The sequence below is a fragment of the Stenotrophomonas sp. STEN023 genome, from assembly GCF_056760135.1.
Map to the genome: position 1 here is coordinate 1 of NZ_JBRREF010000001.1, position 56,925 is coordinate 56,925.

Consider the following 56,925-nt stretch of genomic DNA (forward strand, 5'->3'; position numbering starts at 1 on the left):
CTCCCCCCCCCGCGCCCGGGGGTTCGCGGTGGTGGGCTGGGCTTCGTGCGGGGACGGGGTGTGCGGGGGGTGGGCCGCCCCCCCCCCCCCCCCCCCCCCCCCCCCCCCCCCCACTGCCGGAGAGCTGGCTCAGCTATACGCGTACTGGGTCTGAGCCACATGCCGCAGCCGCTGCAGAACGAAATCCGCCAGCTCATGCGGGCTGTACTTGGCAACGAAGGCATTGGCGCCGACGCGCTCGACCATGGCGTTGTTGAATACGCCCGACAGGGACGTGTGCAGCAGCACGAAAAGACCGGCCAGGCCCGGGTGGCGGCGGATTTCCGTCGTCAGGGTGTAGCCGTCCATTGCCGGCATCTCGATGTCGGAGATCACCATCGCATAGCGATCGGCAGGGTTTTCGCCGGAGGCATGGATCTGCAGCAGATGCTCCAGGGCCTGCTTGCCGTCGGAGAGCAGGGTGGCACTGACCCCCAGCTGGTCCAGCACGCTGCGGATCTGTTGGCGGGCCACGCGGGAGTCATCGACCACCAGCACCTGCATCGGCGGCGCATCGGCCGGCAGGGCCATCGATGGGTCAAGCACGGCCTCGCTGCGCACCTGGGCAATATCGGCAAGTACGCTCTCGACGTCGATGACCTGGATCAACTCGCCCTGAAAGCGGGTAACTGCGGTCAAATACGTCGATTCGGCGCCCAATTCCGGCGGTGGATGGATATCTTCCACCGCGATGTTGACGATGCGCTCGACCCCGCTGACCAGGAAGCCCTGTACCGAACGGTTGAACTCGGTCACCACCAGATAGCCTGGCGAAGTGTCGGCTTCAGGCTCGCGTTCGGGATGGCCGATGGCCAGGCCAAGGTCCAGCACCGGAACCGAGCGGCCCCGCACATCGGCCACGCCGGCAAACTGGGTCGGCAGGCCGGGCACCTGGAACAGCGCCGGGCGGCGCAGCACTTCCTGCACCTTGAATACATTCACGCCAAAAAGCTGACGGCCGCCAAGGCGGAACAGCAGCAGGGCAAGGCGGTTATGGCCGGCCAGCCGGGTACGCTGGTCAATTCGGTTGAGCAGGTCTTGTGACATGAATGCTGTATCGGCGGCAGGTGCCGACAACTTGAGTACTTGCCGGTCCGGCAATTGGCACGGCGCTTGCAGCGACATCCATCGAACTATTCCTGACCCGGATGGCCGCCGCTGATGCGCTTACTCCTTACTATTTGTCTGCTGTTGCCATCACTGGCCTGGGCCACCGCCTTCCAGCCGGTGGAGTCGATCCGTGCCGCGGCCCTGGCCACGCTGGGGGCAGGGGAGAGCGGTGAAGCCAATCTCGATGCCAACCTGCGCCTGCCGGCATGCGCGCAGCCCCTGCAGGCCAAGGTCACCGCCAACACCACGGTGGAGGTCGCCTGTCCGCAGGCGGGCGGTTGGCGCTTGTTCGTGCCGGTCAAAGTGCGCCGTGAGCAGCAGGTACTGGTGTTGGCCCGGGGCGTGGCGGCTGGAGAAACACTGGCAGCGGCCGATATAAGCAGCGTCAAGCGCGACACGGCGCGCTTGGCCGGCGCCGTGCTGTTGAAGCCGGAGGCGGCCGTGGGCCGGGTGGCACGGCGTGCATTGAGTGCCGGTAGCCTGCTGTCGGCGACCGATCTGGTAGCGCCCCGCACCGTCCGCCGCGGCGATAATGTCGCCCTGGTGTCCCGCCGCGGCGGGGTCGAAGTGCGTATGGCGGGCAAGGCCCTGGGCGACGCCGGAGAAGGGGAGCGGGTGTCGGTCGAGAACCTGTCTTCACGCCGGGTGATGCAGGGTATCGCCACACCCGGTGGCGACGTGCTGGTCAGCCGATAAATTACTAAAGAACTGTCCGGCGCTGCCGTTATCGTTTTTGAACCGAATCAGGACTCCATCACATGAGCCAGAAAATCGACGGTGGTATTGCAGTCGCAGCGCAGTTGCGCAGTGTGGCCATCAACACCAAGGTGGCCGCCGCAGGCGACGCCAAGCCCAAGCCGGTGGAGGCAGCCGACAGCGTGCGCCTGACCGGCGAAGCGACCCAGCTGCAGGCCGTGCAGCGTGAGCTGAGCGCTGCTCCGGCCATCGACCAGGCGCGCGTGCAGGCAGTGCGCGAGTCGCTGGAGAACGGCAGCTACAAGATCAACCCGGACGCGATTGCATCGCGCATGCTGGGCCTGGACCAGCAGCTGCAGGGATGAACCTCTCCATGGGCGACCCGTTGCAGCGTCTGAGCGAAGCGCTTGACCGCGAACAGCGCGCCTTGGCTGAGCACGACGTGCCGGCCCTGGTGGCTGCCACCGGCAACAAGCTGGAAGCCCTGCGTGAGCTGGAGCGGCAGCCGCCGCTGCACGAGGCCGAACGTCTGAAGGAACTGGCCGAACGCAACCACGCCAATGGCGTACTGCTGGCGCGCCGCCGGCGCGAGGTCAATTGGGCCTTGCGCCAGCTCGGTCGCAGCGAAGCTGCACCTTCTTACGATGCCAAGGGACAGGCGCAGACCGTCCATTCGCGGCGGCCCCTGGCCGTCGCCTGATCCGTGAAAACGCGGCGCTACTGCCGCGAACGGATACACACATCCGGCTATAGTGGCGGTCCGTTCCCTCGTTGTACCGGCCGCCGTGACCCAGATCGACAGTTCCATTCTCATGCCCACGCCATCCGCCGCCACCTTGCGGGCGCTGGGTGAACGGGTCCAGCACGGCATGCTGCTATTCAACGGTAAATTCGAAGTAAGCGTCGCCAATGCCCTGGTGCGGGAGCTGTTTGGCGCGGATGTCGCCAGCAGTGCCGATCTTGGGCGTCAGCTCGAGGCCTTGCTGCCACCGTTCGCCTTGCCGCAAGCCCGCGAATCGGGCACATGGGTCGGCAGCCTGCCGATCGGCGAGCGGGTGATCACCCTGCACCTGCACCATCACAATGATGCTGGCGGTGACGCATTCCTGGCCTTGTTCCAGCACGTGGATGGCCCGGAGGACTACGAGCGGGAGCTGCAGCAGCGCCACGCCGAGCTGCGCCAGGCCTACCTGCGCTTGAATGGCACCCAGGAAAAACTGCTGCAATCGGAAAAGATGGCCTCCATCGGCCAGCTTGCCGCCGGTGTCGCGCACGAGATCAACAACCCCATCGGCTATGTGCACTCGAACCTGGGCAGCCTGCAGGAGTACCTGCGCAGCCTGTTCACGGTGATCGAGGCCTACGAGCGGGCCTTGCGCGCGCCAGACCCGAAGGCGCTGATTCCCGAGATCGACGATATCCGCGACCGTCTGGACATCGACTTCATCAGCCGCGACCTGCCGCAGTTGATGGCCGAGTCGCGCGAGGGCATCGAGCGGGTGACCCGCATCGTGCGCGACCTGAAGGACTTCTCGTATTCCGGCCGCGACGAGTCGTGGAAGCTGGTCGACCTGCATGCAGGCCTGGAATCGACCATCAACATCATCTGGAACGAGCTCAAGTACAAGGTCACGCTGGAACGCCGGTATGGCGAGCTGCCGATGATCGAGTGCCTGCCTTCGGAGCTCAACCAGGTCTATATGAACCTGCTGCTCAATGCCGGTCACGCCATTGCCGATCGCGGCAACATCGCGGTCAGTACCGGTGTCAGCGGTGATGAGGTGTGGGTCGAGTTCAAGGATGACGGCGCGGGTATTTCCCCGGAGCTGCGGCAGCGCATCTTCGACCCGTTCTTCACCACCAAACCGGTCGGCAGTGGCACCGGACTTGGGTTGTCGATCTCCTACGGCATCATCAACAAACACCACGGCCGCATCGACCTGAACAGCACCGTAGGCGAGGGCTCCTGCTTCCGCATCGTGCTGCCGATCCGCCAGCCAAAATAATCGGCCGCAGAAATCCTGGATTGTGGGAGCGGCGTAAGCCGCGAAGCTGAGGTCGCATCAGTTCTCGCGGCACTCGCAATCGCAGGATTGATTGTGGTTGCTGCTCAGATACGGGCGATTGTCTGGATCTGTAGGAGCGGCGTAAGCCGCGAAGCTGACGTCGCGTCAGTCCTCGCGGAATCTGCAATCACGCAATCGCTTTGGCTTTTGCTGGGAGGCATGGGTAATTGCACTGGATGCATGCCCATCTGTACATCAGTGGCTTCGCGGCTTACGCCGCTCCTACAAAAGATCAACAGCCCCCGGACTCCTACGAGGCCCCGACGCCCTGCTTCTCATCATGGGTGCGGAACGCCTGGCGTATATGCTCGCGCAGATCGTCGTCGTTCCATGGCTTGGTCAGGAAGCGATAGATCGCGCCGCGGTTGATTGCGTCGGTGACGGTATTGAGATCGGTATAGCCGGACAGCACCAGCCGGATCGTATCCGGGTACAGCATCTTCACCCGGCCCAGGAATTCGGTGCCACTCATGTCACTCATGCGCTGATCGGACAGGATCACCTGCACGTCGTTGATTGCCAGCAGGTCGAAGGCATCGCGAACATTGCCAGCGGCAAGAATCCGGTAACCGTCGCGTCGGAACAGACGAACCAGCGAGCGCAGCACGTTTTCCTCGTCGTCCAGCAGCAGCAGGGTGCGATCGGGCCGGGTTTCAGCAAACGCTTCCGGCCGCAGGTAGCGACGGCGCAAGGTCATGCCGGCCGCATCGGCCGACATCGGCTCGCCGAACAGATAGCCCTGGAACACATCGCAGTCGTTGCGACGCAGGAAGCCGAGCTGGGCCTGCGACTCAACGCCATTGGCGATCACCGTCATGCCCAGCTGGTGGCCCATGGCGATGATGGCGCGGCTGATCGCCGCTTCTCGATTGGCCGCGGGCGCGCTCTTGATGAAGCTGCGGTCGATCTTGAGCTTGTCCACCGGGTAGCGGACCAGCGCGCTGAGACTGGAGTCGCCAGTGCCGAAATTATCCAGGCACAGGCTGATGCCTTCGTTGCGCAGGTTGGCCAGGGTTTCGTGGACGAAGTTGACGTTGTTGGTCAGCGCGCTCTCGTTGATCTCCAGGGTCAGCATGCGTGCCGGCACGCCAATCGACTGCAGCATCGCCATGACTTCGGTGAAGAAGTTCGGGCGCAGCAACTGCAGGGTCGAGACATTGACCGCCACATTGAAATCTTCGAAGCCCTGGTCGCGCCAGGTCTTGGCCTGGCGCAGGGTCATTTCCAGAACCCAGGCGCCGATCTGCACGATGATGCCGAGCCGCTCGGCAGTGCGCATGAAGCGCTCCGGCACCAGCATGCCCAGCGTTGGCGATTGCCAGCGCAGCAGCGCTTCCATGCCCATGACATGGCCGTCGCGGGCGCTTACCAGCGGCTGGTAACGCAGGCGCAATTCGCCATTGTCGATGGCATCCACCAGTTGGCGCGAGATGATGCTCTCGCTGTGGGCACTGCTGGGCTTGTGCAGCACATGTACATGAACCGCGTTGCCGCCTTCGCGGCCGGCCTGATGCAGGGCATCCTCGGCCAGATCCAGCACGCCAGTGGCTGTGTTGGAGTGTTCCGGGCACAGACCGACGCCGATCTTGGCGGTCAGGAACAGCGTATACGGCAGCACCGATAGCGGCAGTTCGATCTGCTGGCGGATCTGTTCGGCGAAATCTTCCGGAGTCGGTGTCTGGCTGGTGCGCGGCACCGCGATCAGGAACTCGTCACTGCCGTGCCGCCACAGCCGCCCGCGGTCACCGATGAACGTACGCAGGCGGTCGGCGATCAGCACCAAGGCCTGGTCGCCGACTTCGGCGCTCATGTTTTCATTGACCGAGGCAAAGTGATCAATGTCCAGATGCAGCAGCATCAAGGAGGTGCCGCTGCGGTTGGCGGCCTCCACCAGCACTGCCAGTTCCGGATTGCCGGCTCCAAGCCGCGCAGGGCGCGCATCGACGCGGTCACCGGAAGAAGAGGGGCTGGCATTCCACATCGGGCGGTGTCCTTGAGGTGTCACTGTGCGGCTGCCGCGTAGGGCAGCCGCAGGTCGATCCGGGTGCCTGCACCCGGCGCGGTTTCAATATGCAGGCTGCCGCCGGCACTCTGCGCACGTTCACGCATCACGATCATGCCAAGCCCGCGCGGACCGGCGGGATCAAAGCCTTCGCCGTCATCGATGACCTGCAGGTGCAGCTTGCCTTCGTTGCTGTCGCGTAGCGACAGCGAAACCTGGCTGGCGCAGGCGTGGCGCAGCGCGTTGGTCAGGCTTTCCTGGGCAATGCGGAAGCAGGCCTGCTCCACCTCGTTGCTGGGCCGGCGCGGCAGCGCATCGACGTCCAGCAGCAGCTCCACGTCGGTGGAGCGGAACAGCAGCCCGGCTTGCCAGCGCAGGGCGGCCTCCAGCCCCAACGCATCCAGTTGCGGCGGGCGCAGCAGCATCGAAAGATTACGCAGTTTGATCACCGTGGTATCGGCCAATTCGATGATCTGGTCGATATCGTCCTGCCGCCGCGGTGTGTCTTCTTCATCGCGGGCGGCACAGGCTGCCAGCTTCATCGCGGTAATCGCCTGGCCGATATCGTCGTGCAGGTCGCGCGAGATTGACCTGCGCTCGTCTTCCTGCAGGGAAAACAGGCGACCGGCCATGGCCTGCAGCTCGCTATTGCTGGCAGCCAGGGCGGCGCGGCCGTGTTCCAGTTCGCTCAGGTCACGGATGACGAACAACTGGCAGTCACGGCCGGCATGGCGCAGTTGCTGGGTGATCATCACCGCATGGAACGGTTCGCCGCCGATGCGGCACAACTGCACCGGCAGTTCACCGTTCTGCGAGCGCGGCATATGCGCCTCCAAACTGGCCAACAATTGCGTAGCGCTGTCGGTGTGGCCTACAGCGATGCCCAGGATGCTGCTGGCGGCAGGGTTGGCATAGATGGCGGCATCGCCGTCGGCGATCAACACGCCATCTGGCAACAGAGCTGCCAGTTGCACGAATTCTGTCGGCAAACGGTTATTTGCTCGCGTCGCCCGAAGTAGTGAATTGAGTCGCCAGCCAAGCACCAGCAACGACAAGCAAAGTATCAGTGCGATCATCGTCACACTTTTTAACTGCCAGCTGGCGGAGCTTGCGCCGGCCAGCAGCAGGATGACGATGGAAACAGCCAGCAAAACAGCGAAACCAAGCAGCCAGAAAGTGCAGGTACGCCCCGACGTGAGCGGCGCAGGCACAGGCAAAGAGACAGCGGGGGCCGGATCGGCTTCCATCATTGGCGGGGTTTCGGACTAGCGTCGGCGCCATCTTAGCGGCTTGTGCACATGGCGGGCGACGAAGTGCTCAATTCTGCCGACTTGGTGCCGTTATCGATTGAGTCCCCGGTTTGTCGGGCATGGAGATAGAGCGCGTGGATCGCGGCGTCATAGCTAGCCTGCTTCGTCACCCGTTGAATGCAGCCGTCGTGCTGCTGGATACGGATGGGCAGCCTTTGGCTGCCAATGGCATGGCCAGGGAGCTGGGCCTGCCCGAACGTCTGTCACGTTATTGCCAGCAACTGGCCGGTGCCCGCCAGCAACTTGCCCAGCAGGGCATGGTCGCCTGTCCCTTGCCTGGTGACGGGCAACGGCTTGAGGGCTGGTTGAGTGCCGTGCAATCGCCTGCGGCAGCGCCACTGGGTTATCTCTATTCGGTGGCAAACGATACCGAGTCGCGCAATGCGCGTTGGGTCAGTGCGATGGAATCAGCCGGCCACAGTCTTTGGGACTGGGACATCATTGCCGACACGATCACCCGCACGGCGCAGGCCCATGAGGCCTCTTCCATACCATCTGGTACGGGCTTGTTGGACGAGGTCCATCCCGAAGACCAGCTGCTGCTGCGGCAGGCGATCGCTGCTCATCTGCACGATCCGCAGGTGCCGTTTGCCTGCCAGTTTCGCTTGCGACAGGCTGACGGCAGCTGGCATTGGGTGCTGGATCGTGGCCAGGTGATCACCCGCGCGGGCGATGGCCAGCCGCTGCGGATGGTGGGTACCTATACCGACATCCAGCAACAGAAATCGCTGGAGGACGAGCTGCGCTCGCAGCAGGCGCTGTTGCGCCGCGCCCAGCGCGTTGCCGGCATGGGCAGCTGGGTGTGGGAGCCGCAACGCGGCCGCGTGCAATGGTCCGACGAGTTTTCCGCGGCCATCGGCTGGGGCACTGCGGCATTGCCCAGCGGTCGGCAGTGGCTGCGCAACCTGAGCAACGATGCGCGCAGGCATCTTTTCGCCAGCTGGCGACGTCTGCTTGACGATGCCGCTGGCGGCAGCTTTGACCTGACCTGGGGCCGGGACCCGGTTACCCAGCAGCAGCTGCGGATCTGGGTGGAGCTTGATTACGACGGCGCCGGCGCTTTGCACCGGGTGCTGGGGCAGGTGCAGAACATCAGCAACCAACGCCGCACCGATGCGTTGATCCGCTGGCGCACCGAGCTGCTCAACCGCGTGTCGGCGCTCGGCCGCATCGGTGGTTGCGAGATTGAAGTGGATACCCGCGCCATGCAGTGGACCGAGGAGTGCTACCGCATCCACGGTCTGCGCAAAGCGCCGGTCACGCTTGACCAGGCGCTGGATCTCTACACCCCCGATTCCCGCGACGGTTTCGAGGCCGCGCTGCTGCGCATCGCCGAGGGCGGGCTGCCCGAGCAGCTCGACCTGTGTTTCTACCGTCCCTCGGGGCAGCGGGTATGGGTGCAGGTGCTGATCGAGCTGGATCAGCGCGAAGGCCTGCCGGAGCGCTATGTGGTGCTGTTCCGCGACATCACCCGCGAACGTGACGCCGACGAGCGGCTTGAGCTGCTGGCACACTACGATTTGCTGACCGGCCTGCCCAACCGCATGTTGCTGCGGGAGCAGGGCTCGGAGGCAATCATCGAGGCCCGTGAACGCGGCGCCATCCTGGCGATGCTGTTCATTGATCTGGATGGGTTCAAGACCATCAATGACACCTTCGGCCATGCCACCGGTGACATGCTGTTGAAAGCAGCAGCCGCGCGCCTGCACCAGAACCTGCGCAATGCTGATCTGTTCGCCCGTTTCAACGGCGACGAGTTCATCGTCATCCTGCGCAATCTGGTGGAGGCCGAAGACGCAGGCCATGTGGCACGCAAGCTGATTGCCTCGTTGGCTGAGCCGCTGTACCGCGAGGATGCGACCCTGAAGGTGGGTGCCAGCGTTGGCATCGCGCTGCTGGACGAAGGCCGCAATGACTTCGACAGCCTGCTGCGCGCTGCGGATGCGGCGATGCATGCAGCCAAGGAGGCCGGGCGCAATACCTACCAGTACTACAGCCAGGATGCGCTGGCGCGCACCCAGCGCCGGATCGAGATCGAGCACGCCTTGCACGGTGCGGTCGAACGCGACGAGTTCAGCCTGGTCTACCAGCCGCTGGTGCATGCCAATGGCGATCCAACCCCGTCGATCGAGGCCTTGCTACGCTGGAACAGTCCGCGTGTTGGCGCCTGCAGTCCGGCCGAATTCATTCCCATCGCCGAGAAGTGCGGTGAGATCATCCACATCGGTGATTGGGTGTTGCAGGAGGTTTGCCGCCAAGCAGTTGTCTGGCAACAGGCGGGCCTGCAGTTTGATCGTGTGGCGGTGAATGTGTCGGCGCTGCAGCTGCGTGATCGCGGTTTTGCCGAACGGGTTGTGGCGATCTGCCAGCAGTCCGGTTGGCCAGCGCAGCGGCTGGAGTTGGAGCTGACCGAGTCCGCCCTGATCCGCGATACCGATGCGTTGCGGCAGTGCTTCGATGTCTTCGAGGAGCACGGTATTCCGCTGGCAGTGGATGACTTCGGTACAGGCTTCTCCAACCTGCATTACCTCAACCGGTTCCCGGTGCAGCGGCTGAAGATCGACCGCAGCTTCGTGCAGGGCATGCTCCACGATGCAGGTACCGCAGAAGTCACTCAGGCCATCGTGCACCTCGGCCACGCATTGGGCATGCGGGTGGTGGCTGAAGGCGTCGAGACGCCGGCCGAAGCGGCGATGTTGAAGCAGCAGGGTTGCGACGAGCTGCAGGGCTATCTGTACTCGCGTCCTTTGCGGCCGCGCGAGATGGTGCAGTGGTTGCGCAGTGGCCCGGCTGAACTGCTGGAGCCGCCGCAGGTCGCATCGAGCAACAGCATCAGCGCGACGCACTGAGTTCCGGAAACAACATGGAGCCCGGCTACGGAACAGGTAGCCGGGCTTTTTGGTGCGCGCGAGTATCGACGGCTGTGGTGCCAGGCACGGCTTGTACGTGATGTTCCGTGCAGCTTTCAGCGCTGCTGGGTCGCCCGCAACGTGATGTAGCCCTGGTAAGCGCAGCGCACCCGGGAGCTCGAACTGTGTTGGCCATGCCTGGGCTTCGCCATGGGCCCCGGGTGCGCTGCGCTTACCCGGGCTACGGAATAGCGTAGCTGGCCAGGTCGGCGGTGCTCAGGGAGCGGCGTAGGGCGTAGCCACAAGCTCGAAGGCGAGTTCGCGGTTCGTGTTGCAGCTGGAGCTGTCCCGACGCCTGCGTGCGTGCACGGCAGCCATGAACAGCAGGCGCAGAGACATAGCCCGGGCAAATAAAGCGCACCCGGGCTAGGGACTAGCGTTTCAAGGAACCGAAAGATCCCAATCGATGCAGGTTGCCAGCCAGTCGTTGCCTTCTTTGGAACCCGGGCTCTGCGCTTGATCACGCTTCGCCCGCAGCTCAAGGAGCTCTTGTTCGGCGCCTTGCTCAAGCCGTGCGAGTTGCTCGCGTCTGCGCAGTGAGATGTTGCTGGTGGCAGCGGAATCTGACATTGCGTCACCTGCCTGTGTTGCTGGCTCGGCGTTGCTGTTGGCGGTAGCGCGGGGCAGGAGCATGTATCAGTACGGTCGAAGCCACAGCAAAGCCCCGACCAGTGGCCGGGGCTCGGATGCAAGGCGGGTGCGGTACGAACTCAGAACAACTCCACCGTGCCGGCGCCCATGCTCTGCTGCGACACCGGCTTGTGCGGCGGGCGTTCCCACTCGACACGCAGCTCACGCAGGCGGCTGCCAGTGCGCTGCAGTGCATTGACCATTTCGCCGTCGAACACGCCACCATTGCGGTGCAGCAGTTCCTGCAGGGCAACCGCTTCACGGTTGATCGCGCCAAGGCGGTCGAGGTGCGTATGCACGCCACCCAGCGCCTGGGTAGCGATGTCCTCGAACTGCAGGGCGCGCACCGCTTCGGCGACACTGCCGTCGATGGCGCGGCCGCATTCGGAGATCTCGCGCATGCCGTCGCCGAGCGAGGCATTGATGGCGGCCACACTGTCCAGCATCGAGGCGGCTTCGTGGCGAGCCTCACGCGAGCGGTCCATGTCGCGCGATGCCATGTGGGTGACGGTTTCGCGCACCTTGGCAATGGCGTCCTTGGAGCTGTGCGCCAGCTTGCGGATCTGCTCGTTGAACGTGGTGGAACGCTCGGAGAGGTTGCGTACCTCGTCGGCTACCACTGCAAAACCACGACCAGCTTCGCCAGCTCGGGCTGCTTCGATGGCTGCATTCAGGGCCAGCAGATTGGTCTGGTCGGCAATCGACTTGACGTCTTCAAGCAGCGCAAAGATGCCATCCAGGTGCTGCGCCATCTGGTCGATGTGCTGCACGGTGTTGCTGCTCTGGCCGCTGACCTGCTCCAGTGCTTCCACCAGCTGTTCCATCTGGTGGCTGGCGTTCTGGGCGAAACGGGCGACATCGACACCGCCGCCGCCTTCGTCACCGGCGCGATCGACGATGCGTGCCAATGCCTGGCTCTGCTGGCGCGACTTGCGGCTCATCGCGTCGAAGCTGCCACCGAGGCCACCGACAGCCTGCCGGATCAGCTCACGGGCGCGTTCGATCTCGCTGCGCGAGCCATCGATCTCGTTGCTGACAAAGCTGCGCAGCTCATTGAGCAGGTGGTCCTGCTCCTTCAGCACCTTGGCGTGTTCAGGCGAGCGCTGGGCTTGCGTATGCACGCTCCACCAGGCAAATACCAGCCAGCTCAGCACCATGGTGGTCAGGATCGCCCACAGCGCTGCCGAAGGCCAGGACAGGGCAGCAGCGACCACGACCAGAAGGGTGAGGACCAACGGGGCTGCCAAACGGATTGCAATACGTGAATACATGGACGTTCTCGGGAGAGTCACGAATGCAGTATCGGCAGTAGGCGGGGTGTCTTTAGCCCACTGACGTGAATCCCGAGAGGTTTTGCAGTGCCGGCCCGCAAGCGCGTTGGCTGCGGGCCGGCATGATTCAGCGCAGGCGGCGCTCGATGGCTTCGAGCATGGCCTTGCGCGAGAACAGGAAATCCCAGTACGCGCCGCCCAGCTGGCGCCAGAGCACGGCCGAACGCACGGCGGCCAGCAGCAGCGCCCGGATCTCCGACACCACCATCGCCTGGCCGAGGTAGTGCGGGTTGCCTTGCACCATGATCTTGGGCTTGAGCTGGCTGATGGTCTCCGCGTACAGCGCGCCCATCGCGCTGAGCACATCGGGGTGGGAGCTGTCGCCGCGTTCCTGGGCAATGGCGGCTGCACGCTGGATACCGGCTTCGACTTTGTCGATCGTGGCACCTTCACGCACGAAACGGCGCTCCAGCTGCATCACCGAAAGCGCCAGTCGCGGCAACAGGTCATCCTTGCCCTGGTTGCGGAAGTAGTCGCGCAACAGGCGCAGGCCGGCTTCAACCTGGGTGGCGCTGCCATAGACGGCAGCCGGCGAGGTGGCATCAATCCGCAACACACTGTCCATCGCGGTGCGCACGATGGCGCTCTCCGAGTGGCCGGTTTCTGCGATGCGGCGGACCTGCTGCAGGGCCTGGGCAATGCCGGCCAAGGCAAGTACGCGGTCATCGATGGAAAAAGTCATGGTCATCTCTCAAAGGGAAACAGGGCCGGCCAGGCGGCGCTCCAAAGGTGCATCGGTGGCAGCGATCACCGCGCCACCCAGGCATTCCATGCCGTCGTACAGGACCAGTGATTGGCCTGGGGTGACGGCGCGTTGCGGGCGTGCGAAGTGCACGTCCAGCGTACCGTCATCACGCACCTTCACGGTGCAGGCTTCGTCTGGCTGGCGGTAACGGGTCTGCGCGGTGCATTCGAACGCACGGGCTGGCGGGGCACCTGCAATCCAGTGCATGGCCTCGCTGCGCAGCCAGTTGGACTGCAGCCAAGGGCTGTCGTGGCCTTGGTCAACGTAGAGGATGTTGCGTGCCACATCTTTGCCGACCACGAACCAGGGCGCGGCCGGGCGGCCACGGACGCCGCCGATGTTCAGGCCTTCGCGCTGGCCCAGGGTGAAATAGAACACGCCCGGGTGGCGGGCGATCACCTGGCCCTCGGGATCGTGGATCTCACCTTCGCGGGCCGGCAGGTACTGGCCGAGGAACTCGCGGAAATCACGCTCGCCGATGAAGCAGATGCCGGTGGAGTCCTTCTTGGCGTGGGTTGGCAGGCCGGCCTCGCGGGCGATGCGGCGCAGCGCGCTCTTCTCCATGTGGCCGATCGGGAACAGGGTTGCCGCCAGCTGGGTCTGGCCCAGCTGGTGCAGGAAATAGCTCTGGTCCTTGCCGCGGTCAGCGCCGCGCAGCAGGCGCCAACGCCCGCCGGCGTGGTCCACCTGGGCGTAGTGGCCGGTGGCGATGCGCTCGGCGCCCAGCTCGCGGGCAGCATCGAGGAAATGCTTGAACTTGACCTCGCGGTTGCACAGCACGTCCGGGTTGGGGGTGCGGCCAGCCGCGTACTCGGCCAGGAAGTGCTCGAACACGCCCTGCCAGTATTCGTTGGAGAAGTCGCGGAAATGGAACGGGATGTCCAGCCGACCGCAGACTGCCACCGCGTCGCGGCGGTCATCTTCGGCGCGGCAATGGCCGCTGCCGTCGTCGGCCCAGTTCTGCATGAACAGGCCAGCGACATCCAGCCCCTGTTGGACCAGGGCAAGCGCTGCCACCGACGAGTCAACGCCGCCGGAAACGCCGACCACGATTTTGGGAGTGCTCATGGTGCCACCTGCCGCAGGATCGACAGCGGGTAACGCTGGCCGGCCAGCCAATCGGAAACCGTATGCCAGACCAGCGGACTGCGCAGCCGTGCCATGTCTGCCTGCAAGGCCACCGGGCTGAGCCACAGCGCCTGCACGATGCCCGCATCGAGCGGCTGCTCGGGGTGGTGGCGCACGGGCTCGGCGGCAAAGGCGAAGCGCAGGAACGGCGTGCCATCGCCTGCCGTCCACTGGTAGCTGCCGATGAAGCCGGTCAGGCGCACGTCCCAGCCGGTTTCTTCGCGGGTTTCTCGCACTGCCGCCTCAAGCAGGCTTTCGCCAGGCTCGAGGTGGCCAGCCGGCTGGTTCAACACCCGCCGGCCGGCCTTTTCTTCTTCCACCAGCAGCAGTTGCCCTGCGCGGGAGACCACGGTGGCCACGGTCACATGTGGCGCCCATCGCTGGGACTGCAAAGCATTCACGCTCAGTACTCGTCCTTGGACGTCATTTCCAGCTCGATCGCATCGGCGCTCTTGGCAGCCGCGTCGATGGCATCGGAGATCACTTCCGAGCTGGCATCGGCGTCCACCTTGACCACGAACATGGCCACATCACCCTGCTTCACCCAGCCGCCGAGCTTGGAGTCGTTGGAGTCTTCCAGCAGACGGTTGGCGATCAGCGCCGAGAACTGCGGGCCCTCGGACTTGTAGCCCGGCGACCAGATCTCACGGACGTGATGGCTGCCATAGGTCTCAACAGTGGAGCGCACGAACACCAGCTGGGTACGGTCGTCGTCCATCTCAAAGACCAGCTGGTAGTCGCCGTCGCTGTCCACCTCGTACTTGTACTTGAGGGTGTCCAGCACGCGACCGACGGCGCGGTCCGGCTCGCCGGCGAACGCGCTACCGGAAGCGGCGGCGGCCAGGGCCAGCAAAGCGATGCTGAGTACAGACTTCTTCATTTTTTCCCCAATGGAATGGATGGTTAGCCTGCAAATTGTGCGGGGGCAGGGGGGGCTGCGTCCAATGGTCAGGGGCTGGCCATGCAGACCGGCTATAATTGCAGCATGTCCCAGAAGACCCAACACGATAGCGAGCATGGCCTGCTGGTTGCCCCTGGCAAGCCGGAGGTGGCGCCGCCGCCTCAGTACCAGGTGATGCTGCTCAATGACGACTACACCCCGATGGACTTCGTGGTGACGGTCCTGCAGAGCTTTTTCTCCATGGACATGGACAAGGCCACCCAGGTGATGCTGCACGTCCATACCCGCGGGCGCGGCATCTGCGGCGTGTATACCCGCGAGGTTGCCGAGACCAAGGTGGCACAGGTCAATGAGTTCTCGCGCATGAACCAGCATCCCTTGATGTGCACGATGGAGCGGGCCTGAGCCTTGGTCCCCGGGTGCTTGCGCGCCAGCCCATCTGTCCGGACTTCCCTGACTTGGCCACCCACGCCTGATCTGCGGTAAAACAGGCGTGGTGGCTTGCATGCAATGCGCTGGAAGTAGAACGATTCGTCCCGCCGATTGTGTTCTGAGCGGTGTGCCGCAGGGCTTTTCTGCAGTAAAACTGAATGCAGGATTCACAGGTACAGCGGTTTTATGGGCATTGCTGACACGGCGTCTACATCATCGTAGTTAGGGTGCTGGAAAAATCGTTGCCAGGCCGCATATTGTCTCCAACCGCAACCGGAGTGCCCTATGTTCAGTAAAGACCTCGAGCAGACCATTGGTCAGTGCTACAAGCGCGCCCGAGAGGCCCGTCATGAGTACATGACGGTTGAACATCTATTGCTGGCCTTGTTGGAGAACGCATCGGCGCAGGCCGTTCTGAAGGCATGTGGTGCGGATCTGGAGCGCTTGGGCCGCGAGCTCGACAAGGCGATCAATGCCTCGGTGTCGCTGCTGGCCGAAGACGACGGCCGCGACACGCAGCCCACGCTGGGCTTCCAGCGGGTGTTGCAGCGTGCCGTGTACCACGTGCAGTCCTCAGGCAAGAAGGAAGTCACCGGCGCCAATGTGCTGGTGGCGATCTTCGGCGAAAAGGAATCGCACGCGGTCTACTACCTCAATCAGCAGGATGTGACCCGGCTGGACGTGGTCAACTATCTGTCCCACGGCGTGGGCAAGACCGGTGATGATCCCGAGATGTCCTCGCCGCTGGAAGGTGAGGGCAGGGCAGAAGGTGCCGATGGCGAGGGCAAGGGTGATTCGCTGGCCGAGTTCGCCAGCAACCTCAATGACATGGCCAAGGCAGGGCGGATCGATCCGTTGGTGGGTCGCCGCGATGAGATCGAGCGCACCATCCAGGTTCTGTGCCGCCGCCGCAAGAACAATCCGCTGTACGTGGGCGAGGCCGGGGTCGGCAAGACTGCCATCGCCGAAGGTCTGGCCAAGCGCATCGTCGATGGCGAGGTGCCGGATGTGCTCGCCGATGCAGTGATCTATTCCCTGGATCTGGGCGCGCTGGTGGCCGGCACCAAATACCGTGGTGATTTCGAGAAGCGCCTGAAAGGGGTGATCACCGCATTGAAGAAAATTCCCAACTCGGTGCTGTTCATCGACGAGATCCACACCATCATCGGTGCTGGTTCGGCGTCGGGCGGCACCATGGATGCGTCCAACCTGATCAAGCCGGCGCTGGCATCGGGCGAGTTGCGTTGCATAGGCTCGACCACGTTCCAGGAATACCGCGGCATCTTCGAGAAAGATCGTGCCCTGGCACGGCGCTTCCAGAAAATCGATATCGTCGAGCCGACCATTGGCGAGACCTACGAGATCCTCAAGGGCCTGCGGCCGAAGTACGAGGCGCACCACGGCGTGACCTACGCTGACGATGCCTTGCAGGCGGCGGTGGACCTGTCGGTCAAGCACATCGCAGATCGGCTGCTGCCGGACAAGGCCATTGACGTGATCGATGAGGCCGGCGCGCGCCAGCGCCTGCTGCCGGAAGGGCAGCGCAAGGACCGCATCGACATCGAGGAGATCGAAACCATCGTTGCGAAGATGGCGCGGATCCCGGCCAAGCAGGTCACCGCCAGTGATAAGGATGTGCTGCAGCACCTGGAGCGCAACCTGAAGATGGTGATCTTCGGCCAGGATCAGGGCATTGAGTCGTTGGCCTCGGCGATCAAACTGTCGCGCTCTGGCCTGGCCAGCCCCGACAAGCCGATCGGCAACTTCCTGTTTGCCGGCCCCACCGGTGTCGGCAAGACCGAGGTGACCCGTCAGTTGGCGCTACAGTTGGGCATCGAGCTGGTGCGTTTTGACATGTCCGAGTACATGGAGCCGCACTCGATCAGTCGCCTGATCGGTGCGCCTCCGGGCTACGTCGGCTTCGACCAGGGCGGTTTGTTGACCGAGAAGATCGTCAAAACCCCCCACTGCGTGCTGTTGCTCGACGAGGTGGAGAAGGCGCATCCGGACATCTTCAACATCCTGTTGCAGGTCATGGATCGCGGCGTGCTCACCGACACCAACGGCCGCGAAGCCAATTTCAAGAACGTGATCCTGGTGATGACCACCAATGCCGGTGCCACCCAGGCGGCGCGTCGCTCGATCGGCTTCTTGAAACAGGATCATGCAACCGATGCGATGGAAGTCATCCGCAAGAGCTTCACCCCGGAGTTCCGCAACCGCTTGGATGCGGTGGTGCAGTTCCAGCCACTGGGTTTCAGCCACATCCTGCGGGTGGTGGACAAGTTCCTGATCGAGCTGGAGATGCTGCTGCAGGACAAGCATGTGTCGTTGTCGGCCACGCCGGTGGCGCGCGAATGGCTGGCCCAGCATGGTTTCGACGCGGACATGGGTGCGCGTCCGATGCACAGGCTGATCCAGGACAAGGTCAAGCGCCCGCTGGCCGACGAACTGCTGTTCGGCAAACTGGTCAATGGTGGCAAGGTCAGCATCGACGTCCGCGAGGGCGAACTGGTGGTCGACACCGAGTCCGAGCCGGAGCATCTGTTGCCGGCAACGGTGTAAGCCTGCATTTGTAGGAGCGGCGTAAGCCGCGAAGCTGGTATTGCTTCAGCACAAACAACCCCCGCATCCACTGATGCGGGGGTTTTTGTTTTTGTCTGTGTTTTTGCTCTGCGCCCTCCCTTGCGCCGAAGGCGTAGGGGAGGGTTGGGGAGGGGTGCGTTGTTACTTCTGCAATGCCGGTAACGCCCCTGCCGAGCATGGCTCGGCACTACTTGAAAATCTTCGGCCACGCGAAAAAGCCAGCGCGCAGGCTGGCTTCTTGCTAACGCACTGCTTACCGCATTACTTCATGCGGTAGGTGATACGACCCTTGGTCAGGTCGTACGGCGTCATCTCAACCTTGACGCGGTCGCCGGTCAGGATGCGGATGTAGTTCTTGCGCATGCGGCCGGAGATGTGGGCGATGATTTCATGCCCATTTTCCAAGCGAACACGGAAAGTGGTGTTCGGCAACGTCTCGCTGACGGTGCCTTCGAACTCGATGGAGTCGTCTTTCGACATGTAGTCCTGTGCGGTTCTGCGGACGGCCATTGGGCCTAAGGGCGGGCATTTTACGCTGTCGCGCGCCGGGATGCAAAGTTTGCGTTAAGTAGCTGTATTCAGGCCAGTGCGAAGGCCGCCAGCTCGCCGAATCTGCGCGTCCAGCTGCCAGCTTCCGCCGGCCGCTGCACCAGTTCGCGCGTGGTTTCCAGGAACGCTGCGCGCGGCAGGTGCTCAGCGCCCATCCGCAACAGGTGCGGGTTCTCCACCTGGGCATCCATCAGCGGCCACCCCCACTGAGCCAAGGTGGTGGCCAGGGCAGCGAGCGCAACTTTCGAGCCGCCGCTGCGGGCGCTGAACATGCTTTCGCCGAAAAACATCTCGCCGATTGTCACGCCGTAGATCCCGCCAACCAGCGCCTCGCCTTCAAACACTTCCACCGAGTGTGCGTAGCCGAGCTTGTGCAGCTCAACGTAGGCCGCATGCATCTGGTCAGTGATCCAGGTGCCATCCTGGCCTGGCCGCGGTGCTGACGCACAGGCTTGCATGACCTCGGCGAACGCGGTGTCGGCGCGGACCTTCCAGGCGCTGTTGCGCAACCCGCGGCGGAAACGCGAGGACAGATGTACCTGGTCGGTGCGGAACACCATGCGCGGATCAGGTGACCACCACAGCAGCGGCTGGCCTTCCGAGAACCACGGGAAGATACCGCCGGAATAAGCGTTCAGCAGGCGCACCGGGCTCAGGTCGCCGCCGACGGCAAGCAAGCCGTCGGGGTCCCGCAAGGCCAGCTCGGCGGGCGGGAACGGGGCATCACTGGGGGTATCCAGCAGGAACGGGCCTTTGTTGCTCATTGCGGTGAATCTTCCTGCTTGAAAGGCGAATGGCGCAGCAGATCGGCGGCATAGGCAGCGACATCCTCGCGTTCCCGGTCGCACCAATCGCGCGCGGCTTCGCGGAATTGCGGGTGCGCCAGCCAATGATGGCTGCGAACCTGGGTGGGCAGAAAGCCGCGCGCCAGCTTGTGCTCGCCCTGCGCGCCGGGTTCGAAGCGCTGCAGGCCCTCGCGCAGGCAGTACTCGATGCCTTGGTAATAGCAGGTTTCAAAATGCAGGCCGGGCAGGGTGGCGCCACCCCAGTAGCGCCCGTACAGCGTGTCGCTGCCGCGCAGGCACAGCGCGCCGGCAATCGGCTCGTCATCCTGCATCGCCAGGAACACCACCAGCTGCCGCGGCAGCTGCGCAGCCATGTGGCGCAGGAAGGCCAGGGTCAGCGCCGGCGCATTGCCGTACTCGGCAAAGGTCTGCAGGTAGAAACCATGCATGGCGCGCAGTTCGTCGGCGCTGGCTTCGTCACCATGGCGCACGACGAAGCGGATACCTGCGCGGGCTACCTTGGCGCGCTCCTGGCGGATGTTCTTGCGGCGCTTGTGATCCATCGCGGCCAGGAAGTCATCGAAGGTCCCCCAGCCTGGCTGGCGCTGCCATTGGAACTGCACGTCATCACGGCGCAGCCACTGTGCGCCGAACAGCGGACTCTCGTTGGCGGGGTGGAAGTTGATGTGCGCCGACGACAGGTCGTTGTCCTGCACATGGCCGACGATGGCCTGGATCAGTGCCTGCCTATCAGCTTCGCTGCGGGCGAGCAGGCGTGGTCCGGTGACCGGCGAATAGGGCACGCCGCCCAGCCATTTCGGGAAGTACTCCAAGCCATGGCGCGCATATGCGTTGGCCCAGGCGTGGTCGAATACGAATTCGCCGTGCGAGTTGTGCTTCAGATAGCCAGGTGCGGCGGCGACGAGTTCATCATCGCGCCACAGGCTCAGGTGCTGGGCCTGCCAACCCCATTCCGGGCGCAGGCAGCCATGCTGTTCCAGCCCGCTGAGAAAGGCGTGGCTGATGAAGGGGTTGCTGCCGTCGTGCAGGGCATCCCAGGTGAGCGCAGTGATGTCCTGCAGATTGGAAAGGACTCGGAGTTGCCTCATCACTGGAGCCTATCGCATCTGCTTGGCATCGTTCACTCGGGCGCAGTGCTGGTGGAGGGTATTGCGGCTCCCCAGCGGATAGTGCGAACTTCATCTTTGATCGCCGCTACATCGCAATTCCAGATGGGTTCCGGCAGTTGCTGCACTCGATCATTTGCAAGCGTCGCAACACGTTGTACGTCGCGAGCTTGTTCAGTAGCCGCTGTCACGCTGTTGTTGCAGAAGCGATACGTCACGGCAGGCTGAGGGACGGCGGCCAATTGCCGAGGCGAGCGTGTGTAATACGACTGGACAGCAGCACTGATGACGGCGTTGGCGGCGATCTCCTGCATGGCGAAAAGCCCAATGCCGACGCTGTCCAGTGACGAGGTGTCGAGCGTCTTGCCTGGCAACTGCCGAAAATATGCTGCTGCGGCACTGCCTCCGCCTTCCACTTCCTTCAAAAGCGTCAGTGTCATCAACTGCTCGATGGCGGTACTTTTCCCCGCTGCCGAATCATCCCGCAGCCATGTCAACGCTAGTTGCCGGCGCTCAGGAGCCATTGGCACGCCGGCGACGAGGCAGCCGGTAAGGGCTGGCGAAAGCGTCTCCCTGCTTTTGCCATCACCGGCAATGGCGGAAGCCAGCATCTGGTCGATAGCCTTGCGCAGATTCTGATCCGCGGACTGCTGTACAAGCTGCAGTGTTTTCAGCGAGCGCTCGCCGCCGCCAAGATAGCCCAGAGCAGGTGCCTGATTCACCAGTTCCGCAACCATGTCCTGTGACAGGCACAGGTTGCGGACCATCGGGTTGAGGTCAGAAGGGGCCAGTGGCGGCGGAACTGCTTCCGCCGCCGAGACTGCATTTGACCCAGCCATGGACGCCGCGATCAACACAAGGCGATACATTCAACAATCCTTGTCAGTTCACCATCAGGCGCTCAGGCGCCCTTTTCGTCCAGGAAGCGCTCGGCGTCCAGTGCGGCCATGCAGCCGAAGCCGGCCGAGGTAATGGCCTGGCGGTAGTGCTGGTCGGCAACGTCGCCAGCGGCAAACACGCCTTCGACCGAGGTCATGGTGGCGTTGCCGCCCAGGCCGGAACGGATTTCCAGGTAGCCGTTGTTCATCGCCAGCTGGCCGGTGAACAGCTCGGTGTTGGGCTGGTGGCCGATGGCGACGAAGAAGCCATGGGCTTCGATATCGCGGGTGCTGCCGTCCAGGGTGGACTTCACGCGCACGCCGGTGACGCCAGCGTCATTGCCCAGCACTTCGTCGACCTGGTGGTGCCACACGGTTTCGATCTTGCCGGCGGCGACCTTGGCGAACAGCTTGTCCTGCATGATCTTTTCCGCCTTCAAGGTGTCGCGGCGGTGGACCAGGTAGACCTTGCGGGCGATGTTGGACAGGTACAGCGCTTCTTCGACAGCGGTGTTGCCGCCGCCGACCACGACCACATCCTGGTCCCGGTAGAAGAAGCCGTCACAGGTGGCGCAGGCGGACACACCGCGGCCCTTGAAGGCTTCCTCGGACGGAATGCCCAGGTACTTGGCGGTGGCGCCGGTGGCGATGATCAGCGCGTCGGCGGTGTACTGGGCACTGTCACCGGTCAGGGTGAACGGGCGCTTGGACAGGTCGGCGGTATGGATGTGGTCGAACACCACCTCGGTCTCAAAGCGCTCGGCATGCGCCTGCATGCGCGCCATCAGGTCCGGGCCCATCAGGCCGTGGGCATCGCCCGGCCAGTTGTCGACCTCGGTGGTGGTCATCAGCTGGCCACCCTGCTGCAGGCCGGTGACGACCAGCGGCTTCAGGTTTGCGCGCGCGCCATAGACCGCAGAGGTCCAGCCGGCGGGGCCAGAGCCGAGGATCAACAGGCGGGAGTGCTTGGTCGGGAGGCTGGAAGTGCTCATGTATACTCGCGAAAGTCAGGATTGGTGGCCCGAACGCGGCAGTCCGCAGCTGTCCGGGCAAGCCAATAGAGTGGCGGTCCGACTCCGGTGAATCAAGGCACGTGAATGGAACTGCGCGGCCCGTTGCACACAACTCTGCTGTTTCCCGCATTGCCGCCGCCACTGTCTGGCGGCTTTTTGACGTTTTCTGTCTGTCAGCCGTACCGCACTGCGCTGTAATTGGGTGAAACCCGACGATCTGTCGTTTAATATCAATCACTAACCGTGCATTTTTAAGGTCTGGTCAAAGGTGGCGAAACAGGTCCCGGAACGCGACAAGAGCCCCAAGGCTGCCGCTGAAGCGCGCAAGTCGGCGGCTGCAGCAGACAATCCGCGTCGTCAAAAGCTGTGGCGTGATCTGGCGTTGATCGCGATCGCGCCGGCGCTGCTGTACCTGCTCGCCAGTCTGTTCACGTATTCGCCTACCGATCCGGGCTGGTCGCAGTCGGGCTCGGTGGTGGCGCCCGTGCACAACATGGGCGGCAGGGTTGGCGCGTGGATTGCCGATGTGCTGCGCCAATTGTTTGGCTATGTGGCCTATCTGATCCCGCTGATGCTGGCGGCGGTCGCATGGATTGCCATGTTCGGCCTGAACAAGACCGATGAGCGTGGCCAGGACGATCTGGGCCCGGCGCTGCGACTGGTCGGCATTGTCGGCTTCCTGATTGGTGCCACCGGTTTCCTGTACCTGCGTCTGCCGCCCGGCGATGTTGCCCGTGCAGGCGGCGGCCTGGGCGTGCTGGTCGGCAAATCGCTGCAGACCGGTTTCGGCCCAGTTGGTAGCAATCTGTTCCTGCTGGTGCTGCTGCTGACCTCGATCACTCTGGCCACGGGACTGTCGTGGTTCGCGGTGATGGAGAAGATCGGCAAGTGGGTGCTGGCGCTCGGCCCGTTGCTCAACAAGAAGAAAGAACAGGCCAACGAGTGGCAGCAGACCCGCGTGCTGCGCGAGGAGCGTGAGGAAGTGCGCAAGGTCGACGCCGAGGTCCGCGCCAAGCGCGAGCCGGTGAAGATCGAGCCGCGTCCGGCACCGGTGATCGAAAAGAGTGACCGCGCCAAGCGCGAGACGCAGATTCCGATGTTCCAGGGTGTCAACGGCGACGGCTCGGACATCCCGCCGCTGGCCCTGCTCGATGACCCCAAGCCGCAGGCCAAGGGCTATGACGAACAGACCCTGGAAACCCTGTCGCGGCAGATCGAATTCAAGCTCAAGGACTTCCGCATCGATGCGCAGGTTGTTGGCGCCTATCCGGGCCCGGTGATCACCCGTTTCGAGATCGAGCCGGCGCCTGGCATCAAGGTCAGCCAGATCAGTTCGCTGGACAAGGACATCGCCCGCGGCCTGTCGGTCAAGTCGGTGCGTGTGGTTGACGTGATTCCGGGCAAGTCGGTGATCGGCCTGGAAATCCCCAACGTCACCCGCGAAATGATCTTCCTGTCCGAGCTGCTGCGCTCCAAGGAATACGACAAGTCGGCCAGTGTGCTGACCCTGGCCTTGGGCAAGGACATCGCCGGCCGCCCCAGCGTGGCCGATCTGGCGCGCATGCCACACCTGCTGGTGGCCGGTACCACCGGCTCGGGTAAGTCCGTTGCGGTCAACGCGATGGTGCTGAGCCTGCTGTACAAGGCCAGCCCGAAAGACCTGCGCATGCTGATGATCGACCCGAAGATGCTGGAGCTCAGCGTCTACCAGGGCATCCCGCACCTGCTGGCGCCGGTGGTCACCGACATGAAGGAGGCCGGTAACGGCCTGCGTTGGTGCGTGGCCGAAATGGAGCGCCGCTACAAGCTGATGAGTGCGGTTGGCGTGCGTAACCTGGCCGGCTTCAACAAGAAGGTGAAGGACGCCATCGACGCTGGCCAGCCGATGATGGACCCGTTGTTCAAGCCCAACCCGGAGATGGGTGAGGCGCCGCGTCCGCTCGAACCGCTGCCGTTCATCGTCATCTTCATCGACGAATTCGCCGACATGATGATGATCGTCGGCAAGAAGGTCGAAGAGCTGATCGCGCGACTGGCGCAGAAGGCCCGTGCCGCCGGTATCCATCTGATCCTGGCCACGCAGCGGCCGTCGGTGGACGTGATCACCGGTTTGATCAAGGCCAACATCCCAACCCGCATCGCCTTCCAGGTCAGCTCCAAGATCGATTCGCGCACCATCCTCGACCAGTCCGGCGCCGAAGCGCTGCTGGGCAACGGCGACATGCTGTACCTGCCGCCGGGCACGGCCATGCCGGACCGCGTACACGGCGCCTTCGTCTCCGATGAAGAAGTGCACCGCGTGGTTGAGCACCTGAAGGCAAGCGGCCCCACCGATTACATCGAGGGCGTGCTGGACGAGGTGCAGACCATGGGCGATGGCGTGGTGGTTGGTGCCAACGGCCTGCCGGAGAGCAGCAGCAACGGTGGTGACGAATCCGATCCGCTCTACGACGAAGCCCTGCGCATCGTCACCGAAACCCGCCGCGCCTCTATCTCCGGTGTGCAGCGTCGCCTGAAGATTGGCTACAACCGCGCCGCACGCCTGATCGAGGCGATGGAAGCCGCCGGCGTTGTCACCGCGCCCGAGCACAATGGCGACCGCACTGTGCTGGCGCCGCCACCACCCAAGCACTGAACGGAAGGGCGGCATTCAGCGATTGATTGCCGCCCATTCAGTTTGAAAGAGGCAGACTCTGCCTCACCAACGTCATAACTATCCCAAGCCGCCATGACTGCATTCCTGCGCCACTCCGTTCTTGCTGTTGCCCTGGCTTGTGCCGGCCTTGCTGCGGATGCGCATGCCGGCGCCCGCGATGACCTGAAGTCCTTCACCAGCGGCCTGCGCGGCCTCGATGGTCAGTTCGCCCAGCAGGTGGTGGATCAGCGTGGTCGGGTCAAGGAATCCTCCAGCGGCCGTGTCGCGCTGTCGGCACCGCGCCAGTTCCGCTGGGAATACACCCGTCCGCATCCGCAGCTGATCATTGCCGACGGCAGCAAGCTGTGGGTTTACGAGCCGGACCTGGAGCAGGCCCGGGTCAGCCCGCAGGGCACCGAGGAGCAGAACAATCCGCTCACCGCGCTGATCAACCCCGCACTGCTGGAACAGCAGTACGACATCAGCGAAGAAGCCGCGCCGCGCGACGGCATGCAGTGGCTCTCGCTCACCCCCAAGCGTGATACCCAGGCCAGCTTCGATGTCGCCGCACTGGGTTTCTCCGGTGGCGCGCTGTCGCGGATGGAACTGACCGACGCGGTGGGCCAGCGCACCATCATCAACTTCAGCGGCTGGAAGAAGAACCCGAGCTTCGCCGCAGGCACCTTCCGCTTCGTGCCGGGCAAGGACGTCGACGTGGTCGGCGAGCGCTGAACCCAAGCCGGGCTTTTGAGACCAGGGCAGGGCGGCCACGCTGCTAGAATGTGGGCGTGGCCAGATCCCGAAATATCTTTCTTGACGAAGCTCCCGCCGACCTGCTGACAGCGGACCGGGACAATATGCGTCCGCTCGCCGAGCGCATGCGTCCGCGTGCACTGGACGAGATGGTTGGGCAGAAGCGCTTGCTGGCCCCCAATACGGCGCTGCGCCGCGCGGTGGAATCCGGCCGCGTGCATTCGATGATCCTGTGGGGCCCGCCGGGCTGCGGCAAGACCACGCTGGCCTTGTTGCTGGCGCAATACGCCGATGCCGAGTTCAAGGCGATATCTGCTGTGCTGTCTGGTCTGCCGGATGTGCGCCAGGTGCTCGCCGAAGCCGCACATCGTTTCGCCGATGGCCGCCGCACCGTCTTGTTCGTTGACGAGGTGCACAGGTTCAACAAGGCACAGCAGGATGCCTTCCTGCCGCATATCGAGCGCGGCACGATCATTTTTGTCGGTGCGACCACCGAGAATCCTTCGTTCGAGTTGAACTCGGCATTGCTGTCGCGCTGCCGCGTGCATGTGCTGGAATCGGTGTCGCCCGAAGATGTGGTGGAAGCGCTGCAGCGCGCACTCGACGATAAAGAGCGCGGGCTGGGCGAGCAGGAGATCACGGTCTCGGCCGAGTCGCTGCTGGAGATCGCCCGTGCCGCTGATGGCGACGTGCGCCGCGCCCTGACCCTGCTTGAGATCGCCGCCGAACTGGCAGTGGGCGAGGGCGGTGAGATCACCCCGGAAACCCTGCTGCAGGTACTGGCCGATCGCACCCGCCGCTTCGACAAGAACGGCGAGCAGTTCTACGACCAGATCTCGGCACTGCACAAGTCGGTGCGCAGCTCCAACCCGGACGGCGCCATCTACTGGCTGGCGCGCATGCTCGATGGCGGCTGCGATCCGTCCTATCTGCTGCGCCGGCTGACCATCATGGCGGTGGAAGATGTAGGCTTGGCCGATCCGCGTGCATTGGAAATGGCGATCAATGTCTGGAACGCCTATGACCGCATTGGCGCCCCGGAAGGCGATATCGCCCTGTCCAACCTGGTGGTGTACCTGGCCAGCACCGCCAAATCCAACGCCGCCTACATGTCCTTGCATGCAGCACGCGCCGACATTGCCAAGTACGGCACCCAGCCGGTGCCGATGCACCTGCGCAACGCCCCCACGCGTTTGATGAAGACGCTGGGTTATGGGCAGGGCTACCAGTACGACCACGATGTCGAAGGCGGGATCGCGCTGGACCAGACCGCGTTCCCGGACGAGATGGGTGAGCAGGTCTATTACAAGCCGGTGGAACGGGGTCTGGAGATCAAGTTGAAAGACAAGCTCGATCGCCTGCGCACCGCCCGCGAGCAGGCCCGCGCGCAACGCAAATGATCGCCATCCGCCAACCCGTGCCTGGAGCGTGACCCCATGTGGCTTTCCTTCCTGGCCATCGGCGTTGGCGCGGCACTGGGTGCCTGGCTGCGCTACGGGTTGAGCCTATGGCTGAACCCGCTGCACAACACCGTGCCGCTGGGGACGCTGACCGCCAATCTGCTCGGCGGCTACGTAATCGGCCTGGCGCTGGCATTTTTTGCCACCCGGCCCGAGCTGTCACCGCAATGGCGATTGTTTGTGGTGACCGGGTTGCTGGGCGGTTTGACCACGTTTTCGACCTTCTCCGCCGAAGTTGTCTACCTGCTGCAGCGCCAGCAGCTGGGCTGGGGACTGGTCACCATCGGCTTGCACCTCGGCGGCTCGTTATCGATGACCGCCCTGGGCTGGTGGACCTGGCGCGTGTTCCGGCACCTGACTTGAGGCCGCTTTCAATGCCGCAGTCGATACCGCATCATGCGCCCACCACAAATTGAGCGTTTTCTGGATATGCAGCAAAAGCGGGCACACGAATGAGCAGACCAGCGTCGGATGACGCGGCCCGCAGCGATGCAATCCATGATTCTGAATCGGGGAGCGCCATCATCGGCGCTGATGTGGGCGGCACCTATGCACGCCTTGGCTGGACCCGACTGGACAGTTCCGGCGCGTTGAGCGTGCAGGGTTTCCGCAAGTACACCTGCGCCGAACATCCAAGCCTTGCCGCGATCCTGAGCGATTACGCCGACTGGCTGGCGCGCGAGACCAGCGCGCCGCCGATCGCACACGCCGTCGTCGCCATCGCAGGCGTGCTTGACGGCGACACCTTGCTCAACACCAACCTGGCGTGGCCGGTGTCGCTGGCGGCAACCCGGCGCGATTCCGGTCTGGAGACGCTGGAGCTGATCAATGACTTTGTCGCTGTCGCGCAGGCCATGGCGCATGCCGAAGCCGACGCGCTGCATCTGATCTGCGGTGATCCCTCCCAGGTGGTGCCAGGACCTGCCGTGGTACTCGGCCCCGGCACCGGCTTGGGCGTCGCCGTGTATCTGCCAGGCGGCAATCCCTCGGTACTCGCCAGTGAAGCGGGGCATGCGGCGCTGGCCGGCTCCACGGCACTGGAGCAGGACGTATTGCGCCTGCTGTCGCGGCACTACACGCACATCGACAACGAGCGGATCCTGTCCGGTCCGGGCTTGCTGACGCTCTACACCAGCTTGTGCGAATTGCGTGGCAGCACGCCGCAGTGGCGCAGTCCCGCTGATCTGGTCGCAGCAGCCGGTAGCGGCGCCGACCTGTTGGCAACGGAAAGCATCGAGGTTTTCTGCGCCTGGCTGGGCAGCCTGGCGGGCGACCTCGCACTGACCTTTGGCGCCCGAGCGGTTTACCTGACCGGCGGCATCACCGGCCACTTGAGCGGCCCATTGCATGCCGGCGGCTTCCAGCAACGTTTCCTTGCCAAAGACCGCTTGTCGCAGGCGCTGCGGCACGTCCCGGTCTGGCGTGTTGAACACGGTGAGCTCGGTGTCCTCGGCGCCCTGGCTTGGCACGTGGACAAACTCGCCGCACGCTGAGCACAACCGAGGAGAAGCGAGCCATGAGTACCCGCAGACAGTTCCTGCAGTCGACCGCCCTGATCGGCGCATTGGGTAGTGCGGCGCCGGGCCTGCTGGCATCGCCGGTGGCTGCCAACGGCGCGCGGGTGGTTTCAACCTGGGACTTCGGCGTCGGCGCGAACCAGGCGGCGTGGAAGGTGCTGGCTGCAGGCGGTAGCGCGCTGGACGCAGTTGAAGCCGGCGCACGTTGGGCCGAAAGCGAACTCTGCAATCCCACCGTCGGCCGCTGCGGTAACCCTGATCGCGATGGCGTGCTCAGCCTGGATGCCAGCATCATGGCAGGCGATGGGCGTTGCGGATCGGTAGCGGCACTGGTCGACATCCTGCATCCGATCTCCGTCGCCCGCGCGGTGATGGAAAAGACCCCGCACGTCATGCTGGTGGGCGAGGGCGCACAACAATTCGCCGTGCAGCAGGGCTTCGAGCGCCAGAGCCTGCTTACTCCGGAAGCGGAAAAAGCCTGGCGCGAATGGCTGAAAACCGAGCACTATGCGCCGCAGATCAACGCCGAACGCCGTGGCATTCCCGGTGACAAGGACAACCACGACACGCTGGGCATGATCGCAATCGACGCCAATGGGCAGATGGCCGGCGCCTGTACCACCAGCGGCATGGCGTTCAAGATGCACGGCCGGGTTGGTGACAGCCCGATCATCGGCGCTGGTCTGTACGTGGACAACGAAGTCGGCGCAGCCACCGCTTCCGGCATGGGCGAGGAAATGATCCGCAACGCGGCTTCGTTCCTGGTGGTTGAGTTGATGCGTCAGGGTCGCTCACCCGCCGAAGCCTGCCGTGAAGCGATCCAGCGCGTTGTCCGCAAACGTCCGGAAGCCAGCCGCACCTTGCAGGTCTGCTTCCTGGCGATGAACCGCAGTGGCGAGGTAGGCGCGTACGCGCTGCATAAAGGCTTCGTCTACGCGGTATGTGACAGCAGCAAGCAGGACGCGCTGCTCGAGTCCGCTTCGGTATACACGAGCACGCAGGCATGAGTTCGCGTTATCTGCTGGAGATCGCCTGCAATTCGGCGATGTCGGCTGTTGCCGCACAACAGGGCGGGGCGAATCGCGTCGAACTGTTCGAGAACCTGGCGCAAGGCGGGACCAGCCCTTCGTCCGGCAGTATTGCGGTAGCGCGCGAGCACTTGCGAATACCGTTGTTCGTATTGATACGCCCGCGTCCGGGTGACTTTCATTACGGCGCGTTGGAAACCGAAATCATGCTGCGCGACATCGCCCATTGCCGGCAGCTGGGCTGCGATGGTGTGGTGATAGGCGCGCTGACTGCCGATGCCCGGGTCGACATGCCGCTGTGCCGTGAACTGGTGAGTGCAGCCGGGCCGATGGACATCACGTTCCACCGTGCCTTCGACGCCGTCCGCGACCAGCCAACCGCACTGGAGCAGATCGCAGATCTTGGCATCAAGCGCATCCTCAGTTCAGGCGGCCACGCCAGTGCGGCAGAAGGTAGCGCCGTGCTGGCCAACCTGGTCGAGCAGGCCGGAGCACGTCTGGCCTTGATGGCCGGTGCGGGACTCAACGCCCAGAACATCGCCGAAGTCGCCTTGAAGACTGGTTGCCTGCAACTGCATGCCTCGGCCAAGGCGCAGCAGCGGTCCGCCATGCGTTACCAGAACCCCGCGTTGCAGGGCTTGGACAACGATTGGATTCAGACAGAAAGCAGCGCGGTCAGCGCTTTGCGTGAGGCTCTGGATCAGCTGGGCTGACGGTGGGCATCTTCGATGCCCACCCATTAAAGTGTCGAGACACTTTAATGGGTGAGTGGCGCCTTTCGATGCTTTGTGGCAGACACCGAAAATCAGGTGCGGCAAAGCGGAATGCCCACGGAGACGTGGGTATCGCCGTCATTATTTACCAATCGATGCGTAGATCCAGAGAAGCGTTCCGTGCCTCGCCAAGCATGTCCAGATTCCAATACCTGCGATTGAACACGTTGTTGAGGTTGCCCGTCAGCGTCGCGTCGCGACCGGCAAGCGTGGTGCGGTACTGGAAGCCGAGGTCGGTGATTGTGCGCCCCGGGATCAGGATGCGGTTGGCGTCTTCGTAGTACTGCTCGCCGGAATAGCGCACCGTGCCGTGCAGGCTGAAGCCGCTCAGCAGGGCAGGGCGGTACTCGAAATTGCCGACGTAACTCCGCGGTGCCGAGCCCGCCGGACGATTACCGCGCAATCCGACGTTCTCCGGCGAGAGATCTTCCAGACTGGCGTCCAACCACAACGCACCCAGGCCGATATCCAGGCTGTCGGTTACACCGTAACTGGCGATTGCTTCGAAGCCGCGATACAGGGTGAGGCCGTCCTGTACCAGGTAGCGCTGGCCATCACGCCATTGGTCGATCTGCGCGCTACGTTCCACCCTAAAAGCGGCAGTGGTGAAACCCAACCTGCCGCTCTGGTACTTGGCACCAATTTCGTACTGCTTGCTGATGGTGGCATCCAGCACCTGGCCGGCATTGGCATAAGGTGGCTCACTGTCAAAGCCAACGCGGCCCGCAGGTTCCAGCGACTCGACGTAGCTGCCGTAGATCGACACCGCGTCCACCGGCTTGTAGATCAGGGCAAGCGTGGGTGTCAGTGCCGAGGTGGCGTAGCGCGAATCCACGGTCGGGTCGCCATCTTTGTCGCGCTGTTCGTAATCGACATAGCGTGCGCCGAGTATGGCCTGCCACTTCTCGCCGAAGTGCAGGGTGTCGCTGGCGAACACCGACTTCTGCCGCTCATCCGAGCTCACCGGCGCAAAGCTGAAATCCGGAGCGTGGTGGGAGATGAAATCCTGGCGTTGGTAGAGGTTGCCTGAGAAGTCGTTGCTCCAGTAGAACTCATTGCTCCAACGGTCCCAGCTGCGCTGCACCGCGCCGCCGAACACCAGTTCGTGGCGGATCGGACCGGTCTCGACGCTGCCGGAGACCAGTACCTGGGCAACGCTGCTACGCAGATCCGCGCCGAAGTTGTAGACGCTGCCCTCATAATCGCCTGCTTCATTGAGCAGGTTGCCGAACATCTTGTTGGAGTAGTGCTCGCGCCGGCTGCCGCCAACGGTGAAGTCCACGTTCCAGTCCTCACTCACACGCCATTGCAGACCGGTGGTGGCATTGGTGGTCTTCGCACGGTAGTAGGAATTGCGGACGCGGACGTTCTCGTAGTCATAGGTGGGGCGGGGCAGGCGATCCCCTTGGTAGCTGTCCCAATAGAAGTACATGGGCTCATGCTTGAGCTTGTTGTCCTCGCGCAGCAGTTCGGCGTGCCAGGTCAGCGAATCGCCGATCGGCTGCTCCACCGCTATCGCAATCAACTCGCGATCAAGGCCCGCGCCGTTATAGGCATCGCCACCGTCCTTGGCCAGATTGACGCGGACGCCGAATGAATCGGGGCCATTCAGACGAGTGCTGGCATCCACGCGGGCGGACCACGCGCTGTCATTGCGCCAGCCAACCGTGGTGGAAAGCATCGGCGTGCTGGTAGGCCGCTTGGTCCGGTAGCTGATGATGCCGCCGGGCGAACCAAAGCCATACATGAAGCCACCGAGTCCCTTCAGCGCCTGCACTGATTCGACGGCCTCGAGCGGATACTCGCCGCCCCATTCCATCAGCATCGGCACGCCATCCACATAGTGGTTGTTGACGCCGATACCACGGATCTGCGTGCCCCACCAGGCTGTGGTTGCCGAAGGCTCGGCTGCGTAAACCGAGGGGTCGTTGATGAAGACATCGCCCAGCGTGGTTGCGCCGCGCTTTTCGATATCTTCCTGCTCCACCACGGTTACCGAGAACGGCGTGTCCAGCAGTCGCTTGCTGCCCAGCGCGCCGGCGCTGGCGTCCAGGTTGAGGTTCAGGCCCAGGCGTTCGCCCTTGACCCGTACGGTGTCGAGCTCGGTGGCGTCCTTGGCAGCTTGGTTGGCGGGAACGGGTTCTGCCGTTTGCGCCTGCACGTTCAGGCAGGCAGCGGTCAGGCAGACGAACAGAGCGGAATGACGCGGAAAACGCACACGCGGAAGACGAGGCAACAAGGAGATGGCCTTGGCAGGAGACGCAGATTAAGGAGCAGGGCGGCGGCGGCCTGCCAGCAGAAGCACGGCAGCGATCCTATTGCGAACGAGTCTCAATTTCAATATTTCACAAGGATGACCGGGCAACTTCGTAAACGAGGCGAAGGAACGAGATCGCGAAAATCTGTGTTGGTGGCGGCGGCCTTGGCAGTAATCCAGTGCCAGCGGCTGTCTAAAATAAAGTGACTCGTCACCAAATAACGCGGTTCCTGCTACGGATCGCTCGGACTGGGCCAGAACAGGGCGGGGCAGGGCGCTCGCAGGCCTGATGCCGCGCCAAATAGGACTGGTGCTGATCTCATCCCGGATCACCTCGCAGCACACGTTGCGGAGCAACCAATACCCGCCAAGCAGCCCTGTTGCGCGATGAGGGCCACGGCTGCGCTAGCGCGTGATACGCGTCGTCGCCAATACCGGCCAATCCAAACGAGCACGCAGCCAAGCGGATGCCTCGGCGCACAAGCCACTGTGGCGGACTGAGGTTTCGTACTGCGAGAAACCCGTTCCTGCATTTCAACGCGGTCCCGCGCATGGCGAGAGATCAGTCCTGCCATCGGATCGGTGGCTGTCGCAATGCGCGACTTCAGCTGCTGCTTCAGCCTGCGCTGTCTTCTACGCACCAGTCCTGGATATACCACATCAAGTTCTTCTGCGAAGTCAGTAAACAAGCCGTTGTGACTGCAGAAAACACCTGAGTTTTAGGTCTTGTCCTATGTTTCCAGCCAACTCGGGAACCAACAATGCCGCCTCCCCGAGCAGAGTTCCAGGAGTAAAACTAAATGAAGCATCAGGTAAGCAGCATTCTGATTTCGTTGGCCGCTGTCATGGCCGCAAGCGCGCCGGCAAACGCCTCCAATGTCATCACCTTCAATGGTGAAGTCACCGACCAGACCTGTTCTGCGGTGATCAATGGCGGCACCGATCCGACCATTATCCTCAACAGCGTTCCGGTTTCCGACCTCAACGGTGTCGTGGGCAAGTCCGCAGGCGAAGGCGTATTCACCATCACTTTGACCGGCTGTGCCGCGTCGGGCGCCGATGAAACCTTCACCACATTGTTCCAGGCCACCAACCCGACCACCACCGGCAACCTGACCAACACCGCTGCCGCTGGCGCCGAGGGCGTCGCATTGCAGTTGCTTGATGCCCCGGGTGGCACTCCGGTGAACCTGGCTGGCGGCGCAGCCGTGCGTGCTGGCGAAATTCTGTTGGGTGCCGGTGAGACCACCGCCACCCACGACTACGGCGTCCGCTATATCTCGGAAGACACCGCCGTGACCCCGGGCCCGGTACTGGGGTCGGTCACCTACACCGTTCGTTACGAGTAACAGGCTTGGGAAGGCGACCTCAACGGTCGCCGTCCCAGGCAATGCATTGCCCGCAATTCCACTTGAGGAAAGCACATGCACCAGACCCCTTCACGTCGCTACATGTCCTGCACTGCAATCGCCGGCATTTTCGCACTGTTCAACGTCGGGGTGACCGAGGCAAGTGTTGTTGTTTCGGGCACCCGCGTCATCTATCCGGCCGATGCAAAGCAGGTCACGGTGCAGCTGACCAACCAGGATGCGTTCCCCAACGTTGTGCAGGCATGGGTGGACGTTGACAACCCGCAGTCCACGCCGGCCGACGCCGATGGTCCCTTCGTTGTGACGCCTGCGGTTTCACGCATGGCGCCGGGTGCCGGCCAGCGCATCCGCGTGATGTTCGCAGGTGCGGACATGCCGACTGACCGCGAATCGGTATTTCACCTGAACGTACTGCAGGTGCCGCCGATGAACACCACCCACGCTGACCAGAACAAAGTGATGGTGCTGATGCGCAATCGCCTGAAGATGTTCTATCGACCGACGGGCATTGCCGGTACGCCGGCACAGATTCCAGAGCAGTTGCGCTTCCGCATCCAGCAGTCGGGCAATAGCTGGCACGTGCAGGTCGAGAATCCCAGCGGCTACCACGCCTCGTTTGGTGGTGCCACGGTGAGCGTCGCAGGCGCAAGTTGGAAGCTGAGTCCCGAGATGGTTCCGCCAATGGGGACCGCCCAATGGCGGCCGCTCAGCGCCTCCCAGCTGCCCGTAGGTGAGGCAGTGGTGAGCGCACATCTGATCAATGATTACGGTGCCAGGGTCGCGGTCACCCATGCCGCTTCGCGCTGAGACCGTGCGCATCTCGCGGCTCGCGCTTTCGCTGGGTGGCGCGCTACTGGCGTCGAGTATTACGGCCAATGCAGACGACGCCATGTACGAGTTCGACGACCGTCTGTTGATGGGCTCCACCTTGTCGACCGGCAACCTGCAGCGATTCAATCGCGGTGACCAGGTGGATGCTGGACGCTATGTGGTTGACGTCTATCTCAATGACACCTATGTCGACCGGCGTGAGGTTGAATTCAAGGAAACGGGGAGCAGCGTCCACCCCTGCCTCGACGAAACCTTCCTGCAGGACACCTTGGGTGCCCGATTGAGTGCTGTCGGCCTGGCCGATGGTGAGGACTCCGCCTGCGCGGAGCTGAAGAACCGTCTTCCAGGTGCCAGCACCACTTTGGACGTAGGTCGCCTTCGCCTGGATGTTTTCGTGCCGCAGGCCTTGCTGCTCAGCAAGCCGCGCGACCATGTCAGCCGCGACCTGTGGGATGCCGGAAAGACCATGGCATTCGCCAACTATGACCTGAATGCAAGCCACTCTTCGTCGCATGGCATGGAATCGCATTACGCCGCCGCCGCCTTGAACGCCGGCGCGAACCTCGGCATGTGGCGCCTTCGCCACCAGTCAAATCTCACTTATTCGAGCCGCGCAGGCACGCAGCGCAGCGACTGGAACAACATCCGCACCTACGCGCAGCGCTCGCTGCCCGGAATCTCCAGTGAGATGACCATCGGCAGCAGCTATACCGACGGTGGTCTATTCGGGAACTTGAGCTATCACGGCATCAAGATCGCATCCGATGAGCGGATGATTCCTGACTCGCAGCGACGCTATGCGCCGGTGATTCGTGGCAACGCGACCAGCAGGTCGCGCGTGGTCATCAGCCAGAACGGCCGCAAGCTGCGCGAAGACATGATGCCGCCGGGCCCGTTCGTCATTGATGACATCAGTGGCGCTGCCTATGGCGGTCACCTGGATGTGGAAGTGCATGGTGCCGATGGCAGCGTCAGCCGCTTCAGCGTACCGTTTTCCGCTGTTCCCGAATCCGTGCGCCCTGGCTATTCGAAGTACAGTGCCACGGTGGGCGAGGCAGGAGCCAACAGCCAGTCAAAGCAGGGCTTCGCCGAGTTCACCTATCAGCGCGGGCTCAGCAATCGGCTGACGGTCAACACGGGCGCGCGAGTTGCGGAGAACTACATCGGCGTGTTGGCCGGTGGTGTCGTTGCGACGCCCTATGGCGCGTTCGGCGGAAACTCGGTGTTCTCGAGCCTGCACGAGAAGGGCGCGGGTACCAAAACCGGCTATCGACTGGAACTGAACTACAGCAAGACCTTCCAGGCCACTGATACTACTTTTACCTTGGCCGGCTACCGCTATTCGTCCAACGGGTTCCGCGACTTCTCCGATGCGCTCGGGCAGCAGTGGGAGCAGGAGGCATTCGAAGATGATGCGTGGCAGCCAGAGCGCCAGCGCAATCAGTTCAGCGTGGTCATGAACCAGCGCCTCGGCAACTACGGTTCCTTGTACCTGACCGGTTCGGCAGCGGACTACTTCAATGACAGCCAGCGCGATGTGCAGTTCCAGTTCGGGTATTCCAACACCTGGCGCAGGCTGAGCTACAGCCTGTCGTTGTCCCAGCAGCGCAACTGCACGCTGGAGCGATGGGACTTCCGCTCGCTGCCGCAATGCCAGGTTGGTCGCTCGCTTGGCCTGACCGTCTCGATGCCACTGGGCAAGTCGTCATCCGCTCCGGTGCTCAGCACCATGGCAACGAGGGACACGGGCGCGGGAGGTTCCAGCTACCAGTCAACGGTAAGCGGCACCCTCGGGGAACGCCGGGCCACCAACTACGCGGTATCCGCAGGCCAGGGTGGAAGCGCCCGCAGCCCACAGTGGAGCGGCAACCTGCAGACCCAGACTGCCTTGGGCAGCGTCAATGCAGGTGTGTCGGGCGGCTCCGCCGGGCAGCAGCTCACCGCCGGCATGCGCGGTGCCTTGGTGTTGCACGGCGAAGGCCTGACATTCGGGCCGTATGTGGGCGACAGCTTCGCCTTGGTGAAAGCAGAGGGTGCACAAGGCTCGCTCGTACGCGGCGGGCAGGGCGCCCGTGTCAACCGCAATGGCTTCGCGCTGATGCCTTCCTTATCGCCTTACCGCGTCAATCGCATCGGCCTGGATCCGCAGGACATGACGGCGGATGCGGAGCTGGTGGAGACCGAGCGCACGGTGGTGCCGTCGGCAGGCGCAGCGCTGCAGGTGGAGTTCGAAACTCTGACCGGCACACCGCTGATCGTTCGCGCCCGCCGCGCCGATGGCAATGTGGTGCCGTTGGGTGCCAGCGTGGCGGATGAACTGGGCGCCATGATCGGCATGGTGGGCCAGGCAGGGCTGATCTATGCGCGGACTGCCAAGCGCACCGGGCTGCTTTCCGTGCAGTGGTCGGAAACCGCCAACGGCAACTGCTCGGTAGCCTATGATCTGGGTGCGCAAGCTCCCGGTTCCAACGCGGCTCCCGTCATCATCGAGGCCACCTGCCAGGACATGTACAACTACCAAGTGGGCGCACAATGAGCACTCTCCTTCGTTGGCTGTCTCTGGCCTTCCTGTTCGCTTCTCCGCTTGCATGGGCAACCTGTTACAAGGTGGAAAGCGTTGGCAATGCCAACACCACGATCCAGACCGCGATCCGACCGGGGGAGGGCACCGCGGCCGTCTGGGGCGGTGCCTGCGACAGCTGCAATGGCTCGCTCGGCCTGCCCAGTGTGATCAATGTCAGTGATCCAGCATTCCAGCCCTATCCAACGCTGATCGCCAGCGCCGTGGCGCCGCTGACGTTGTACGGTTCCTCCGGCGGCTACGATCCGGAGCGGGTTTTCTTCCGCTGCGCGCCGGCTGATGCGGTATACGAAATGTTCTCCACGAACGCCGATGACCTGTATAGCGGTTGGTATACCGGTGGCGATTCGTTGGGCAATTCGCTGGGCTTGCAATCCGCATATCGGACCGCGTGGCGGAACGTGTTGCTTCGCCTGACCCATATGGAAACCGGACAATACTTCACCGATGTGTGGGCGGAGCGCTTGCTGGAGGGACTGGATGTGGACTCACGCGGCTATCGACTTGTGAAGGCAAAGAACCTCAGCGCTGTGCGCTCGGAGTTGTTCAGTGCGCCGTTGGAACCCACGTATTACTACGTTGTCTCGCCGTCACAACGTTATCTCTACACCCAGCCGGCCGCCTATATCGCAATCAAAGGCCCGGGGTTGGCCTATCCGAATGTGGGCAAGACACACTATGGCAACCACTACGGCTGGCACTACAACTGGCCGGCTGCGATCGGGCTGTTGAACGGGGTGACGTTGAAGCGTTATCCCACCTGCGCGGTGCTGAACGTCACGCCGCATGTTGTATTCCCCCGGCTGTCGATCGCAGAGATCAATGAAGGCGTTAGCCACGAAGTTCCGTTCCAGGTGAGCTTCAAATGCCAGAGTGGCTTCACCAACAGCACAGCCAGCAATGGCACCGCCCTGGGCATCAAGGTGTCGTCCGGCGCCGCTGCTGCCGCTGCATCGCTGGGATTGGTGAATGCAAACGGAGGCATTTCCTATCTGGTGTCCGACCGCTACAACGAGGCCGGCATGGCGAAGGGAGTGGGGATCCGTTTGCTGCGCGACGGCGTGGTGATGAACCTGTTGAGGGACGAGAACTCCGCCGGCGGTGCGAATGCCCAGGCGCGCGGCTGGTACCCGGCCGTTGGTAGCGCTACACAGTCCGGCGGTAGCGCCGGCGGTGTGACTCAATACAATGAGACATTCACCGCCCGTATTGAAAAACTCTCCGAAGGCACCCGGCCGCAGGTAACCGCCGGCCGTATCGAAGCAACCGCGCAGATCATCATACGGGTCCAATAATGTCCCTCCAGCAGCTGCTCACCACTGTTCTGTTGCTGGCTTGCGGGAACGCGCTGGCAGGCGTGACGGCAGAACGGACGCGGGTGATTTTTCCGCAAGGTCAGCGCGAGGTATCGCTGGTGCTCGCCAATCAGAACGACTACCCGGTGATGGTGCAGACCTGGGTAGATGATGGCGACCCCAACTCGGGGCCCGACGAGGCCGAGGCGCCCGTCATTCCGCTGCCCGCGATGTTCCAGCTCGGCGCCGGGCAGCGGCAAAGTCTGAGACTTCTCTATGTAGGCCCCGCACCAACCGAAGACCGGGAGTCGCTGTACTGGTTGAACCTTCTCGAGATTCCGCCGAACCGGATGGGCAGCGAGGAACCGGATCCAACGCGTCTGACGGTGACGATGCGGACACAGATGAAGCTGATGTACCGGCCGGCAGTATTGAAAGCAGGGGCAGGGCAGGCCGCGGCAAAGCTCAGATTCCGGTTGGAAGGCGGGCAACTGTTTGCGGCCAATACAACGCCTTACTACATAACCATTTCCGGGATCGCGCTCTGCAATGGCCAGCCAGTTGCGGTGGCCAACGAAGGCTTGCTGGCGCCGCAGTCGGACTCGCGCATCGCTGATTCCGTACCCGGGTGCATGCAGCAAGACCCGTCGCTTCAGTTCACCTGGATCGATGATGAGGGTAACAACCAGGCTGGCCGGGCAACGTTGCCAGCAAAGTGAGCGCCTGCGATTGCGTGTTGAACGCAGGCACGAGTTACAAAGAGCCGACTAGACCGGGGATTGCTGCCAACGGCGTATTTAAAGGGCACACTCGCTCATTTAAGTGACGAATCACTAAAATAAGAGGCAATCAACAAGGCAGGTCGTGGACCGGCACGACCAGTGCTTGAACAACTGCGCGCACCCGCGAGATCCAGCTGCATTGGCGCTGTGGTCGCCGTTCCGTGTTGCGGTAGCTGGTGCAGAACGATTGCAGCCATCTCAGCCCGAACCATGCAAGTTCTGGCTTCGTTGACCAGCAGGATCAAGCCAGGCAGATGAAGCCGATCTGCGGGACAGGCTTGGGGGCATCTGCACCGAAGCCGTCAGCCGACCGGCACAGCTCATAGAAAGACAGCGCCAAGCCATCGAAGGGTTCTGAGCCAAGCCAGCAAGACGAATCGCAGTTGATCGCAGTTGAGACCTCGGCTGGAACCGGATAAATCTGAGAGCTGTGCTGGGGGTGAGTGCTGCAGATCTCGCGGAAAGCCGCCAACGCCCATTCTGTATTTTACATAATATACATTATGCGAAATGTCTAATGGGCCGACTCCGATGGATCTGGCTTTGGATCTCTTCTCACCTAGCATCCCGGCCTCCTAAGGATTCGGGGGAAATTGAGGCATGAGCGACACCTACAACCTGGACAGCCGTCCACCATGTCGCCCTCACAGGTCCGTGGGCTGGTTGGCGACTAGCAGGACGAGATCTGGTCGCCCCAAGCGGCGAAAGGATCCCAGAACGCAGGCTGCGCGGCCTGCTATGCCGCGCTGATGTCTCTCATTTACGTGACGCGACACTAAAAGGAGCGCTGCGCGAAAAGCGTGTCAGCAGCCGATGGTCAAGGTCGTTGTCGTGGACCTGGGCGAATGGCGGGAACGGCACTCAAGAACCAGTGCAGGATTACGGCGCATCCTTAGGGGCTAAGAGCCCCTGCATCCCGGTCACTTGCAGGCGTCATGGACCGCGTTGTCCATCCGGCTGGAAAGCTCGAAAGACCGATTCGTTCCCGCAGCTTCGTACACAACAGCACGTTGCCGCTTTGCACTTTCGCAGGCGTAAGCATTGGTGGAAGCGGACACCGAAGCACCGGAAGCTGATGAGCGATAACCAGATGGGGCCCTGCGCCGCTGAGCAACCTCGCGCTCCATTTGAGCGAGGCGAGCGCGAAGGTATGGGTTGTCCGCCTCAGGCACCGCATCCCATGTCTTCACCGCTTGCCCTGGACATGGCTGCGATTGATAAGAGACAGGCTTTCCGCGTTCGACGCACTTAAATACCTGTTGAGCTGATAAGGCGTTCGCCCAACTAAGCAACCAGAACGTAAAAATCCACCTAAACATCGCCCACTCCATGGTGACGTAGGCTGATGGTAGCCGCTTCCCAACAAGTGCTTATACGGCTATTTATGTGACTCGTCACGATATTAAGACGGGCGATCCAACCCGCTCAACCACGCACGGACTGATAGTTCCTTCAGGTGCGTTGGTGCAGTTCGCGCACGAAGTCGGCGGCCTCGCTCATACCTGCGCTCATATCTGCAATATCTTGGAAACCAGGTTCACGAGCACTCCCTCACCCATGCGCTTGGCCGTGCGAACAACGGCATGCGCGGGCTCTCGCAGCTGCGGCAAGTATGCATGGCAGCCGGTTTTGGTGTGGAAATGCCGGGCCATGAACCATAGCTCCGCGGCGATTGCCTCCTCGCTGGCGCCGACGCCATGAAGGCGGACATAGCGCTCGAGTGCTAGTGCGGCGATCTGATCGCCGTCGACGAGCGTTTCGCGCTGCGCATCCCCCTGCCAGTGGACGCGGACAGTACCGCGCTCCTCGTCCCAGGCAGATTCGTCCACAGGCAGGATCAGGGTACCGTCGTGCAGGGAGCGGGCACACCAGACATCCTCCCGATTCTCAGAGGTATAAAGTGGCATGAGATTGGCAAGGAAGCCCACGATGGCTGTACTCTTTTCGGTCATAAAGTCCTAGATGTTGTAGGGCCCTGTCCCGCCCCTCATGCGGCGCAGGAACGGGTCTGGGTTGACGTAGGCATCGCTTCTTTGTGTGTATCGCCGCGCCGCAGGTCGGTTACCAACCAGATGAAGGACGAAAGTGCGGCTTGGTTCATGCGACGGCAGATTCCCGGTGGTGCGATCCGAGATGATAGTTAAACCGGGTGCAGGGGCCGAGAAGGATGGCGCAGCGGCCCACTGACCTCGATCCGCGCTGCTCACCCACACCGCGCACCAACAGCAAGATCCCGCAAACGCCCTACCCGTCCCTGCGTTACGCTCCCACCCAGTCACTGGTACGGAACAGGCGTCATGGGTGCGGCACGCAAGGCCTTGTGGTACATCGAAAGCCACTTTGCCGAGAACCCCTCGCTGGCCCAGATCGCCGAGGCGGTTGAACTCTCGCCGTTCCACCTCTCACGCCTGTTCCAGGTCAGTATCGGGACCTCGATGGCGCGCTATCTTCGTGTGCGTCGACTTACAGAGGCGGCACGGACCCTGGCTGCTGGCAGCGAGCCCATCCTGGATGTCGCCCTGGCCGCAGGCTACGCCTCGCATGCGGCTTTTACCAACGCCTTCACCGAGCAGTTCAAGCTGCCTCCGGAACAGGTTCGCCGGCACGGTCTGCACGGCCTCGCGCTGTTGGAGGCCATCAAGCTCGACGCCCCAGCCCTGCCCTGCGAGGTAGAGCCGGTACGTCGCCGGCAGGGCCCGCTGCGTGTGGCGGACATCCCCGCCCGCCACCCCGCCGCTACGGTGGCGTCCATTCCCTCGCAATGGCAGCAGTTGGCGCTGACCCGGGAGCTTGGCAAGGACATCGCCTTCGGGGTCTGCTGCAACCGCGATGGCGAGGGTGCCTTCGACTACATCGCCGGCATGGAGATCGGTGCGAGCGCCGCCGTGCCTTCGGCGTGGCATGCCGTTTCCATTCCGGCCGGGGACTATCTGGTGGCGTGGCATGCGGGCCACATCTCGACCATCCGCTCCACCTGGTACTGGCTGTTGAACGACTACCTACCCCGCTCCGGCCTGAGCCTCGCCGACGCACCCGACTTCGAACGCTATGACGCCCGCTTCGACGACCGCACAGGAAACGGCGGCGTGGAGATCTGGCTGCCGCTGTCCGACCTGAGTTGATCCAAGGAGACCCATTCGTGCGAGTAGTGCCCTACACATTCATCCTGCTGACCTGTCTGTTCGCACCGCTGGCATGGGCGGCTGCACCCTCCCCCGCTGTTGGCGAGATCCATGGCGTGGCGCACACGCCCAGCGCAGCAATCCGCGATGCCGGGCAAAGCGACCAGGTGCGGTACACCGTGTGGTATCCGGCGCAGCCAGGTGTACAACAGCAGCCGCTGGAGATCGGACCGCCGGGTGCGCCGCTATTCGTGGCGGGGTCTTCTGCGGTCGATGCCCCCGTTGCGCCGGGCCGCTGGCCGGTACTGCTGCTGTCGCACGGCAACGGCGGCAGTGCCCGCATGATGGGCTGGTTCGGCACCGCCATGGCGCAATCAGGGTATGTAGTGGTCGCGGTAGACCATCCCGGCAATAACGGTGTGGACGCGATGACCGAAGCCGGAAGCATTCTGGTGTGGAACCGGGCCGATGACCTCGCGGCGGCGTTGGATGCGGTGCAGGCCGACCCTGTGCTGGCTCCGCATGTGGATGCGGGCCGGCTGGGGCTGGTGGGATATTCGGCCGGCGGATTCACGGCGCTGGTGGCTGCCGGCGCGCGGCCGGACATGTCCAGGTTGGCTGCGTTCTGCAAGGCATCGCCGAAGGATGGGGTATGCACGCCGCAGGCCGAGAATCCGGAAATGACCCTTGAGCGGCGGATGGTGGCGTCCACTACGCCGGAGCTGGCACCTTGGGTAGCCAGGTCGGCGGAGGATCGCCGCATACCCAACGTTCGCGCTGTGTTCCTGATGGCGCCGGCGATTGTGCAGGCGTTCGAACCGGGTGAGCTCGCACAGTTGGAGGCACTGCTGTCGGTGATTGTGGGTGAGGCCGATGCGATTGCCGCGCCCGCCAGCAACAGCAAGGTCATTGCCGAGGCGAACGACAACGTGCGACTTCAGGTACTCCCGTTGGTAGGTCACTACGACTTCCTTGCGGACTGCACGGAACTGGGCCGTGAGCGGGTAGGAAAGCTGTGCGAGGTGAAGGCCGACAAGTCGACTACGCATCAGGCAGCGATACAGCAGGCCAGGTCGCTGTTTGATTCCGCGCTTCGGTAGTTGCACGTTTGGAACTGTGTGGGGATGTCCGCTCGCGGCCAGAAGCGCACATGCTCCCGAATGAGAGCTGGCTTCAAACCGAGGCAATTCAAAATTCTGTCTACACAAAAACTGCAAACGCGTCGTGCTCGATTTCCGCTTATCCCCTGGGGGTCTGCTCGCCAAAGGCCAACCGTAAAGCTTCGGTGTCTCCGTTCAGCGCAGCACGCATGCGGCCCTCGTCCAAAGGGCGTACCACCCAGTCGACATCCCACTGGAAGCCATTACGTCTTGAGATCGGAATCGCCAGATACCAACTTGGCCCGGGCCCTACGCAGTACCAGAATGCATCGTCTGAGGCCTGTGCCATCCAGCGCGGCCCCGGTTGCTGCATACCATCAAACCGTCCTTGCAGTTGTTTCACCACCCGTACCTCAGCACCGGTGAAGGCAGCACCATCACGCGACGGAAACCGCAGCCGCTCGAACGTTTCCTGGCGGGCAGCCCGCAACCGCTGCGGGCCGTTGAGTTGCGCAGCCGCCGCCATCACCGCCCCCAATCCCAGCAATATCACCAATGCGCTATTCACGACGTCCTGCTCGTAGTACTACCGAAGTCGTCAATGATAGCGATCAGCTGCAGCAGGATGCTGCGCTACGGCACCGACAGGAGAACGTCGAGTAAGCCACCAGAGCAGGAAAGCCGTGGCTGGATTGACCGAGGTGCGCCAAGACAGAGCGCACCTCTACGCCAGCATTACTTTGAGACCTGCTCCACCGCAGCAAGAATCACGTCCGCAACCTTCTGCGGCTGTGACAACTGGGGCACGTGGCTGGTATTCAACGTGATGGTGGTTGCCCCCAGCTTTTTTGCCAAGTCCCTCTGAAGGCCAGTGTCCAGCATGTGGTCCTGTTCGCTGACCAGATACCAGGTCGGACGGCTGGTCCATGCTGCCGCGCTGACCTGACCGGCAAAGTTGGCGCCGTTGGTTGGGTTCTGAGTAGCGGTCAGCAACTTGGCATCCGCCAACGGGAGATCCTGAGCCAGATGATGCTCAACGCCTTCGAGGGTCAGGGTCAGGAAGCCATCCTGATCCGCATTGAGATGACCGAAGCCAGAAGGTGTCGGATAGCCCTTGGACACATCGCTCACCGACTGGCCCTTGGATGGAGCGAAGGCGGCAACGTAGACCAAAGCCTTCACGCGCTCATCTTCACCTGCCTCGGTGATCACCGCGCCGCCGTAGGAGTGGCCAACGAGGACTACCGGCCCGCGCTGTGCCTCGATCGCGCGCTTGGTCTTGGCGACGTCGTCCTGCAGCGAGGTAAGCGGGTTCTGAACTGCGACCACGTTCAGCCCCTTTGCCTGCAGCAGCGGGATCACCCGGTCCCAGGCATGGCCGTCTGCAAACGCGCCGTGGACCAGAACGACGGTGGGCTTCTCCGCAACCGGGCCGGTACCCGCGTCTGCGATGCCGCTGCTCAGCGCAGCAGCCAGGAGAGTACTTTTCATCAGGGTTTTCATGGCGATTCCGTCCTATTCGTAGAGTGGATACAGCCGGCATCGGCTGAGTGAGGGCACTCTACATTTGCAACGAAAAGGGATAAATTCTCAAAACCAATCATCACTGGAAACCAGGCATTTCAAATGGATCGTCTTCATGCGATGCATGTCTTCGCCCGGGCAGTGGAATTGGGCTCCTTCTCGGCCGCCGCGGCGGAGCTGGACATTTCCCCCCAGCTAGCGGGCAAACACGTCCAAGCGCTGGAAGCCAGTCTGGGAATCAAGCTGCTGTACCGCACTACTCGACGCCAGAGCCTGACGGAGAACGGGCAACTATTTTACGAGCGAGCGAAGAACATCCTGGCTGAGATGGAAGCCGCGGAAGCTTTGATTGCAGAGTCGCGCGCGATTCCTCGTGGCAAGCTGCGTGTAAGTGCACCCATCACATTCGGTAGTCACGCACTTGCGCCGTTACTTCGCGACTACCTGCGTGACCATCCTGAGGTAGCGGTAGATCTCAGCTTGAGCAACCGTACGGTAGATCTTCTTGAGGAAGGTTTTGATGTGGTGTTCCGCACTGGCTCATTGCCCGACAGCGGACTTCGAGCTCGCGCCTTGGCACCTCTCAAGGTGCTGCTATGCGCCTCGCCCAGTTACATGCAGGCCAGCCCACCGTTGGATGCACCGCAAGACCTGCATCGACATGAGTGCCTGGTCTTCGCCCATACATCGATGCGAACGGAATGGATCTTCGAGGGTCCCGACGGACAGGTCACGTCAGTGCCAATTGTTGGGCGCTTCACAAGCGACAGTGGCGAGGCCCTCAGGGCCGCTGCGGTCGCCGGTCATGGAATCCTCTTGCAACCAAGTGCCTTGGTAGCCGAAGACATCAAGGCAGGACGTCTGGTAACAGTGCTGAACCGCTACCAGGCGCCCTCCAGGCCGTTCCATATGCTTTTTGCGCCAGATCGACGAATGACTCCCAAGCTACGGAGTTTTCTGGATTTCGCATCAACCCACTTTGGATAGGCGCCACCTAATCGCCATGGCGATCCGCACTCAGCGCATCGCCATGGACGGCTCCAGTGGCACCTCCCCATGACCGCTGATCAGGCCTCGGCAGGGGTATCAAGCCAGACCGAGCCATAGCGGGTGTACTGCACCGGCGTCGGGATGTGCTCTTCAAGTTCATCTGCAGCACCGCGTACCCAGAAGGGCTCGCGTAGCAGCTGGCGGCCAACGAAGACCAGATCTGCGCTGCCGTTCTGCAGGATCTCTTCTGCGTGCTGCGCGCTCTTGATCATGCCCAGCGCGCTGGTGGCAATACCGACGGTTTTACGAATCAGCTCAGCTGCTGGCACTTGGTAGCCTGGGTAGCTGTTCACCCGCACCATCTTGATGCCACCAGAGCTGCAGTCAACCAGATCCACGCCCTGCTCCTTCATCCAGGTGGCATAGGGAATGAAGGACTCCGGGACATTTCCACCATCGGCATAATCACTGGTGGAGACGCGAACAAAGAGAGGACGGTCCCCCCAGACCTTCTTCACTTCATCAATGATCTCGCGCAGCACACGGTAGCGGCCTTCTGCGCCATTGCCGTACTCGTCGGTCCGGGTATTGGCTAGCGGAGACAGGAACTCGCTCAGCAGGTAGCCATGCGCACCGTGAATCTCCAGGACATCGAAACCGGCGTCGCTCACACGCTGAGCGGCACGACCGAAAGACGCAACCATCTTGGAGATGTCGCCCTTGGTCATTGCTCGCGGCACCGGGCCGCCATCCAGGAACGGGATGGCCGAGGGTGCGATCAACTCAACGCCCGGGAGTGCTGACGCACGGCCGGCGTGACCGATCTGGGCACCAACCTTTGCTCCAAAAGCGTGCAGTCCATCGACAAGTCGCTTCAGGCCGGAGACATGCGCATCACTCCAGATACCGAGGTCACCGGGGCCAATACGGCCATCCTCAAGGACGGCGAGGGTCTCCGGGAAGATCAAGGCGACCTGGCCGAGCGCGCGGGCGCCGTAATGGACCTGGTGCCAGTCAGTAACAAAGCCATCTTCGGCAGCGGAGTGCATGCACATCGGGGACATGACCACACGGTTTTTCAGGGACAGCCCTTTGAATTCAAAGGGGGATAGCAGCAGGCTCATTTATCGAAACCAGTCAGGGGACGGAATGAGCGCATGCTATTTTGTACATGCCACCAATGTAAGTACGCACATAAATGTGCTGTAGTATCTTTTTTTATACCGTAAACGCGATCAGGGCCCCTGATGCGCGCTTTGGAGAACTGCAATGAAGACTGGCGTTCCTCACACCCAAGAGGGGGCTTACGCGTGTCCTGTCACGTTCACCGCCGATGTCATTGGCGGTAAGTGGAAGACATTGCTGATCTTTCACTTGATGAGCGGCACACGCCGATTCAATGAGCTGCGTCGAATGATTCCCGAGATCACACAGCGCATGCTGACGCTCCAGTTGCGGGAGCTGGAGTCGTGGGGCTTGGTCAATCGGCACGTGTACCAGGAAGTTCCACCAAAGGTGGAGTACTCGCTCACTGAACTCGGATCAACGCTGGTTCCTCTAGTCAGCGCCATGCGCGATTGGGGGTTCCAGTACGAGGAAACCCTCATCAAGCTCAAGGGTCGAGCCGCGGCCAAGGAGTAGCCGCGGTTGTCTTGACACCAATAGCCCGCCTGACTTCTGCGGCGCTTGCGTGCGCAGCTCAAGCGCTGAGCTCTTGATGTTTGCAAGGGGACCAGGAATCGCTGGATCGAACTCGCGCAACTTCATATTCCGCTCCAAAGAGTCGCACTCTGGTTTTCGCGATCAGCAAACAGCAGGTCGCTTTCTCAGTGGCCAGCGATCGCTCGATCCTCGACTGAGGCAGGAGGTTCACTGATCGAGATCGTGTCCCTGATCCAGCCGTGATTAGCTGTTTTCTGCATGTGGTGGCGCGAGCGACGCATGCCGCTTGTCCAGCACGAATGCACCAAGATCTCCCGTTTCAAGGCTCAGCGAGACCGGTCATCCAGTCCATTTGGCTGTGGGGCGGGCGCGATCTTTCCCGCCGATCCTGGCTGTTTCGACAGTAGTTTTACTGATGCCGCTTGCCAGCATTTGCGGATGCGTCGTTCTAGCGCGATCACCCACACTGCCGTTGCACCGCGCGTATCCGCGCGGTATCTGGAGAGACGACATGGGTCATTCCGCAAGCAGCAACGCTGACACACCCAAGCGCGTAACCGTGGAGAACTTCGTTCGCGCAGAGACTGATATGTACATGGAAAAGGCAGTGAACGAAGGGGCGTTCGGCCAACTGGTCCACTTGCGCTGCGCTCCGGACATCGATCATCAGCTAGTTGTGCGGATGAACCGCGACACGCTGTATTCACAGGGCGTCTTTGACCTGGATGCCGGCCCGGTCACCGTCACGCTACCCGATGTGGGCACACGCTATATGGCCCTACAGGTGCTGAACCAAGATCAGTACACCGAGCGGGTGGTCTATGCACCGATCACCGTCACGTTGGATCGCCAGCAAGTCGGCACGCGCTATGCACATTTGATCGTGCGCACCCTTGCCAACCCGGAAGATCCAAAGGACTTGCAGGCAGCGCACGAGGCGCAGGACGCCATCGTCGTGCAGAACGAGGCCAAGGGACGTTTTGAAATCCCTGTTTGGGACGATGCGTCGCGCAATGTGGCGCGTGATGCGCTCAAGCAGCTCGGCAGCCTTGGTGGAGGGATGGAGAAAGCATTTGGCCGCAAGGAAGAGGTCGATCCCATCCAGTATCTGATGGGTGCGGCGGGCGGCTGGGGCGGTAATCCTATCTATACGGCCAAGTACCTGGCAGTGTTTCCGTCGGCGAACGACGGCGTGACCGTGCACCGCCTCAAGGTGCGTGACGTGCCAGTGGAAGGCTTTTGGTCGATCAGCGTGTACAACGCCAAAGGCTATTTCGAGAAGAACGCGGACAACGCCTACTCTGTTAACAGCCTGACCGCCAAGCCGGATCCGGACGGTAGCTACACGGTGCAATTCGGCGGTTGCGACGGTAGCGCGCCTCAGTGCCTGCCCATAGTCAAAGGGTGGAACTACATCGTGCGCCTGTACCGTCCCCGTCCCGAAGTCCTGGACGGTCGATGGACGTTCCCGGAAGCTAGCCCCGTGCGCTGACTGTGTGAACGTGCTCCAGACACTCACCCAGATCGCCGTTGACGTCCGCTCTCGGCAGGAGACAAACCTCTATACGCCTAACATACACAGGCCTATCGGGCTTCCAGTTCCCTCAGAAGCTCGCGAATGCGCGTTTCGCCCGGCGCAAGTGCGCTGGCTTTCCGGTAACTGCTTATCGCCTGATCACGCTGCCCATTGGCAAGATAGGCTTCACCCAGACTGTCATGGACATTCGCCGACTCCGGGTGTGCGCTGGCATTCCATTGGAAGACCGTTACGGCCTCCGGTAGACGCTTCATTCTCAACAGGCGATAGCCCAGTGAGTTCAAAGCTCTCTCGGAAACGTCGTACTCAGTGCTGGTGGCGCCCAATGCTTCATATGCACGCGTCATCCCAGGGATGCCCTGCGACAGCGCCACCGGCACCAGCAGGTCGCTCAGGCTCCTTTTCGCCAGCTCAATCGGCTTGCCGTGGAGCACCGACATCAGCTCCTTGCCCAAGGTCGCCACCGTTTCGCCCTGCCAGTAGTTGTCCAGGATGATCACCACCGATTGGTCCTGTTTGGCGCGGAGCCAATAGCTCTGGTAGCCGGGAACACTGCCCGTATGCGATTCCACCTTGTAGGTGCCGCCCGCCGGCAGCGACCAGTTCTCCACCTCCCAGCCGTATCCATACCCTGAACGATGGTTTGTCCACATCGCTTGCCGGGACTGCTCTGCCAATAACAGATCGCCGTACAACGCCTGATCCAGCCGAAACAGATCGTCTGCCGTGGAATAGAGTCCGGCTGCAGCGAACGAGACGCTGGGGTCGATCGGCATGGGTCGCGCCAGGCTGAGGTCGGGCCGGGTTCGATAGCCGGTTGCCAAGCGCGGAACGAGTTCGCTGGCGTGATACAGCCCGCTCGCCGTCATGCCCGCCTTGTCCAGGATCCGCTGCTGCAGGTTCACTTCGTAGCTGGCCCCGGTCACTTTCTCGATGATCAGGCCAAGCAGGAAGTATCCGTTGTTGTTGTACCGCCACTCCGCCCCCGGAACGCTCACCAGCCTCCCGGGGATCCACGCCTTGGCGAAATCCTCTGGCTCGAACGAAAGCCGCGCCTGCGTGTTCCACCACGGGTCTTCGTAGCTGCGCGGCAGATCGGCGACGCCGGAAGTATGGTTCAGTAGCTGCGCGATGGTGACGGTGGCTGCAGGTGTGTTTGCGTATAGCGCAGGCAGGTACTCACCGAGTGTTCCGTCCAGTCGCAAGCTGTTTTCCTGCACCAGTTGCATCACCAGGATCGCGGTGATCGGCTTGCTCAACGAGCCGATGCGAAAAACAGCGTCGTCCGTGTTTGCTACCTGCCATTCCCGGTTGGCTAGTCCGTAGGCGCCGCGATAGATGATGCGTCCGTGCTGGGCGACTAGCACAACGCCGTTGAAGCTGCGGTTCGCTGCATAGCTGTCCACCAATTGCTTCAGCTCAGCTGGGCCGGCCTGTGCCTTTGCCGTTGCGGCGGTGCCGGCCAACAGTGCAAGAACGCTTGCTGCTACGAGAATGACCCGGAGAAAATTCCGACTTCCTTTCATGGAAAACAGCAACATGGTGCCGGGCATTCCTGTGACTCGTCAGTAGATACGCAGTTTAACGGTCCCGAGCACGCGCCAACTGGCCCAGCAACCGTGACTGATGACCTATGAAACGCACCAGAACTCACTCACCAATTTTCACGCAACGGGTGAATATTGGTGCGTGCAATGCATGGAGCCGATCAATAGATTCGGGCACAGGATCATTGTCCCGTCACATGAGGTCCGCGCAGCCGATCCAGTTGCGCCGCCCGAACCTGTCCATGTTCGTATACCCAGTCAGAGCCGAAGAGCAGTCCCCCCATTCCGTGATCCACTTGGCGGACTGGCCAGAGATTGCCACTTCCAGTGCAAATCAGATGGAGAAGATCCTGGGTTCCGCGCTGCGGTCAGAGATACGAAGCAGATTCCAGGCAGGCGTCGCGGTTCCCTTGCCGCGGACCAAGCCCAGCAGGGGCATCAACATCAATCTGTCGGCAGGCGAGTCACTCAAGGTGCTGGTGCACAATGAAATAGTACGGAGCCGGATCACGCATGAGGCGCTGGCGCGGTCCCTGAGCATTCCCACATCATCATTGAAACGGGCGCTGGACCTGCAACAACCGGCGGACGTCGACCTACTTTCCAGCATGGTGGCAGCCTTGGGCAAGCGAATGGTCGCCTACATCTCCTAGCCTGGCGTTGTCCGCTGACGGCTGCGGATTGGCGGAACAGGCCTCCGGCAGATGGGCGGCGGCGCTCACCGCCCGCTTTCAATAACCGTATCGTACGCATCCGCGAGGTCGCTGGCGAAGCGCATGGAGACCGTCGTTCCGATGCCTACATCGCTCTGCGCGCTGACACTTCCACCCGCGCGCACCAGCAGGTCGTGCACGACGGACAGACCAAGCCCGCTGCCCTGCCCCCGAGGCTTGGTGGTGAAGAAAGGCTCGAAAGCGCGCGCCAGCACTTCCGCCTCCATGCCCGTGCCGGTATCCGCCAGGTCCAGCACAAATCGACTGCCGTCCCTCCGCGCGCGCAGGGTGAAGTCACCGCCGCCAGGCATCACATGATCCGCGTTCGCGGCCACGTTGAGGACCATCAGGTCGAACTGCATCCGGTCGAAGAACACGGGCGGCAGATCATCATCCAGCTTGATATCAATGTTCACCCCCGGCCCCATCAACTGCCGCACCATCGGCAGGAGCAGTTTCAATGCTTCGCCGGGATCGAACCACTCCTCAACCCCCTCCTCATGATGCACCAGGGACAGCAGCCGACGCGTCATCAGGTTGGCACGCACCAGCGCCGAGTCCACGCCAATCAGGGACTCCCGCATCCTCGCCCCATCATCGCTGCGTAGGCCGCCCTGTACGTAGCCGCCTGCAACCGCCAGAACATTGCCGAAGTCATGGGCGACGCCACTTGCCAGCCTGCCGACGGCTTCCATCTTCTGTGCCTGGACCAGCTGTGCGAAGGTCCTTTCGCGCTCGGCCATCTCTTCGGTCAGGCGTTGGTTGGCAATATCTAGCGCATCCCCGCGTTGTCTCGCCTCGAGAAAGCTCTCACGCAGCGCTGCCGAGCTTCGATCAAGCACGATCGTGATCATCAGGAACATCGCGGTGCTGAACGCCGCGTCGCCCAGAAGCGCGGCCGCTTCACCCTGGCGGCCGATATCGACCCAGATGCCCAGGAAGAAAGCGACGGTGATGCACAGGAACATCAACCACAGCGCCAAGCGCCCGACAATCAGCGCCGCGATGGCCAGCCAGATCGCCAGTACGGGTTGATCGAAACGCTGCCCTCCAAATCCGGAAGTCAGGTATGCGGGAATCAGGGTCACGCTGAAGATGCCCAGCAGTACATACGCGGCAGTTTCAAACTTCCCCCTGCGAATGAGGAAGAAGCTCATTGCCGCAACGCAGATCACGGACAGACTCAGCAACATGCTGGTCATTTCACCGGGCCGCCAGGGAATGTCCACCAGGAACGCCCGGTAACACCAGGCCGCCGCCGGCAATGCGGCCAGAAGAAAGGCGATCAGCTGGAGCATAGGCGCATTGCGCCGACTGACCGGGTCGGCAATGGGTACGTTACGGAGCCATCCCAGCACGCCCCGCCATAGCCGTGGGCCGACGCCCCACATGCTTTTGGCTGGCATCGACAGTTTGTTCTCCATCCCTGATCTCTCCACCCTTCTATCCGTCCGACAATAGGATGGAACAGTTGCCAACGATTCTGCAAAGGGCGCGGAGTCGAAACGCCGGTGGCATGGGTTGCTTACAGGAGCAGCAGATAGCCGACCCCGCGGACCGTGGTTAGCGGCAATTCGTTTCCGGTCGTAGCATGGACCTTGCGCCGCAGGCGATGGATCAGCATTTCGAGGCGATGGAGATCGAAGTCCTCCCCTTCGCTGCCCATATGCTGCAGGACGACGTCCCGCGCCACCACAGCTCCGTTGGCCTCTTCCAGCATGAGCAGGAACAGGCGCTCGCCTTCGGACAAGGCCACCTCCGCCCCGGAGGGCGAACAGAGGCGCCAGCCCTGTGCGATCAAGCCCCACCCAGCCTTCGATGGATCACGCGGAGCAGGCATCTGCGCGCCCGGCGAGGTCCGGCGCAGGACGCTGCGTACCGTGGCGACAAGCACGTCGATGCCCACCGGTTTGGCGAGATAGGCATCCGCCCCTTCCTCCAGCCCGCGGACGTGGTCCTCCGAACCACGCCGGCCAGTCAACATCACAATGCCGACATCACCGAGCTTGCGCAGGTGCTGCGTGACCATGAAGCCGCTCTCGTCAGGCAGGCCGACATCCACGATGAACAGGTCATGGGAGCGGAGACTCAGCGCCCGGTACAGATCCATTGCGCAGCGCACGCCATGGACGTCAAAACCTTCCTGTCGCAAGCCCGGGACAAGGACCTTCTCGCGCAGTTCGTCCTCGTCCTCGACCACCATCACGGACAGTTTTTTCGGTTGCTCCTGCATGCCGTCTCTACACGGTGACAAGCGCGCATGATCGCACCTGCCGTTGACCACGTCATTTCACCCCATAAGCCGCAAGCTGCGGCGCAACGGCTATCAGCCTTGGCTGCGGTAATGCTCAACCCATTCCACGGACTGGGCGACGCCGCCAAACGGGAAGATATGCAGGCTCACGGCTCCATGTGCTTCCGTCAGCCCGCTGGCCAGGCGATCAACAAACCGATCCGGCCCCGCCGTTGCAAACAGCTTGCCGATCGAGATGCCGTACTTGGACCAGATCGATGCGCTTGCACTGACGCCGCACATCGCCGCATAGCGTGCGAGCACGGCAACCCCTGCCGGGCCTGGCACACCCACGCGCACTGGGTGATTGATGCCGCGCTGGCGCAGCTCGGCCAGCCACGTCAACACAATGTCGGCATCAAACCCGAACTGGGTGACGATCAGTGGCACCATGCCACGGCCCTCGATGCTGCGGCATTTGCGCTCAAGTACTTCCCAGCGTTGGCGCTCATCCATCACCGGGTGACCTTCCGGGTGCCCGCCCACGCCGATGCGCTTGATACCCGAGCGCTCGAACACACCCGATTCAATCAGCGAGGCGCTATCGGCAAACGGACCCTTCGGGCTTGCTGCGTCCCCGGCAATCACGAAGCAGCGCTCGACTCCGGCGGCATCGACTGCGCGGGTAATGAACGACTCCACCTCAGCGAGCGAGGTGAAGCGTCGAGCCGGTACATGCAGCATGGGTTCAAAGCCCAATCCGCGAATTGCCACGGCTGCGGCCAGCCGCGCTGCGTTGTCTTCACCCGCCAGGTAGGGAATGAAGACGGTCGAGCCGGACGCCATGCGGGCTGCTGCTGCGGTCAATGCGGGAATGGCTTTGGCGCTCACTTCCAACGAGTAACCTGCGGTGATGTCGTTCGCGGACATGGGCATATCGGGATGATTCAAGGGTCTTACCGTAATGGCTTTCAAGTTAGCACCCCGCTCCGCTCTCTGATCTAGAGCGCGAAGCGCCGGTGAGCAGCTTGCTCGTGGTGTGCGTCAAACAGCGTCAGTGGTCTGGGTTCAACGGCGCGGCTTGTCTTCGGCCGCCTGGCCAATGGTCGAGGCGGCCACCGCGGTTGAGTTGCGGGCCAGCTCGATGAAGGCGCGCACATAGTCGATGCTGGTGTCCGTTTCACGCGCGCCAAGGAAGATCTGTTTGGCGATGCCGCGTGCGCCTAGACGCACCGGCACCACCTCCATCCTGCTTGCATATTCTTCCACCAACCAGCGCGGCAGTGCGGCCACGCCGCGGCCGCTGGCCACCATCTGCACCATGATGTCGGTGGTTTCGATGGCTTTGTGCCGCCGTGGCGTGACGCCGGCAGGCAGCAGGAACTGGCTGTAGATATCCAGGCGCTCGATATCCACCGGATAGCTGATCAGGACCTCGCGGGTCAGCTGCTGCGGCTTCACGTAGGTCGCCGAGGCCAGCGGATGGTCCTTGGCCACGACCAGGACCTGCTCGTAGTCAAACACGGGCTCGAACTTCAGGCCTGGCTTGAACAGGGGGTCGGGGGTGACCAGCAGGTCGATCTCATAGCCAAACAGCGCCCCGATTCCGCCGAACTGGAACTTCTGCCTGACATCCACGTCCACATCCGGCCATGCCGCCAGATAGGGCGACACCACCTTGAGCAGCCACTGGTAGCAGGGATGGCATTCCATGCCGATGCGCAGCGCGCCGCGCTCGCCCTGCGCGAACTGGCCCAAGCGCTCTTCGGCAAGGTCCAACTGTGGCAACACCCGGTTCGCTACCGCCAACAGGTATTGCCCGGACTGGGTGAGTCGCAGGCTTCGGCCTTCGCGCAGCCAGATGTCGGTACCCAACTGCTGTTCGAGCTTGCGGATGCTGTGGCTAAGGGCCGACTGGGTCAGGTTCAACACGCCTGCCGCGGCAGTCAAGGAGCCCTGCTTTTCGACTTGCTGGACGATGCTGAGATGGATGCGCTCAAGCATATGAATGAATTTTCTTCATGGAATGGTGAAATTAAACCATTTTACGTCATGGAAAACCGCAACTAGGATCGAACCTCACCAGCCGCTCCATTCAGCTGGCTGACGATCCAGCCCCCATGAAGGCAGAAATGACACACCCTCCCCCACTTCGCGTCGTCGCGGTTTCCGGTGGACTGCACCGCCCCTCCAAGGCCGCAGCCCTGGTTGAGCATCTGTCGAGCCTGATTGCTGCCGAGGTTTACTGCGAAACCCAGCTTGTCGAGCTGGGCCAGCTCGCCCCACACATGGCCGGCACCGTCAGACGCAGCGAACTCCCCGATACGGTGGAACTGGGACTGGCAGCAGTGGAGCAGGCGGATGTGCTGGTCGTCGCAACGCCGGTCTACCGCGGCTCGTACACAGGGCTGTTCAAGCACTTCTTCGACTTTGTTGACCAGGACGCGCTGATCGACACGCCCGTGCTGTTGGCCGCCACAGGTGGCAGCGAGCGCCATGCGCTGATGATCGACCACCAGTTGCGACCACTTTTCAGCTTCTTCCAGGCGCGTACCTTGCCGCTGGGGGTGTACGCGACCGACAAGGACTTCGCCGGCCATACGCTGGACAACGAGGATCTCATGCGGCGCGCCACGCTGGCGGTCGAGCGCGCATTGCCAGTACTCGAGTTAACCCGTCGCACGGCAACAAACACCACCCGAACCATCGCCGCAGCCTGAAAGCGATTCCCCCTGCCGAATCAGCACGACGCTGTGCCGGCCCTCATCCGCAGAACCTACGGTAGCGCCCCGCCATGAAAGACAACTTTGAATTCAGCATCAAGCGCATCAGCTTCGATGAAAACTACCAGCCATTGGACAGTACGCGGCTGACCACCAACTTCGCCAACCTGGCCAGAGGCAACAGCCGCCAGGAAAACCTTCGCAATACGCTGAAGATGATCGACAACCGGTTCAACAGCCTTGCCGATTGGGACA

At 62.6% G+C, this 56,925-nt stretch carries 51 protein-coding genes and 2 pseudogenes (1 of these 53 only partly in view); 28 read left to right on the forward strand and 25 right to left on the reverse strand.

The features are described from left to right. Positions 1–129: 129 nt before the first annotated feature. On the reverse strand, positions 130–1,086 hold the full coding sequence (locus ACVOLV_RS00005; protein ID WP_481552681.1) for a chemotaxis protein: 957 nt from the start codon (positions 1,084–1,086) through the stop codon (positions 130–132). Between the two features lie 114 nt (positions 1,087–1,200). Between ACVOLV_RS00005 and flgA the strand changes: the two genes are divergently transcribed. From flgA to ACVOLV_RS00025, 4 genes are all read left to right on the forward strand, one after another. After that, complete coding sequence (flgA, locus tag ACVOLV_RS00010) at positions 1,201–1,845, forward strand: flagellar basal body P-ring formation chaperone FlgA (RefSeq protein WP_481552585.1); 645 nt, start codon at positions 1,201–1,203, stop codon at positions 1,843–1,845. 62 nt (positions 1,846–1,907) lie between these two features. Further along, the gene (gene flgM / locus ACVOLV_RS00015) at positions 1,908–2,210 is read left to right on the forward strand and encodes a flagellar biosynthesis anti-sigma factor FlgM (protein WP_303746382.1); all 303 of its coding nucleotides are present in this window, start codon (positions 1,908–1,910) and stop codon (positions 2,208–2,210) included. Then, positions 2,207–2,545 carry a flagellar protein FlgN gene (locus tag ACVOLV_RS00020; RefSeq protein ID WP_303746383.1) on the forward strand — a complete coding sequence of 113 codons (339 nt, stop codon included), beginning with the start codon at positions 2,207–2,209 and terminating at the stop codon, positions 2,543–2,545. Before flgM ends, ACVOLV_RS00020 begins: the two co-directional genes overlap by 4 nt. 112 nt (positions 2,546–2,657) lie before the next feature. Further along, entirely contained in the window at positions 2,658–3,851 is a 1,194-nt protein-coding gene (locus tag ACVOLV_RS00025) for an ATP-binding protein (protein ID WP_481552586.1), read from the forward strand. Positions 3,852–4,161: 310 nt separating this feature from the next. On the opposite strand, the gene ACVOLV_RS00030 is transcribed toward ACVOLV_RS00025, so the two are convergent. After that, positions 4,162–5,892: an EAL domain-containing protein gene (locus ACVOLV_RS00030; RefSeq protein ID WP_481552587.1), complete on the reverse strand. Its 1,731-nt coding sequence runs from the start codon at positions 5,890–5,892 to the stop codon at positions 4,162–4,164. 20 nt (positions 5,893–5,912) lie between these two features. Then, positions 5,913–6,893 (reverse strand): annotated as a pseudogene (locus ACVOLV_RS00035) (sensor histidine kinase); the annotation flags it as partial. A 43-nt stretch (positions 6,894–6,936) separates the two neighbouring features. On the opposite strand from ACVOLV_RS00035, the gene ACVOLV_RS00040 reads away from it, so the two are divergent. Then, the gene (locus ACVOLV_RS00040; protein WP_481552588.1) at positions 6,937–7,182 is read left to right on the forward strand and encodes a hypothetical protein; all 246 of its coding nucleotides are present in this window, start codon (positions 6,937–6,939) and stop codon (positions 7,180–7,182) included. A gap of 115 nt (positions 7,183–7,297) precedes the next feature. Beyond that, the gene (locus tag ACVOLV_RS00045) at positions 7,298–10,072 is read left to right on the forward strand and encodes a bifunctional diguanylate cyclase/phosphodiesterase (RefSeq protein ID WP_481552682.1); all 2,775 of its coding nucleotides are present in this window, start codon (positions 7,298–7,300) and stop codon (positions 10,070–10,072) included. 441 nt (positions 10,073–10,513) lie between these two features. On the opposite strand, the gene ACVOLV_RS00050 is transcribed toward ACVOLV_RS00045, so the two are convergent. The 6 genes from ACVOLV_RS00050 to ACVOLV_RS00075 all read right to left on the reverse strand — a co-directional run bounded on the left by ACVOLV_RS00050 (position 10,514) and on the right by ACVOLV_RS00075 (position 14,846). Then, complete coding sequence (locus ACVOLV_RS00050; RefSeq protein WP_481552589.1) at positions 10,514–10,702, reverse strand: hypothetical protein; 189 nt, start codon at positions 10,700–10,702, stop codon at positions 10,514–10,516. Positions 10,703–10,842: 140 nt separating this feature from the next. Beyond that, positions 10,843–12,033: a methyl-accepting chemotaxis protein gene (locus ACVOLV_RS00055; RefSeq protein WP_481552590.1), complete on the reverse strand. Its 1,191-nt coding sequence runs from the start codon at positions 12,031–12,033 to the stop codon at positions 10,843–10,845. A 127-nt stretch (positions 12,034–12,160) separates the two neighbouring features. Next, entirely contained in the window at positions 12,161–12,775 is a 615-nt protein-coding gene (hflD, locus tag ACVOLV_RS00060; protein WP_481552591.1) for a high frequency lysogenization protein HflD, read from the reverse strand. Positions 12,776–12,784: 9 nt separating this feature from the next. Then, positions 12,785–13,906 (reverse strand): tRNA 2-thiouridine(34) synthase MnmA, encoded by a 1,122-nt coding sequence (mnmA, locus tag ACVOLV_RS00065; RefSeq protein ID WP_481552592.1) that lies wholly within the window; start codon positions 13,904–13,906, stop codon positions 12,785–12,787. After that, positions 13,903–14,367 (reverse strand): NUDIX hydrolase, encoded by a 465-nt coding sequence (locus ACVOLV_RS00070; RefSeq protein ID WP_481552593.1) that lies wholly within the window; start codon positions 14,365–14,367, stop codon positions 13,903–13,905. The genes mnmA and ACVOLV_RS00070 overlap by 4 nt, the downstream gene beginning before the upstream one ends. A gap of 2 nt (positions 14,368–14,369) precedes the next feature. Beyond that, entirely contained in the window at positions 14,370–14,846 is a 477-nt protein-coding gene (locus tag ACVOLV_RS00075; RefSeq protein ID WP_481552594.1) for a hypothetical protein, read from the reverse strand. 105 nt (positions 14,847–14,951) lie between these two features. Between ACVOLV_RS00075 and clpS the strand changes: the two genes are divergently transcribed. After that, positions 14,952–15,272 (forward strand): ATP-dependent Clp protease adapter ClpS, encoded by a 321-nt coding sequence (clpS, locus tag ACVOLV_RS00080; RefSeq protein WP_282272346.1) that lies wholly within the window; start codon positions 14,952–14,954, stop codon positions 15,270–15,272. 312 nt (positions 15,273–15,584) lie between these two features. Beyond that, on the forward strand, positions 15,585–17,864 hold the full coding sequence (gene clpA / locus ACVOLV_RS00085; RefSeq protein WP_481552595.1) for an ATP-dependent Clp protease ATP-binding subunit ClpA: 2,280 nt from the start codon (positions 15,585–15,587) through the stop codon (positions 17,862–17,864). 282 nt (positions 17,865–18,146) lie between these two features. Here clpA and infA read toward each other — a convergent pair whose 3' ends face one another. The 5 genes from infA to trxB all read right to left on the reverse strand — a co-directional run bounded on the left by infA (position 18,147) and on the right by trxB (position 22,216). Further along, positions 18,147–18,365, reverse strand: a complete 219-nt coding sequence (infA, locus tag ACVOLV_RS00090; protein WP_005409596.1) for a translation initiation factor IF-1 — start codon at positions 18,363–18,365, stop codon at positions 18,147–18,149. Between the two features lie 98 nt (positions 18,366–18,463). Next, a complete protein-coding gene (gene aat / locus ACVOLV_RS00095; protein WP_481552596.1) occupies positions 18,464–19,198 on the reverse strand; it encodes a leucyl/phenylalanyl-tRNA--protein transferase in 735 nt (244 codons plus the stop codon). Next, positions 19,195–20,328: a GNAT family N-acetyltransferase gene (locus ACVOLV_RS00100; RefSeq protein ID WP_481552597.1), complete on the reverse strand. Its 1,134-nt coding sequence runs from the start codon at positions 20,326–20,328 to the stop codon at positions 19,195–19,197. Before ACVOLV_RS00100 ends, aat begins: the two co-directional genes overlap by 4 nt. Positions 20,329–20,360: 32 nt before the next feature. Then, on the reverse strand, positions 20,361–21,215 hold the full coding sequence (locus tag ACVOLV_RS00105) for a hypothetical protein (RefSeq protein WP_481552598.1): 855 nt from the start codon (positions 21,213–21,215) through the stop codon (positions 20,361–20,363). Between the two features lie 32 nt (positions 21,216–21,247). Further along, positions 21,248–22,216 (reverse strand): thioredoxin-disulfide reductase, encoded by a 969-nt coding sequence (trxB, locus tag ACVOLV_RS00110; RefSeq protein ID WP_282270462.1) that lies wholly within the window; start codon positions 22,214–22,216, stop codon positions 21,248–21,250. A gap of 289 nt (positions 22,217–22,505) precedes the next feature. Between trxB and ACVOLV_RS00115 the strand changes: the two genes are divergently transcribed. The 7 genes from ACVOLV_RS00115 (at position 22,506) to ACVOLV_RS00145 (ending at position 30,343) form a co-directional block, all read left to right on the forward strand. Continuing rightward, positions 22,506–24,872 (forward strand): DNA translocase FtsK, encoded by a 2,367-nt coding sequence (locus tag ACVOLV_RS00115; RefSeq protein WP_481552599.1) that lies wholly within the window; start codon positions 22,506–22,508, stop codon positions 24,870–24,872. 93 nt (positions 24,873–24,965) lie between these two features. After that, complete coding sequence (gene lolA, locus ACVOLV_RS00120; protein WP_313172045.1) at positions 24,966–25,604, forward strand: outer membrane lipoprotein periplasmic chaperone LolA; 639 nt, start codon at positions 24,966–24,968, stop codon at positions 25,602–25,604. A gap of 125 nt (positions 25,605–25,729) precedes the next feature. Next, complete coding sequence (locus ACVOLV_RS00125; protein WP_481552683.1) at positions 25,730–27,025, forward strand: replication-associated recombination protein A; 1,296 nt, start codon at positions 25,730–25,732, stop codon at positions 27,023–27,025. A 36-nt stretch (positions 27,026–27,061) separates the two neighbouring features. Continuing rightward, complete coding sequence (crcB, locus tag ACVOLV_RS00130; RefSeq protein WP_481552600.1) at positions 27,062–27,448, forward strand: fluoride efflux transporter CrcB; 387 nt, start codon at positions 27,062–27,064, stop codon at positions 27,446–27,448. A gap of 89 nt (positions 27,449–27,537) precedes the next feature. Continuing rightward, complete coding sequence (locus tag ACVOLV_RS00135; protein WP_481552601.1) at positions 27,538–28,578, forward strand: glucokinase; 1,041 nt, start codon at positions 27,538–27,540, stop codon at positions 28,576–28,578. Between the two features lie 23 nt (positions 28,579–28,601). Beyond that, positions 28,602–29,609, forward strand: coding sequence for a glycosylasparaginase (locus tag ACVOLV_RS00140; RefSeq protein WP_481552602.1), 1,008 nt, complete (start codon positions 28,602–28,604; stop codon positions 29,607–29,609). Further along, complete coding sequence (locus ACVOLV_RS00145) at positions 29,606–30,343, forward strand: copper homeostasis protein CutC (protein WP_481552603.1); 738 nt, start codon at positions 29,606–29,608, stop codon at positions 30,341–30,343. Before ACVOLV_RS00140 ends, ACVOLV_RS00145 begins: the two co-directional genes overlap by 4 nt. A 145-nt stretch (positions 30,344–30,488) precedes the next feature. On the opposite strand, the gene ACVOLV_RS00150 is transcribed toward ACVOLV_RS00145, so the two are convergent. Then, positions 30,489–32,642: a TonB-dependent siderophore receptor gene (locus ACVOLV_RS00150; RefSeq protein ID WP_481552604.1), complete on the reverse strand. Its 2,154-nt coding sequence runs from the start codon at positions 32,640–32,642 to the stop codon at positions 30,489–30,491. Positions 32,643–33,460: 818 nt separating this feature from the next. On the opposite strand from ACVOLV_RS00150, the gene ACVOLV_RS00155 reads away from it, so the two are divergent. The 5 genes from ACVOLV_RS00155 to ACVOLV_RS00175 all read left to right on the forward strand — a co-directional run bounded on the left by ACVOLV_RS00155 (position 33,461) and on the right by ACVOLV_RS00175 (position 39,456). Beyond that, on the forward strand, positions 33,461–34,009 hold the full coding sequence (locus ACVOLV_RS00155; protein WP_481552605.1) for a fimbrial protein: 549 nt from the start codon (positions 33,461–33,463) through the stop codon (positions 34,007–34,009). 75 nt (positions 34,010–34,084) lie between these two features. Then, positions 34,085–34,837, forward strand: a complete 753-nt coding sequence (locus ACVOLV_RS00160) for a fimbrial biogenesis chaperone (protein WP_481552606.1) — start codon at positions 34,085–34,087, stop codon at positions 34,835–34,837. Beyond that, entirely contained in the window at positions 34,821–37,397 is a 2,577-nt protein-coding gene (locus ACVOLV_RS00165) for a fimbria/pilus outer membrane usher protein (protein WP_481552607.1), read from the forward strand. Before ACVOLV_RS00160 ends, ACVOLV_RS00165 begins: the two co-directional genes overlap by 17 nt. After that, positions 37,394–38,737 (forward strand): fimbrial protein, encoded by a 1,344-nt coding sequence (locus tag ACVOLV_RS00170; RefSeq protein ID WP_481552608.1) that lies wholly within the window; start codon positions 37,394–37,396, stop codon positions 38,735–38,737. The genes ACVOLV_RS00165 and ACVOLV_RS00170 overlap by 4 nt, the downstream gene beginning before the upstream one ends. Beyond that, the gene (locus tag ACVOLV_RS00175; protein WP_481552609.1) at positions 38,737–39,456 is read left to right on the forward strand and encodes a fimbrial biogenesis chaperone; all 720 of its coding nucleotides are present in this window, start codon (positions 38,737–38,739) and stop codon (positions 39,454–39,456) included. The genes ACVOLV_RS00170 and ACVOLV_RS00175 overlap by 1 nt, the downstream gene beginning before the upstream one ends. Positions 39,457–41,027: 1,571 nt before the next feature. Here ACVOLV_RS00175 and ACVOLV_RS00180 read toward each other — a convergent pair. Beyond that, positions 41,028–41,471 (reverse strand): hypothetical protein, encoded by a 444-nt coding sequence (locus ACVOLV_RS00180; RefSeq protein ID WP_481552610.1) that lies wholly within the window; start codon positions 41,469–41,471, stop codon positions 41,028–41,030. A 345-nt stretch (positions 41,472–41,816) separates the two neighbouring features. On the opposite strand from ACVOLV_RS00180, the gene ACVOLV_RS00185 reads away from it, so the two are divergent. After that, positions 41,817–42,641, forward strand: coding sequence for a GyrI-like domain-containing protein (locus ACVOLV_RS00185; protein ID WP_481552611.1), 825 nt, complete (start codon positions 41,817–41,819; stop codon positions 42,639–42,641). Positions 42,642–42,658: 17 nt separating this feature from the next. Beyond that, positions 42,659–43,741, forward strand: coding sequence for an alpha/beta hydrolase family protein (locus ACVOLV_RS00190; RefSeq protein ID WP_481552612.1), 1,083 nt, complete (start codon positions 42,659–42,661; stop codon positions 43,739–43,741). Positions 43,742–43,880: 139 nt separating this feature from the next. On the opposite strand, the gene ACVOLV_RS00195 is transcribed toward ACVOLV_RS00190, so the two are convergent. Both ACVOLV_RS00195 and ACVOLV_RS00200 read right to left on the reverse strand, forming a co-directional pair. Then, entirely contained in the window at positions 43,881–44,309 is a 429-nt protein-coding gene (locus tag ACVOLV_RS00195) for a hypothetical protein (RefSeq protein ID WP_481552613.1), read from the reverse strand. A 167-nt stretch (positions 44,310–44,476) separates the two neighbouring features. After that, positions 44,477–45,232 (reverse strand): alpha/beta fold hydrolase, encoded by a 756-nt coding sequence (locus ACVOLV_RS00200; protein WP_481552614.1) that lies wholly within the window; start codon positions 45,230–45,232, stop codon positions 44,477–44,479. A 135-nt stretch (positions 45,233–45,367) separates the two neighbouring features. Between ACVOLV_RS00200 and ACVOLV_RS00205 the strand changes: the two genes are divergently transcribed. Beyond that, the gene (locus tag ACVOLV_RS00205; protein ID WP_481552615.1) at positions 45,368–46,252 is read left to right on the forward strand and encodes a LysR family transcriptional regulator; all 885 of its coding nucleotides are present in this window, start codon (positions 45,368–45,370) and stop codon (positions 46,250–46,252) included. A gap of 80 nt (positions 46,253–46,332) precedes the next feature. Here ACVOLV_RS00205 and namA read toward each other — a convergent pair whose 3' ends face one another. After that, complete coding sequence (gene namA, locus ACVOLV_RS00210; protein WP_481552616.1) at positions 46,333–47,379, reverse strand: NADPH dehydrogenase NamA; 1,047 nt, start codon at positions 47,377–47,379, stop codon at positions 46,333–46,335. Positions 47,380–47,524: 145 nt separating this feature from the next. Between namA and ACVOLV_RS00215 the strand changes: the two genes are divergently transcribed. Further along, complete coding sequence (locus ACVOLV_RS00215; RefSeq protein ID WP_481552617.1) at positions 47,525–47,896, forward strand: winged helix-turn-helix transcriptional regulator; 372 nt, start codon at positions 47,525–47,527, stop codon at positions 47,894–47,896. A 188-nt stretch (positions 47,897–48,084) separates the two neighbouring features. On the opposite strand, the pseudogene ACVOLV_RS00220 reads toward ACVOLV_RS00215, so the two are convergent. Continuing rightward, positions 48,085–48,243 (reverse strand): annotated as a pseudogene (locus ACVOLV_RS00220) (IS30 family transposase); the annotation flags it as partial. Between the two features lie 185 nt (positions 48,244–48,428). On the opposite strand from ACVOLV_RS00220, the gene ACVOLV_RS00225 reads away from it, so the two are divergent. Further along, positions 48,429–49,409: a DUF1254 domain-containing protein gene (locus tag ACVOLV_RS00225; protein WP_481552618.1), complete on the forward strand. Its 981-nt coding sequence runs from the start codon at positions 48,429–48,431 to the stop codon at positions 49,407–49,409. Between the two features lie 92 nt (positions 49,410–49,501). On the opposite strand, the gene ACVOLV_RS00230 is transcribed toward ACVOLV_RS00225, so the two are convergent. Continuing rightward, positions 49,502–50,995 carry a serine hydrolase gene (locus ACVOLV_RS00230; RefSeq protein WP_481552619.1) on the reverse strand — a complete coding sequence of 498 codons (1,494 nt, stop codon included), beginning with the start codon at positions 50,993–50,995 and terminating at the stop codon, positions 49,502–49,504. A 344-nt stretch (positions 50,996–51,339) separates the two neighbouring features. On the opposite strand from ACVOLV_RS00230, the gene ACVOLV_RS00235 reads away from it, so the two are divergent. Then, positions 51,340–51,654 (forward strand): hypothetical protein, encoded by a 315-nt coding sequence (locus ACVOLV_RS00235; protein WP_481552620.1) that lies wholly within the window; start codon positions 51,340–51,342, stop codon positions 51,652–51,654. 65 nt (positions 51,655–51,719) lie between these two features. Here ACVOLV_RS00235 and ACVOLV_RS00240 read toward each other — a convergent pair whose 3' ends face one another. The 4 genes from ACVOLV_RS00240 to ACVOLV_RS00255 all read right to left on the reverse strand — a co-directional run bounded on the left by ACVOLV_RS00240 (position 51,720) and on the right by ACVOLV_RS00255 (position 55,951). Beyond that, positions 51,720–53,138, reverse strand: a complete 1,419-nt coding sequence (locus tag ACVOLV_RS00240; protein ID WP_481552621.1) for a sensor histidine kinase — start codon at positions 53,136–53,138, stop codon at positions 51,720–51,722. A gap of 101 nt (positions 53,139–53,239) precedes the next feature. Continuing rightward, a complete protein-coding gene (locus ACVOLV_RS00245) occupies positions 53,240–53,947 on the reverse strand; it encodes a response regulator transcription factor (protein WP_481552622.1) in 708 nt (235 codons plus the stop codon). 93 nt (positions 53,948–54,040) lie between these two features. After that, positions 54,041–54,883, reverse strand: coding sequence for a methylenetetrahydrofolate reductase (locus ACVOLV_RS00250; RefSeq protein WP_481552623.1), 843 nt, complete (start codon positions 54,881–54,883; stop codon positions 54,041–54,043). A 132-nt stretch (positions 54,884–55,015) separates the two neighbouring features. After that, on the reverse strand, positions 55,016–55,951 hold the full coding sequence (locus tag ACVOLV_RS00255) for a LysR family transcriptional regulator (protein WP_481552624.1): 936 nt from the start codon (positions 55,949–55,951) through the stop codon (positions 55,016–55,018). A 128-nt stretch (positions 55,952–56,079) separates the two neighbouring features. On the opposite strand from ACVOLV_RS00255, the gene msuE reads away from it, so the two are divergent. Both msuE and ACVOLV_RS00265 read left to right on the forward strand, forming a co-directional pair. Continuing rightward, positions 56,080–56,667, forward strand: a complete 588-nt coding sequence (gene msuE, locus ACVOLV_RS00260) for an FMN reductase (RefSeq protein WP_481552625.1) — start codon at positions 56,080–56,082, stop codon at positions 56,665–56,667. A gap of 74 nt (positions 56,668–56,741) precedes the next feature. Next, positions 56,742–56,925, forward strand: partial view of a DUF1852 domain-containing protein gene (locus ACVOLV_RS00265; RefSeq protein WP_481552626.1) — the beginning only. Its footprint extends 800 nt past the window's final position; 184 of the gene's 984 nt are visible here — the first part of the coding sequence; its start codon is at positions 56,742–56,744; its stop codon lies beyond the right edge, outside the window.

Excerpts from the sequence above, each read along its gene's own strand:
- ACVOLV_RS00235 (WP_481552620.1), top strand. The coding sequence starts at position 51,340 with ATGGAGAAGATCCTGGGTTCCGCGCTGCGGTCAGAGATACGAAGCAGA.
- ACVOLV_RS00135 (WP_481552601.1), top strand. The coding sequence starts at position 27,538 with ATGAGCAGACCAGCGTCGGATGACGCGGCCCGCAGCGATGCAATCCAT.
- clpS (WP_282272346.1), top strand. The coding sequence starts at position 14,952 with ATGTCCCAGAAGACCCAACACGATAGCGAGCATGGCCTGCTGGTTGCC.
- ACVOLV_RS00155 (WP_481552605.1), top strand. The coding sequence starts at position 33,461 with ATGAAGCATCAGGTAAGCAGCATTCTGATTTCGTTGGCCGCTGTCATG.
- ACVOLV_RS00225 (WP_481552618.1), top strand. The coding sequence starts at position 48,429 with ATGGGTCATTCCGCAAGCAGCAACGCTGACACACCCAAGCGCGTAACC.
- ACVOLV_RS00165 (WP_481552607.1), top strand. The coding sequence starts at position 34,821 with ATGCCGCTTCGCGCTGAGACCGTGCGCATCTCGCGGCTCGCGCTTTCG.
- ACVOLV_RS00205 (WP_481552615.1), top strand. The coding sequence starts at position 45,368 with ATGGATCGTCTTCATGCGATGCATGTCTTCGCCCGGGCAGTGGAATTG.
- ACVOLV_RS00145 (WP_481552603.1), top strand. The coding sequence starts at position 29,606 with ATGAGTTCGCGTTATCTGCTGGAGATCGCCTGCAATTCGGCGATGTCG.
- ACVOLV_RS00125 (WP_481552683.1), top strand. The coding sequence starts at position 25,730 with ATGCGTCCGCTCGCCGAGCGCATGCGTCCGCGTGCACTGGACGAGATG.
- ACVOLV_RS00030 (WP_481552587.1), bottom strand. The coding sequence starts at position 5,892 with ATGTGGAATGCCAGCCCCTCTTCTTCCGGTGACCGCGTCGATGCGCGC.
- ACVOLV_RS00200 (WP_481552614.1), bottom strand. The coding sequence starts at position 45,232 with ATGAAAAGTACTCTCCTGGCTGCTGCGCTGAGCAGCGGCATCGCAGAC.
- ACVOLV_RS00075 (WP_481552594.1), bottom strand. The coding sequence starts at position 14,846 with ATGAAGAAGTCTGTACTCAGCATCGCTTTGCTGGCCCTGGCCGCCGCC.
- ACVOLV_RS00055 (WP_481552590.1), bottom strand. The coding sequence starts at position 12,033 with ATGTATTCACGTATTGCAATCCGTTTGGCAGCCCCGTTGGTCCTCACC.
- infA (WP_005409596.1), bottom strand. The coding sequence starts at position 18,365 with ATGTCGAAAGACGACTCCATCGAGTTCGAAGGCACCGTCAGCGAGACG.
- namA (WP_481552616.1), bottom strand. The coding sequence starts at position 47,379 with ATGAGCCTGCTGCTATCCCCCTTTGAATTCAAAGGGCTGTCCCTGAAA.
- ACVOLV_RS00250 (WP_481552623.1), bottom strand. The coding sequence starts at position 54,883 with ATGCCCATGTCCGCGAACGACATCACCGCAGGTTACTCGTTGGAAGTG.
- hflD (WP_481552591.1), bottom strand. The coding sequence starts at position 12,775 with ATGACTTTTTCCATCGATGACCGCGTACTTGCCTTGGCCGGCATTGCC.
- clpA (WP_481552595.1), top strand. The coding sequence starts at position 15,585 with ATGTTCAGTAAAGACCTCGAGCAGACCATTGGTCAGTGCTACAAGCGC.
- ACVOLV_RS00160 (WP_481552606.1), top strand. The coding sequence starts at position 34,085 with ATGCACCAGACCCCTTCACGTCGCTACATGTCCTGCACTGCAATCGCC.
- ACVOLV_RS00180 (WP_481552610.1), bottom strand. The coding sequence starts at position 41,471 with ATGACCGAAAAGAGTACAGCCATCGTGGGCTTCCTTGCCAATCTCATG.
- ACVOLV_RS00105 (WP_481552598.1), bottom strand. The coding sequence starts at position 21,215 with ATGTATCGCCTTGTGTTGATCGCGGCGTCCATGGCTGGGTCAAATGCA.
- ACVOLV_RS00245 (WP_481552622.1), bottom strand. The coding sequence starts at position 53,947 with ATGCAGGAGCAACCGAAAAAACTGTCCGTGATGGTGGTCGAGGACGAG.
- ACVOLV_RS00175 (WP_481552609.1), top strand. The coding sequence starts at position 38,737 with ATGTCCCTCCAGCAGCTGCTCACCACTGTTCTGTTGCTGGCTTGCGGG.
- ACVOLV_RS00100 (WP_481552597.1), bottom strand. The coding sequence starts at position 20,328 with ATGAGGCAACTCCGAGTCCTTTCCAATCTGCAGGACATCACTGCGCTC.
- ACVOLV_RS00170 (WP_481552608.1), top strand. The coding sequence starts at position 37,394 with ATGAGCACTCTCCTTCGTTGGCTGTCTCTGGCCTTCCTGTTCGCTTCT.
- flgA (WP_481552585.1), top strand. The coding sequence starts at position 1,201 with ATGCGCTTACTCCTTACTATTTGTCTGCTGTTGCCATCACTGGCCTGG.
- ACVOLV_RS00005 (WP_481552681.1), bottom strand. The coding sequence starts at position 1,086 with ATGTCACAAGACCTGCTCAACCGAATTGACCAGCGTACCCGGCTGGCC.
- ACVOLV_RS00050 (WP_481552589.1), bottom strand. The coding sequence starts at position 10,702 with ATGTCAGATTCCGCTGCCACCAGCAACATCTCACTGCGCAGACGCGAG.
- trxB (WP_282270462.1), bottom strand. The coding sequence starts at position 22,216 with ATGAGCACTTCCAGCCTCCCGACCAAGCACTCCCGCCTGTTGATCCTC.
- ACVOLV_RS00185 (WP_481552611.1), top strand. The coding sequence starts at position 41,817 with ATGGGTGCGGCACGCAAGGCCTTGTGGTACATCGAAAGCCACTTTGCC.
- aat (WP_481552596.1), bottom strand. The coding sequence starts at position 19,198 with ATGAGCAACAAAGGCCCGTTCCTGCTGGATACCCCCAGTGATGCCCCG.
- ACVOLV_RS00025 (WP_481552586.1), top strand. The coding sequence starts at position 2,658 with ATGCCCACGCCATCCGCCGCCACCTTGCGGGCGCTGGGTGAACGGGTC.
- flgM (WP_303746382.1), top strand. The coding sequence starts at position 1,908 with ATGAGCCAGAAAATCGACGGTGGTATTGCAGTCGCAGCGCAGTTGCGC.
- crcB (WP_481552600.1), top strand. The coding sequence starts at position 27,062 with ATGTGGCTTTCCTTCCTGGCCATCGGCGTTGGCGCGGCACTGGGTGCC.
- ACVOLV_RS00230 (WP_481552619.1), bottom strand. The coding sequence starts at position 50,995 with ATGTTGCTGTTTTCCATGAAAGGAAGTCGGAATTTTCTCCGGGTCATT.
- ACVOLV_RS00240 (WP_481552621.1), bottom strand. The coding sequence starts at position 53,138 with ATGGAGAACAAACTGTCGATGCCAGCCAAAAGCATGTGGGGCGTCGGC.
- mnmA (WP_481552592.1), bottom strand. The coding sequence starts at position 13,906 with ATGAGCACTCCCAAAATCGTGGTCGGCGTTTCCGGCGGCGTTGACTCG.
- msuE (WP_481552625.1), top strand. The coding sequence starts at position 56,080 with ATGACACACCCTCCCCCACTTCGCGTCGTCGCGGTTTCCGGTGGACTG.
- ACVOLV_RS00020 (WP_303746383.1), top strand. The coding sequence starts at position 2,207 with ATGAACCTCTCCATGGGCGACCCGTTGCAGCGTCTGAGCGAAGCGCTT.
- ACVOLV_RS00215 (WP_481552617.1), top strand. The coding sequence starts at position 47,525 with ATGAAGACTGGCGTTCCTCACACCCAAGAGGGGGCTTACGCGTGTCCT.
- lolA (WP_313172045.1), top strand. The coding sequence starts at position 24,966 with ATGACTGCATTCCTGCGCCACTCCGTTCTTGCTGTTGCCCTGGCTTGT.
- ACVOLV_RS00140 (WP_481552602.1), top strand. The coding sequence starts at position 28,602 with ATGAGTACCCGCAGACAGTTCCTGCAGTCGACCGCCCTGATCGGCGCA.
- ACVOLV_RS00255 (WP_481552624.1), bottom strand. The coding sequence starts at position 55,951 with ATGCTTGAGCGCATCCATCTCAGCATCGTCCAGCAAGTCGAAAAGCAG.